Origin of the sequence: Microbulbifer agarilyticus S89, assembly GCF_000220505.1 — a bacterium.
GTDB lineage: Bacteria > Pseudomonadota > Gammaproteobacteria > Pseudomonadales > Cellvibrionaceae > Microbulbifer > Microbulbifer agarilyticus_B.
The window spans coordinates 1-57,671 of record NZ_AFPJ01000020.1 but is presented as its reverse complement, the minus strand read 5'-3'; the positions used below and the strand labels follow the sequence as shown (position 1 = coordinate 57,671).

At 56.1% G+C, this 57,671-nt stretch carries 42 protein-coding genes (1 of these 42 running past the window's edge); 27 read left to right on the top strand and 15 right to left on the bottom strand.

The annotated features are described in order from the left end of the window. Both AS89_RS0105930 and AS89_RS0105925 read left to right on the top strand, forming a co-directional pair. A protein-coding gene (locus tag AS89_RS0105930) for a M1 family metallopeptidase (protein WP_010131530.1) crosses the window boundary here: on the top strand, positions 1-808 show its end. It extends 1,556 nt beyond the left edge of the window; only the last 808 of its 2,364 coding nucleotides appear in the window; its start codon lies off the left edge, out of view; its stop codon occupies positions 806-808. A gap of 231 nt (positions 809-1,039) precedes the next feature. Then, positions 1,040-1,534, top strand: coding sequence for a DUF6702 family protein (locus AS89_RS0105925; RefSeq protein WP_010131528.1), 495 nt, complete (start codon positions 1,040-1,042; stop codon positions 1,532-1,534). 9 nt (positions 1,535-1,543) lie between these two features. Here the strand turns inward: AS89_RS0105925 and dld are convergent, their stop codons facing one another. The 4 genes from dld to mltF form a co-directional block, all read right to left on the bottom strand. Further along, on the bottom strand, positions 1,544-3,313 hold the full coding sequence (gene dld, locus AS89_RS0105920) for a D-lactate dehydrogenase (RefSeq protein WP_010131527.1): 1,770 nt from the start codon (positions 3,311-3,313) through the stop codon (positions 1,544-1,546). A 9-nt stretch (positions 3,314-3,322) separates the two neighbouring features. Beyond that, entirely contained in the window at positions 3,323-3,604 is a 282-nt protein-coding gene (locus AS89_RS0105915; protein WP_010131526.1) for a PepSY domain-containing protein, read from the bottom strand. A gap of 64 nt (positions 3,605-3,668) precedes the next feature. Then, entirely contained in the window at positions 3,669-4,145 is a 477-nt protein-coding gene (locus tag AS89_RS0105910; protein ID WP_010131525.1) for a hypothetical protein, read from the bottom strand. Between the two features lie 178 nt (positions 4,146-4,323). Continuing rightward, a complete protein-coding gene (mltF, locus tag AS89_RS0105905) occupies positions 4,324-5,802 on the bottom strand; it encodes a membrane-bound lytic murein transglycosylase MltF (protein ID WP_010131524.1) in 1,479 nt (492 codons plus the stop codon). Positions 5,803-6,405: 603 nt separating this feature from the next. On the opposite strand from mltF, the gene purL reads away from it, so the two are divergent. The 3 genes from purL (at position 6,406) to AS89_RS0105890 (ending at position 11,840) form a co-directional block, all read left to right on the top strand. After that, a complete protein-coding gene (purL, locus tag AS89_RS0105900) occupies positions 6,406-10,284 on the top strand; it encodes a phosphoribosylformylglycinamidine synthase (RefSeq protein ID WP_010131523.1) in 3,879 nt (1,292 codons plus the stop codon). 285 nt (positions 10,285-10,569) lie between these two features. Then, positions 10,570-11,085: a hypothetical protein gene (locus AS89_RS0105895; RefSeq protein WP_010131522.1), complete on the top strand. Its 516-nt coding sequence runs from the start codon at positions 10,570-10,572 to the stop codon at positions 11,083-11,085. A gap of 431 nt (positions 11,086-11,516) precedes the next feature. Beyond that, positions 11,517-11,840, top strand: coding sequence for a TfoX/Sxy family protein (locus tag AS89_RS0105890; protein WP_010131521.1), 324 nt, complete (start codon positions 11,517-11,519; stop codon positions 11,838-11,840). Positions 11,841-11,878: 38 nt separating this feature from the next. On the opposite strand, the gene AS89_RS17005 is transcribed toward AS89_RS0105890, so the two are convergent. Then, positions 11,879-13,018, bottom strand: a complete 1,140-nt coding sequence (locus AS89_RS17005; protein ID WP_010131520.1) for a cation diffusion facilitator family transporter — start codon at positions 13,016-13,018, stop codon at positions 11,879-11,881. A gap of 246 nt (positions 13,019-13,264) precedes the next feature. On the opposite strand from AS89_RS17005, the gene AS89_RS0105880 reads away from it, so the two are divergent. From AS89_RS0105880 to AS89_RS0105870, 3 genes are all read left to right on the top strand, one after another. Then, positions 13,265-14,800 carry an arylsulfatase gene (locus AS89_RS0105880; RefSeq protein WP_010131518.1) on the top strand — a complete coding sequence of 512 codons (1,536 nt, stop codon included), beginning with the start codon at positions 13,265-13,267 and terminating at the stop codon, positions 14,798-14,800. A gap of 52 nt (positions 14,801-14,852) precedes the next feature. After that, complete coding sequence (locus AS89_RS0105875) at positions 14,853-16,877, top strand: DUF3604 domain-containing protein (RefSeq protein WP_010131517.1); 2,025 nt, start codon at positions 14,853-14,855, stop codon at positions 16,875-16,877. Between the two features lie 78 nt (positions 16,878-16,955). Next, positions 16,956-18,716 (top strand): arylsulfatase, encoded by a 1,761-nt coding sequence (locus AS89_RS0105870; RefSeq protein ID WP_202798382.1) that lies wholly within the window; start codon positions 16,956-16,958, stop codon positions 18,714-18,716. 74 nt (positions 18,717-18,790) lie between these two features. On the opposite strand, the gene AS89_RS0105865 is transcribed toward AS89_RS0105870, so the two are convergent. Further along, complete coding sequence (locus tag AS89_RS0105865; RefSeq protein WP_010131515.1) at positions 18,791-20,359, bottom strand: arylsulfatase; 1,569 nt, start codon at positions 20,357-20,359, stop codon at positions 18,791-18,793. Positions 20,360-20,408: 49 nt separating this feature from the next. Beyond that, positions 20,409-21,452 carry an HAD family hydrolase gene (locus AS89_RS0105860; protein WP_010131514.1) on the bottom strand — a complete coding sequence of 348 codons (1,044 nt, stop codon included), beginning with the start codon at positions 21,450-21,452 and terminating at the stop codon, positions 20,409-20,411. Between the two features lie 263 nt (positions 21,453-21,715). Here AS89_RS0105860 and AS89_RS0105855 point away from each other — a divergent pair, with 263 nt between their 5' ends. From AS89_RS0105855 to AS89_RS0105845, 3 genes are all read left to right on the top strand, one after another. After that, positions 21,716-24,088: a tetratricopeptide repeat protein gene (locus AS89_RS0105855; protein ID WP_010131513.1), complete on the top strand. Its 2,373-nt coding sequence runs from the start codon at positions 21,716-21,718 to the stop codon at positions 24,086-24,088. Between the two features lie 90 nt (positions 24,089-24,178). Continuing rightward, positions 24,179-25,708, top strand: a complete 1,530-nt coding sequence (locus tag AS89_RS0105850; RefSeq protein ID WP_029249831.1) for a flavin-containing monooxygenase — start codon at positions 24,179-24,181, stop codon at positions 25,706-25,708. Between the two features lie 57 nt (positions 25,709-25,765). Then, positions 25,766-27,352 carry a phospholipase D family protein gene (locus AS89_RS0105845; RefSeq protein WP_202798381.1) on the top strand — a complete coding sequence of 529 codons (1,587 nt, stop codon included), beginning with the start codon at positions 25,766-25,768 and terminating at the stop codon, positions 27,350-27,352. A gap of 92 nt (positions 27,353-27,444) precedes the next feature. Here AS89_RS0105845 and AS89_RS0105840 read toward each other — a convergent pair whose 3' ends face one another. The 3 genes from AS89_RS0105840 to AS89_RS0105830 form a co-directional block, all read right to left on the bottom strand. Next, positions 27,445-28,737 carry an OmpP1/FadL family transporter gene (locus AS89_RS0105840; protein ID WP_010131508.1) on the bottom strand — a complete coding sequence of 431 codons (1,293 nt, stop codon included), beginning with the start codon at positions 28,735-28,737 and terminating at the stop codon, positions 27,445-27,447. A 104-nt stretch (positions 28,738-28,841) separates the two neighbouring features. After that, the gene (locus AS89_RS0105835; RefSeq protein ID WP_010131506.1) at positions 28,842-29,633 is read right to left on the bottom strand and encodes a hypothetical protein; all 792 of its coding nucleotides are present in this window, start codon (positions 29,631-29,633) and stop codon (positions 28,842-28,844) included. A 236-nt stretch (positions 29,634-29,869) separates the two neighbouring features. Beyond that, on the bottom strand, positions 29,870-30,760 hold the full coding sequence (locus tag AS89_RS0105830; RefSeq protein ID WP_010131504.1) for a DegV family protein: 891 nt from the start codon (positions 30,758-30,760) through the stop codon (positions 29,870-29,872). A 282-nt stretch (positions 30,761-31,042) separates the two neighbouring features. Between AS89_RS0105830 and tilS the strand changes: the two genes are divergently transcribed. From tilS to rpoS, 12 genes are all read left to right on the top strand, one after another. Further along, positions 31,043-32,347 (top strand): tRNA lysidine(34) synthetase TilS, encoded by a 1,305-nt coding sequence (gene tilS / locus AS89_RS0105825; protein ID WP_081475680.1) that lies wholly within the window; start codon positions 31,043-31,045, stop codon positions 32,345-32,347. A 124-nt stretch (positions 32,348-32,471) separates the two neighbouring features. After that, positions 32,472-34,100 carry a CTP synthase gene (locus AS89_RS0105820; RefSeq protein ID WP_010131502.1) on the top strand — a complete coding sequence of 543 codons (1,629 nt, stop codon included), beginning with the start codon at positions 32,472-32,474 and terminating at the stop codon, positions 34,098-34,100. 26 nt (positions 34,101-34,126) lie between these two features. After that, a complete protein-coding gene (gene kdsA, locus AS89_RS0105815; RefSeq protein ID WP_010131501.1) occupies positions 34,127-34,972 on the top strand; it encodes a 3-deoxy-8-phosphooctulonate synthase in 846 nt (281 codons plus the stop codon). Positions 34,973-35,105: 133 nt separating this feature from the next. Beyond that, on the top strand, positions 35,106-36,392 hold the full coding sequence (gene eno, locus AS89_RS0105810; RefSeq protein WP_010131500.1) for a phosphopyruvate hydratase: 1,287 nt from the start codon (positions 35,106-35,108) through the stop codon (positions 36,390-36,392). Positions 36,393-36,616: 224 nt separating this feature from the next. Beyond that, the gene (locus AS89_RS0105805) at positions 36,617-36,931 is read left to right on the top strand and encodes a septum formation initiator family protein (RefSeq protein ID WP_010131498.1); all 315 of its coding nucleotides are present in this window, start codon (positions 36,617-36,619) and stop codon (positions 36,929-36,931) included. Then, positions 36,928-37,662 (top strand): 2-C-methyl-D-erythritol 4-phosphate cytidylyltransferase, encoded by a 735-nt coding sequence (ispD, locus tag AS89_RS0105800; RefSeq protein ID WP_010131497.1) that lies wholly within the window; start codon positions 36,928-36,930, stop codon positions 37,660-37,662. The genes AS89_RS0105805 and ispD overlap by 4 nt, the downstream gene beginning before the upstream one ends. Next, positions 37,659-38,138, top strand: a complete 480-nt coding sequence (gene ispF / locus AS89_RS0105795; protein ID WP_010131496.1) for a 2-C-methyl-D-erythritol 2,4-cyclodiphosphate synthase — start codon at positions 37,659-37,661, stop codon at positions 38,136-38,138. The genes ispD and ispF overlap by 4 nt, the downstream gene beginning before the upstream one ends. Continuing rightward, entirely contained in the window at positions 38,135-39,160 is a 1,026-nt protein-coding gene (truD, locus tag AS89_RS0105790) for a tRNA pseudouridine(13) synthase TruD (protein ID WP_010131495.1), read from the top strand. Before ispF ends, truD begins: the two co-directional genes overlap by 4 nt. 134 nt (positions 39,161-39,294) lie before the next feature. Further along, positions 39,295-39,966: a protein-L-isoaspartate(D-aspartate) O-methyltransferase gene (locus AS89_RS0105785; protein ID WP_010131494.1), complete on the top strand. Its 672-nt coding sequence runs from the start codon at positions 39,295-39,297 to the stop codon at positions 39,964-39,966. Further along, positions 39,966-40,937 carry a DUF368 domain-containing protein gene (locus AS89_RS0105780; RefSeq protein ID WP_010131493.1) on the top strand — a complete coding sequence of 324 codons (972 nt, stop codon included), beginning with the start codon at positions 39,966-39,968 and terminating at the stop codon, positions 40,935-40,937. The genes AS89_RS0105785 and AS89_RS0105780 overlap by 1 nt, the downstream gene beginning before the upstream one ends. A gap of 291 nt (positions 40,938-41,228) precedes the next feature. Beyond that, complete coding sequence (locus AS89_RS0105775; protein ID WP_029249827.1) at positions 41,229-41,981, top strand: peptidoglycan DD-metalloendopeptidase family protein; 753 nt, start codon at positions 41,229-41,231, stop codon at positions 41,979-41,981. A gap of 242 nt (positions 41,982-42,223) precedes the next feature. Beyond that, the gene (gene rpoS / locus AS89_RS0105770) at positions 42,224-43,288 is read left to right on the top strand and encodes an RNA polymerase sigma factor RpoS (RefSeq protein ID WP_010131490.1); all 1,065 of its coding nucleotides are present in this window, start codon (positions 42,224-42,226) and stop codon (positions 43,286-43,288) included. Between the two features lie 76 nt (positions 43,289-43,364). Here rpoS and AS89_RS0105765 read toward each other — a convergent pair whose 3' ends face one another. The 3 genes from AS89_RS0105765 to AS89_RS0105755 form a co-directional block, all read right to left on the bottom strand. Next, positions 43,365-43,748: a YdbL family protein gene (locus AS89_RS0105765; protein WP_010131489.1), complete on the bottom strand. Its 384-nt coding sequence runs from the start codon at positions 43,746-43,748 to the stop codon at positions 43,365-43,367. A gap of 48 nt (positions 43,749-43,796) precedes the next feature. Then, positions 43,797-44,006, bottom strand: coding sequence for a YnbE family lipoprotein (locus AS89_RS0105760; protein WP_237709638.1), 210 nt, complete (start codon positions 44,004-44,006; stop codon positions 43,797-43,799). Positions 44,007-44,245: 239 nt separating this feature from the next. Next, positions 44,246-47,407 (bottom strand): intermembrane phospholipid transport protein YdbH family protein, encoded by a 3,162-nt coding sequence (locus AS89_RS0105755; protein ID WP_029249823.1) that lies wholly within the window; start codon positions 47,405-47,407, stop codon positions 44,246-44,248. 122 nt (positions 47,408-47,529) lie between these two features. Between AS89_RS0105755 and ggt the strand changes: the two genes are divergently transcribed. Both ggt and pepN read left to right on the top strand, forming a co-directional pair. Continuing rightward, a complete protein-coding gene (gene ggt, locus AS89_RS0105750; RefSeq protein WP_237709637.1) occupies positions 47,530-49,296 on the top strand; it encodes a gamma-glutamyltransferase in 1,767 nt (588 codons plus the stop codon). A gap of 73 nt (positions 49,297-49,369) precedes the next feature. After that, positions 49,370-52,009, top strand: coding sequence for an aminopeptidase N (gene pepN, locus AS89_RS0105745; RefSeq protein WP_010131484.1), 2,640 nt, complete (start codon positions 49,370-49,372; stop codon positions 52,007-52,009). A 29-nt stretch (positions 52,010-52,038) separates the two neighbouring features. Here pepN and AS89_RS0105740 read toward each other — a convergent pair whose 3' ends face one another. Together AS89_RS0105740 and AS89_RS0105735 are read right to left on the bottom strand one after the other, a co-directional pair. Then, the gene (locus tag AS89_RS0105740) at positions 52,039-52,635 is read right to left on the bottom strand and encodes a histidine phosphatase family protein (protein WP_010131483.1); all 597 of its coding nucleotides are present in this window, start codon (positions 52,633-52,635) and stop codon (positions 52,039-52,041) included. A gap of 102 nt (positions 52,636-52,737) precedes the next feature. Beyond that, positions 52,738-54,300 (bottom strand): carboxylesterase/lipase family protein, encoded by a 1,563-nt coding sequence (locus AS89_RS0105735; RefSeq protein WP_033230029.1) that lies wholly within the window; start codon positions 54,298-54,300, stop codon positions 52,738-52,740. Between the two features lie 641 nt (positions 54,301-54,941). Here AS89_RS0105735 and AS89_RS0105725 point away from each other — a divergent pair. Both AS89_RS0105725 and AS89_RS18855 read left to right on the top strand, forming a co-directional pair. Then, positions 54,942-56,288: an MDR family MFS transporter gene (locus AS89_RS0105725; RefSeq protein ID WP_010131480.1), complete on the top strand. Its 1,347-nt coding sequence runs from the start codon at positions 54,942-54,944 to the stop codon at positions 56,286-56,288. A gap of 435 nt (positions 56,289-56,723) precedes the next feature. Beyond that, positions 56,724-57,671: BapA/Bap/LapF family prefix-like domain-containing protein (locus AS89_RS18855; protein WP_010131478.1), on the top strand; the 948-nt coding region annotated here is incomplete at its 3' end.

The following is a 57,671-nucleotide window of genomic DNA, read 5'->3' as shown; positions in this document are numbered from 1 at the left end:
GCCGGCGACTGCGCTGAATATCCTGCGTGAGACCGTGATGGGCCGCGAGCTGTTCGATTTTGCGTTCCGCGAGTACTCCCAGCGCTGGAAGTTCAAGCGCCCGATGCCGGCAGATTTCTTCCGCACTATGGAAGACGCTTCCGGTATGGATCTGGATTGGTTCTGGCGCGGTTGGTTCTACACCACCGACAATGTGGATATCAGTATCGATGCAGTGAAACATTACACCGTGGGTACTAAAAACCCGGACGTGGAAGGCCCGTGGAAGCGTGAGCGTTTCGAGGAAGAACCTGAGTCGGTCACCCAGCAGAAGAACCGCGCGAACAAGATGACGCGCATTGTCGACGGTAAGCCGGAGCTGGCGGACTTCTACAATGAGCACGATGAGTTTGATGTGTCTAATGCGGACCGCAACAGTTACACCGGTATGCTCGCGGGTCTGGAAGACTGGGAGCGTGATCTGCTGAAAGTCGAGAGCAATGTGTACGTGCTGGACTTCAGCAATATCGGCGGGTTGGTAATGCCGATTATTCTGCAGCTGGACTATACCGATGGTTCTTCCGAGGAGCTGCGCATCCCGGCGGAAATCTGGACCCGCAATGCGGCCAAGACGTCCAAGATGCTGGTGCGTGGCAAAGACAAGCTGTTGAAGTCGGTTGTGGTTGACCCGCACTGGGAGACTGCGGACGTGGATGTGGAAAACAACCACTACCCACGCCGTATCATCAAGTCGCGCCTCGAGCTGTTCAAAGACGAGAAAGCGCGCAACCTGATGAAAGACTGGCAGGAAGAGCTGAAAGAGGACTAAGCGCGAAACTGCGGCATGGTCCCATCTGGCCCGGTGGCGGTGACGCTACCGGGTACAGACTTGTGAGACACGCCGTGCACCCATCCCTGGGGGCTCTGCAAAAACATCCTGTTTTTGAAGGCCTCACAAGTCTGTACCCGGCACCGCCACCTTCGCCCGTAATTTTGTGGTCTTTTGTTACCGCGTCTTACACTTCTTATATTCCATAGCTGTATCACTTGGATGCCTAAAATGCGTATTTCTACTCCCAAATTGATTGCGTTTCTGTCTCTGGTTGCTTTGTTGTTTGCATCACAGGCCCACGCCCATCGCTACCACTTCGGTCTTACTGAAATGGCTGTGAATGAACGCACCCAGTCTCTGGAAATCACTCATCGTTTCTTTATCGCGGATATGGAGCGTGCGCTGCAATTGAGTGCTAGCAAGGAAATGAAGGATGCCAAGGCGCAGATGGAGGCGTATGTGAATGAGCGTTTTCAGTTGCGCACCGCCGATGGTGTAATGATCAAGCCCAAGTGGGTGGGAATGGAAGCGGATGTGCACGATGTGTGGGTGTATCAGGAGTTGCCGCTGGCGGAGGTGCAGGGCAAGAAGCTGCAGGTGCGTCAGTCGATGCTGATGGAAATGGAACGGGATCAGGTGAATACGGTGAACGTTACCCGCGATGGCAATACGGAAACCTTTACCCTGAAGCCGGGCTCCAGCGCGGTAACGGTTCAGTTCTGATGTTCTGACCTAGCCGCAGCTACAGCAGCGGCGGGTTTTTTCGGTCTTGCCGATACCGGGGTTGAAGGTGTTGGTGGGGTCGAGTTGTTCGAAGAATGCGCGTTGCTCGTCGGGCGCCTGATACAGGTGACCGACGTTGTGTTCTGCGGGGTAGCGCGCTCCCCGCTGGTCGAGCAGTGTGAGCATGGCCTTTTTGACCACCTCGGGGTCGGCGTCTTTTTTCAGGACGTAATCCTGGTGGAAGACATTACACAAGAAGTGGCCATAGTAGAGGCGCTGTTCCAACTGGTCGGCGATTTCTGCCGGCAGCTTTTCCTCCCAATCCATATCGTTGCGCCGCAGCGCAATATCCAGTGGTAGTAATTCGCCGACGCGCTTGTGGTGCACCGCCTGGTAACGCATGGCAGCGCCGGCGGATACAAAGCGGTGCAGCATGGCTTTGCGGGCTTCTTCCGCTGTGCACACAAAAAAATCCCCCGAATTTCCTTGCTTCGCAAAAAATGCTTGCAGCCATTGGTGGGTGCTTTCAATGCTGTCGTCGGCCACCTTGACGATCAGGTGGTGCGGATATTTTTCCCGGTAGTCCAGCATGCGCCTGGGCAGATGTTGCGGGAGTAATTTGCTGATTTTTTGTAGTAAGCGTTCACTTAGAAAGCGCGGCAGGAAGCGGCGTTTTTCCAGCCACGCATCGATGCGACCTTTGATGGCGAAAAAGCGTGGCATGTTGCCGGTGCCGAGTGTATTGATCAGGTAGAAACTATCCCGGCCATACTCCGCTGCAAGATCAAACATGTCGCGGTGGAGGTATTCACCGAGCACCGGAATAGTCGCCAGCTCGCTCAGCAGGCCCCTGCGCAGGCGTGCGAATACGGCGGGGTCTTCGCTGCCAATGTAAAACGTCTGGGTACGCTTGGGGGTGGGGTAGGTGTCGAGGCGTACGGCGAACACGGCGACCTTGCCGGCACAGCCGCTGGTTTCAAACAGGCGGCGCGGGTCGGCGTTGAATCTCGCCGGGGTGTCGGCGTCCACATCGCGTACGCGCTCCACATATTCCCGGTCTGAGGCCATGCGCGGACGCCGATGGCTGCCCGGGTAAGCGAGTGGCCCAACGTTTGCAAAATTGCCGTGTTCGAGGTTAGTGAGTATTTCCTCGGGGGTATTACCCAGCTCAATACCGAGATGATTGATGAGTTGCAGTTCGCCACGGGCGTCGACCTGTGCGTAAAGTGCTAGCTCGGTGTAGGCGGGCCCGCGCTGGCAGAGTGCGCCGCCGGAATTATTGGCGATGCCGCCGACAATCGACGCCCCCAAACAGGAAGAACCAATCTCGGAGTGTGGCGAGCGTTGCAGCGGCGCCAGCTGTTTTTCCAGCTTGTGCAACGTGGCACCGGGCAGGGCGACAACTTGTTCACCGTGGCGATTGCCCTCGCCTAATAGGTGAATGGTGTCCATGCGCAGGGTATTGATCACCACAACCGGTCGATCGTAATCACTGCCGCTGGGAGTGGAGCCTTCGGTGAGGCCGGTATTGGCCGCCTGCAGGATGATGATGGCACCGGCGTGCACGCAGGCCTCGAGTGATTGCCAGAGTTGCAGGAGTGAGCCCGGGAAGACCACGGCGAGCGCGTTGCCTTCCCCTGTGCGATAGCCGGTACGGTAGTGCTCGTTGCGTTCCGCATCGCTGAGCACCCGGCTGCTGCCCAGCAGCTGCTCCAATTGCACGAGCAGGTCCTGGGCATTTGCTTGGATATCACGGGAAGAGGATGAGCTTGCTGGCATTGCAGTGAATCAGTTAGTGTCTTCCCGCACCTCTAGAATCTCGCCACTATTGGGGTCGACTTCCAGGTCCCACTTTTTGCCTTCTTTGTAGGCTTCTACTTCCCAGCGGTCCTTTTCCAGGGACACTTCGACGACCGGGGTGTAGCCCTGTTGCTCCAGCTTGGTGAGCACCATGGATAAAGCCATGGCACCGGGCGGCGGCTTCTTCTCTTTGGTGTGGTCCTGTGCGGCTGCGACCGCGGCAATGCCGCCCAGAGTGACGGCGAGCAGTGAGTTTTTTACATTCTTCATGTTGTACTCCTGAAGCCGGCGGGCAGCCCCGCCGGTTTCTCGACGTATTGGCTAGGTGCGGCGATCAGTCGTTGTTGCTGAGGCGCTGTTGCATCATAAAACACCACTCATCACTGCCGCCGTCGGGCCCATGGGCACCGTCGCCACCAGTGAGCTTATCCATGGCGGTGAACCACTCTTTGGAGCCGACTTCCGGCAAGCCGGAGGGGTAGTGTTCGGCGATGGCGAGCCCCTGGGTGTTCATCACCTCGGTGTTGACCCATTCAAACCATTTCGCGTTGCAGATCAGCTGGCCCTCGCTGTTGGGGCTCTCGGGGGAATCGGTGCTGGCATTTCCGGTGCTGGTATCTCCCGTGCCGTCGGCTGTCGGCGGCGTTGTGGTGGCATCCGGTTCGGTAACAGTGACTTCCTCCACCACTTCGGCTTCGGTCTTGGGTGCGGTATCCGGGTCATTGGTATCGGATTTCCGGCTACAGCCGTGCAGGGCGACAGATGCCGCCAGGGTTGTGGCGAGCGCAGTGAGCAAGAGTTTACGGGTCATGGGGTCTCCTAAACTGTGCGTGCGTGTTCACTTGAACAGCGGTGGCGCCGATTTGTTCGGGTATGTGCACTAAGCATAGGTGGATTTTGGTGCCTTGCACGGCGGCAGGGCTTGCAGGCGCAGCAAAAACGCCACAGGCGGCCAGTGGCCGCCTGCTTTGCTCAAAAGAAGGGTGCGATCAGAGCGCTGACTGGGAGGCAGCGGATTCCGCAGCGGGGACTTCCGCGAGTGCTTCACTGTTGTCGTTGGCTGTGGCGTCGGCCAGGCGCTGCTCTTCAATCCGGTTGGTCCAGGTCAGCAGGGCCTGGTAGTGGCGGATATTCTGCACGTAGGTCACCGGTTCCCAGCCGCGCGCGTAGCCGTGCTTCAGGGTCTTGTAGTACTGCCGTTTAGCCAGCAGTGGCAAGTGGTCGCGCACGTCTGCCCAGCGGTCCGGGTTGCCGCCCATGCGCTCGGTGAGCACGCGGGCATCTTCCAGATGGCCAAGGCCAATGTTGTAGGCGGCCAGCGCCATCCAGGAGCGGTCTGGCTCGCGGATACGCTCGGGGATGCGGTCGCGCACCTGCACCAGGTAGCGTGCCCCGCCGTCGATACTCTCCAGTGGGTCCAGTCGATTTACGCCCATCTCGCGCGCGGTGGCGCGGGTCAGCATCATCAGGCCGCGCACACCGGTGGGTGACTTGGCACGCGGATTCCAATGGGATTCCTGGTAGCTGAGGGCAGCCAGCAGCTCCCAATCCACACCGTACTTGTCCGCCGCTTTCTGCAGTTCTTCGCGCCAGCGGGGCAGGCGGTCGCGGGTGAGCTGGGCGAAGGTCTTGGCACCGCCCACGTTCATTTTGCTGACATGCCCAAAGTGCAGTTCACGCAGTTCTGCCACCAGGCCGCTGGTGTTGGCACGCACCATAAAGCTGCGCGCCGCGCGGTAGAGGGTGTCGTCATCGCCCTTGGGGAAGGCCCAGGAAACCGGCTGGAACTGGGTCAGGTTAAAGGCAATATGGGTATTGGGGTACAGGCCGCGGTGCACCGCGTAGGCATTGGAGTCGACAACGGCGTAGTGGTATTTGCCCTGATCGACCATTTCCACCAGCTCCATGGCGTCGACGTCAGAGATTTCCTCCCACGACAGGTCTTGGTAGCGCTTGGCGAGCTTGCGTAGCTGCTCGGCATGGGCACTGCCGGCGATCACCGCAATTGTTTTACCGGCCAGATCGCCCACACTGCGCGGACGCGATTCACCCAAGCGGTAGATGACCTGCTGGCGAATCTCAAAGTAGGAGGGCGTGAAACGGACCTGCTCGCGGCGCTCGGACGTTACCGTGAGGCCGGATGCCGCCATGTGTGCGCCAGACTCGGGGTTTTCGAGCTCACCGAACAGGTGGCTCAGGTCGTGCACATCACGGATTTCGAGCTCAACACCCAGCTCGCGGGCAAACTCTTCCAGCATGCCGTACTCGAAACCGGTGTACTGGCCGTTGGCATCTTCGTAATAGGTGGTGGGGCCATTCTGGGACAGCACGACAAGACTGCCGGAGGCCTTGACCCTCTCCAGCAGGCTCGGCGCCTTGCTGGCGACCAATAAAGAGGCACAGCAGGCCAGCGCCACCCCCTTTACCAGGCGGCGGCTGTATCGCAACAGTCGGCTTTTCATGATCATAGGCTGTCCCCTCGAATCCTTTCGTTAGCATTATTTACGCGTGAAGCTCGGCCTGGGTACCTGCTGGGTACGCAACACCTTCTATCCGGATCTTTCTCCCGGACATCCACGTATGTGTGGCCGGTATCCATGCTTCACTGCGAGCGCTATCCATTGCGTCTCGCGTCGATTCACCGTGTACCAAGAGAATCCAGTACATCGGCAATGCCGGCTTTGCCTATTATTTGAACAGCACTAGGCAAAAGCGCGGCAATTTTACCCCATCTCTACCGGGTCTGACCAATTTTGACCAAATTGCGTGACCTGGTTTGTGAAAGTCGGGGTTGTTCCAATCCACCTTTCAGTGTAGCTGGCGCAGCCGAACATGGGCTTGGCCAAGAGCGATTTAAGGGCGATTGAGGTCGTTCTCAGTGCCATCTGGGTGTTCTTTATTAAAGAAGTCAGTGCATTGGTACAGTTAATCCCCGTGACAGTGTTGGAGCGGCGTCGCTTCAGGTACAATGCGCGCGCTCCGATTCCCGGTGTACCTGCGTGCCCCCCCTAAACCGACCGGTTGCTTCCGGCCGCAGGCGCTCAAATTCAGACAAGAGGCTATCTCCCGCGATGCTAGTTCTGCGTGGTGCTCCCGCACTGTCGAAATTCCGCCATCAAAAACTGCTAACCCAACTCCGCGCCCTGCAGCCTGCCATTGCAGATGTGTACGCCGAGTTTGTGCACTTCTCTGACAGCGACAATCTGGGGGACAAGGACCTCGCGCTGCTGGAGCGGCTGCTGCAGTACGGTCCCACCGAAGAGAAGCATCTGCCGGAAGGTGAGCTGCTGCTGGTGGTGCCGCGTCCGGGCACGATTTCTCCCTGGTCGTCCAAGGCTACCGACATTGCCCATAACGCGGGCCTGACGGATATCCACCGCCTGGAGCGGGGTGTTGCTTACTACATTACCGGTGTTGCATTAACCGAAGCTGAACGGGGCGACCTGGCAGCGCTGCTGCACGACCGTATGGTGGAGAGTGTCTTTACCGAAATGGCCCAGGCGGAGCAGCTGTTCCGCGTGGAGAGCCCGCGCCCGATGGGCACCGTCGACGTGCTGAGCGGTGGCCGCAATGCGCTGTCGGAAGCCAATGTGAACCTGGGTCTGGCGCTGGCGGAAGACGAGATCGATTACCTGCTGACCAGCTTCGAGGAGCTGGAGCGCAACCCCACCGATGTGGAGCTGATGATGTTCGCCCAGGCGAACTCCGAGCACTGCCGCCACAAGATCTTCAATGCCAGCTGGACCATCGACGGCGAAGATATGCCGCACTCCCTGTTTGGCATGATCAAGAACACCTACCGCCAGGGTGGCGACAATGTGTTGTCTGCCTACGCGGATAACGCGGCGGTTGTGGTTGGCCACAACGCTGGCCGTTTCTACCCGGATCCGGAAACCAAGGAATACGGCTTCAGCCAGGAAGCCATCCACCTGCTGATGAAGGTGGAAACCCACAACCACCCGACCGCCATTGCACCGTTTTCGGGTGCCGGCACCGGCGCCGGTGGCGAGATCCGCGACGAGGGCGCGGTAGGCCGCGGCTCCAAGCCCAAGGTTGGCCTTACCGGCTTCACCGTATCCAACCTGCAGATCCCGGGCTTCCTGCAGCCGTGGGAAGTGAACTACGGCAAGCCTGGCCGCATCGTGACCGCGCTGGATATCATGATTGAAGGCCCCATCGGTGGCGCTGCCTTTAACAACGAATTCGGCCGTCCGAATATCTGCGGCTATTTCCGTACCTTTGAAGAAGACTTCAACGGTGAGCGCCGTGGCTACCACAAGCCAATTATGCTGGCGGGCGGCTACGGCAATATCCGTGAAGACCACGTGGACAAGCCGGAATTCCAACCGGGTGCCAAGCTGATCGCCCTAGGTGGCCCAGCCATGCTGATCGGCCTCGGCGGTGGTGCTGCGTCCAGTATGGCCAGCGGCTCCAGTTCGGAAGACCTGGACTTCGCCTCTGTGCAGCGTCAGAACCCGGAAATCGAGCGCCGCTGTCAGGAAGTCATCGACCAGTGCTGGCAGCTGGGCGCCGAGAACCCCATCGCGTTTATTCACGATGTGGGCGCCGGTGGCCTCTCCAATGCTTTCCCTGAGCTGGTGAAAGACGGTGGTACCGGCGGCAGCTTCGAACTGCGCAATGTACCCTCTGACGAACCGGGCATGAGCCCGCTGGAAATTTGGTGTAACGAATCCCAGGAGCGCTACGTACTGGCGGTGATGCCGGAAGACCTGGCCCGCTTCGAGAAAATCTGCGAGCGCGAGCGCGCACCATTCGCAGTGGTGGGTGAGGCCACTAGCGAGAAGCACCTGACCCTGAATGACAAGCAGTTCGACGCCAAGCCGGTCGACCTGCCCATGTCCGTACTGTTCGGCAAGCCGCCGAAGATGCACCGCGAGGCTGCCAAGGTCGAGGCCGAAACCAAGGCTTTCGATACCAGCAAGATCGACCTGAACGATGCCGCCGAGCGCGTTCTGCGTCTGCCTACCGTGGCGAGCAAAAACTTCCTGATCACCATTGGCGACCGTACCGTAACCGGACAGGTCAGCCGCGATCAGATGGTCGGTCCCTGGCAGGTGCCGGTTGCGGACTGTGCGGTAACTACCGTTTCTTACGACAGCACCGCCGGCGAAGCCATGTCCATGGGCGAGCGTACCCCGGTTGCGCTGCTGGACGCGCCGGCCTCCGGCCGTTTGGCGGTGGGTGAGGCAATCACCAATATTGCCTGTGCACCGATCAAGCAGCTGTCGGACGTCAAGTTGTCCGCCAACTGGATGTGTGCCGCTGGCCACCCGGGTGAAGAAGAGAAGCTCTACCGCACCGTCGAGGCGATCGGTATGGAGCTGTGTCCGGACCTGGGTATCACCATCCCGGTTGGTAAGGATTCCATGTCCATGCGCACCGCGTGGAACGACAACGGCGAGGACAAGGCAGTGACGGCGCCGCTGTCGCTGGTGATTTCCGCCTTCTCCCCGGTTACCGACGTGCGCAAAGTGGTGACCCCGCAGCTGCGTCGCACCAAGAAAGGTGAGAGTGAGCTGATTCTTGTAGACCTGGGTGCGGGTAAAAACCGCCTCGGCGGCTCGTGCCTGGCACAGGTATACAACCAGCTGGGTGACCGACCGGCAGACCTGGACGACGCCAAGCGCCTCAAGGGTTTCTTCGACCTGATGCAGCAGCTGTTGGCCGAAGAAAAAGTCATCGCTTACCACGACCGCGCCGACGGTGGCCTGTTCGCCACGCTGGCGGAAATGAGCTTCGCCGGCCGCGTGGGCCTGGATGTCGAAATTTTTGACCTCGACGACGACGCTATCGCTGCCCTGTTCAGCGAAGAGCTGGGTGCGGTACTGCAGGTGCCGGCGGCCGATGCCGAGATGATCGAAGGGCGTTTCGCATCCGTTGGCGTACCGGCGCACCGTATTGGTGGCCTCAACGACAATGAAACCCTGTGCATCACCAACAATGGCAAAGAGATCTTCAACCGCAGCCGCGCGGAACTGGAGCAGATCTGGTCAGAAACCAGCTACCGCATTCAGGCGCTGCGCGACAACGCCGATTGTGCCAAGCAAGAGTTCGACGCCATTGCCAAAACCTCGACGCAGGACCCGGGCCTGTCCGTGAGTCTGAGCTACGACGTCAACGAAGATATCGCCGCGCCGTACATCAGCAAGGGTGTCCGTCCGAAGATTGCGATCCTGCGGGAGCAGGGCGTCAACAGCCAGGTGGAGATGGCACATTCCTTCCACCGCGCGGGCTTCAATGCCGTCGACGTGCACATGAGCGATATTCTCGCCGGCCGTGTTGAACTGGATCAGTTCAAAGGCCTGGTGGGCTGTGGTGGCTTCTCCTACGGTGACGTACTCGGCGCCGGCGAAGGTTGGGCCAAGACCATTCTGTTCAACGACCGTGCGCGCGACCAGTTCGAAGGCTTCTTTAATCGCAAAGACACCTTCGGCCTCGGCGTGTGTAACGGCTGCCAGATGTTCTCCGTCATCAAGGAACTGATTCCGGGGGCCGATCACTGGCCGCGCTTTGTGCGCAACCTGTCCGAGCAGTACGAAGCGCGCTTTGCGCTGGTGGGTGTGGAAGATTCTCCGTCGGTACTGTTCAAAGGTATGGCGGGATCCTACATGCCGGTGGCAGTTGCCCACGGTGAAGGCCGTGTGGAATTTGCCGACCAGAAGGCACTGGAAGCGTGTGAACAGTCGGGCACCATTGCCGTGCGCTACCTGAACAACAACCGGCAGATTACCGAAACCTACCCGGCCAACCCGAATGGCTCGGTAAACGGTATTACCTCGCTGTGTTCCGAAGACGGACGCGTCACCATCATGATGCCGCATCCCGAGCGTGTCGCGCGTGCCGTCAGCAACAGCTGGCGTCCGGATGACTGGGATGAAGATTCCGGCTGGATGCGTCTGTTCCGCAACGCCCGTGTGTTTGTCGACTGATTCTCGGCACTGCTCACTCGCCTGCTTGCAGGCACAGAAAAACCTCGGTACTTACCGGGGTTTTTTATTTTTCGCGAACACGTTTTATCGTTGCCTGGCGTTTATGTAACTCTGCGTGACAATTTGCATGGAAGTGATGAATACAGCGATATGTATCTGCTTTCGTCTGGTCCATTCTTTCGGTCACTGCGTACTTAAACCAGTGCGTCTCAGGGATTTCGCACTTGATCTAGTATCAGAAGTGCTACTGTTTGGATTCCAAGTTTTGAATACGAGGATGTATAGATGAAAAGATTGGTTTCGATTGTGCTATCGGTGTTGGCTATGACTGTATTCAACGCGCATGCCGATTCCTCGATTTCCAAAGAAGAGGTGTTAGCAGCTCAAAAGGGTTGGGGTGAAGGGATCGTAAAAATCGGCAAAGCCGAAGATCCCAAGCAAGCAGCGATCGATCATATCGACAAGTTTTATGCTTATGGCATGGGTCCAGTACTGTTCAAGCCGACACTGGCGTCGGTCGATCAGTTCCGTGGTACCAAAAAGGAAGCTTTATCGTATTTCATTGGCCAGGATATGGAAGAGGACAAAGGGTTTGCTCTCGCACCTTACACCAATGTGCGCTGGGAAAACGAGGGTGTCATTACCGATGGCGATTCTGCGCTGGCAATGGGTAATTATTTCTTCACTAAAGAGGATGGAGAGGAAGTGAAGGTCGAGTATTCGTTTGGGTACGTAAAAGACGAAGACGGCAATGTAAAAATAAACCTGCACCACTCCTCACTGCCATTTACTCCGAAGTAACTCAACTACTTCATAGGTAGTTTTTTCCATAGCGATGGGATGCGCATGGCGCGCATCTCATTGTGCGCGACTGACTTGCACGCCACCTGTTCTGCCGTGAGCGAGGTGAAATTTCTCTCTTAGCCCAATCTGTTCTTGATTCTTTGCTACACTGAAAAGCATAAGCGTAATAACATTTTTCGTATGGGCACTTCATCGCAATCGACATTAATCTCCATACCCACGCTACAGGCTGGTTATCTGGGGTTCGTTAGCCCCCAGCATAGCGATTGCCTACACACGCGGCACAGTCTCGTGACTGCCTGCCATTCCGATGTAAATCTCCCTCAAGTCCCAAACGCTGGCCTGTGCGCAGGATGCCGGGTGAGTGGCACCGTCGGTGCTCCAGTGGAGCGCACTCTGGAATTAAGATAACAATCAAGGAGTTGATTATGCCTTACAGTGAAGAACTGGCCGACAAAGTACGTCAAGCCCTACCGGAAGAAGATGGGCTGACCGAAAAGCAGATGTTTGGTGGCCTGGCATTTATGCTCAATGGCAACATGGCCTGCGGCGTCGTTGGTGAGGAGCTGATGGTGCGGGTCGGGCCAGACAACTACCAGGCTGCACTGGGCGAGCGATATACCCGTCCTATGGATTTTACCGGGCGACCACTCAAGGGCATGGTGTACGTTGAGGAGGACGCCATTCTCGAAGACCTGGATGGTTGGGTCAATCGCGGTGTGGAGTTTGCCGGCTCTTTGCCGCCCAAATAGAACGCCTCCGTCAGTTAGTGACACCGTATTGCCATTGATCAAACGGAGCCGGCAACTCCGGTATCCCCCTTATCCAGAGTGTCTGGGTCGTCCAGCTTCGAAGGTGCGGCGATTCCGTCTATTTCCACCGTCAAATGGGAGACCTGGGTGCATCGCTGCTTCAGTTCTTTTTCCAGCGTATCAATGAGCGTTTCTGTTGCCTCGAGCGTCGCCTGCACCGTTGCCCGCTGCTCTGCATAGTCGATAATCGTGTCGGTACGTCGATAATTCGGCACGCGTTCCAGCAGTGCAGTCTGATGTGCTTCGATGCGCGCACGCATGTCTCGCATCAGTACCTCTTCACGTAGCTCTATTTCCGCAACGACCACGGTATGTCGGTCGTCTACGATGATCGAACGCAGGTCATGGTGGCGTTCGATCTCCGGGTGCTGGCGTACGATTTCGCTAAAGCATCTCTCCGCCTTGTGGTCGCGAATACTGGTGAGAAAGCGCATGTTCACCATGCCGAGGAAGATGGCGGTAACACCGAGCATCAGGGCAATCAATACCGAAAACCCGATGTCCCAGCGCGGGTCGCCAGTGACCTGCGTCATGCCGATCCCCGTGGCCGCGAGGATTACACCGGTAACAGCAATCGAGTCTTCGAGCAGCACGGCAATCAGCGTCGGGTCATCCGCGGATACCAGGTAGCGAAACGGATTGCGCAAACCGGCGTCGCGCATCCGGCTGAAGAATTCCTTGGCCGCCACGTAGAGGACATACCCCTCGAGTACGAGGGCGATGGTTAACACCAGCACCGAAATCACAATTGGGTGAACCGCCATGCCCAGCACCTGAATGGTATCTGGACGTTCTATATGCCCTAAATTGTGAAATGCGTGCCACGCGTGGGCCAGGCCCAGGCCGCAGCCAATGGAGAACAGGCCGATGGCACTCCAAAGGTTCCACAGATATTTCTTCTGGCCATGGCCAAACGCATAGTGCCTATCCGCCGGTCTTCCACCACGTTTCAGACCCAACAATAAAAAGATCTGATTCAGAGTGTCCATCAAACTGTGGACCGCTTCATTCATCATTGCCGCTGAATGGGTTGCCAGAGCGGCCACACCTTTTAGCACGGTAATAATTGCGTTTACGCAAATGGCGTATAAAACGGCTTTCTTCGAGCCCTGGGCCATGGTGTCCCCAAAAAATTGAGTGGGATATTGATTTGCAATAGATCAGACAACTGCGCTTGGCCAGCGACGGCCCTGTACTGAAAGCTGAGTATAGAAAACGGAAATAACTTCCATTCTATTGGGTGGAAAAGTTGTCATGCGCCAATTCCGAATGAAAATTTCCTGTATGCCTATACTTTCGATGCCAAATTTCTAGGCAGCTCTTAGTGTGCTACATAATTTTTGCCGAAGTATAAGGCCTTTTTTATGCGTTACCTTTCTCAAAAAGTCGTCCTGATCCTGCTCGTCTGTTTTGCTCCCCTGGTGCAGGGCGCAGACAAGCCAAATATTCTCATTATTTGGGGGGATGATGTGGGCATGTGGAATGTCAGCGCCTATCACCGTGGGATGATGGGAGGCTCCACACCCAATATTGATCGCATTGCTAAAGACGGCATGATCTTCATGGATCATTATGCCCAGGCGTCGTGCACCGCGGGGCGTGCCGCATTCATCACCGGCCAGTACCCAATGCGCATTGGCCTCAGCACCGTTGGCTTACCCGGTGCCGAACAGGGGTTAAAGGAAGAAACGCCCACTCTGGCTGGGCTGCTTAAGCCGCACGGTTATGTTACCGGCCAGTTCGGCAAGAATCACTTGGGCGACCGTGATGAGCATTTGCCAACAAATCACGGCTTCGATGAGTTCTTCGGTATTCTCTATCACCTGAACGCCGGTGAGTATCCAGAGCAGTACGATTACCCGAAAGATCCTGAAGTACAGGAAAAATATGGATTGAAAATGCGTGGTGTCATCCACTCCAAAGCACTTGCCGGCGGCAAGCAGGAGATAAAAGACCTGGGTGAGTGGGGGCAAGAGCGCCAGCGTAATCTGGATCAGGAAGTACTGGAACAGTCTAAGCGCTTTATTACCGATGCCGTCAAGGCGGGAAAGCCTTTCTTTGTCTGGCATAACACCACACGTATGCACTACCGCACTAACTTGAATGATAAGTACAAAGGGAAGAGCGGTTACGGAATTTATGCAGACGGCATGATGGAGTTGGATGACGATGTCGGTGAACTTCTGGATCTGCTGGACGAACTCGGCGTTGCTAACGACACCTTGGTGATGTTTTCCACCGATAATGGCGCAGCCTCAAATTCCTGGCCGGATGGTGGCAATCAGCCGTTCCATGGGGAGAAGGGTGTCGGTGGTTGGGAAGGCGGTTTCCGGGTGCCCATGCTGGTGAAGTGGCCGGGGAATATTCCCGCCGGCGTCTCTACCGGAGAATTTATGACGATGGAAGATTGGGTGCCAACCATTCTGTCCTTTGTCGGTGATAAAGATATCAAGGAAAAATTGCTGTCTGGCACCAAAGTTGGTGGTCGAAAATACAAGGTACACCTCGATGGTTACGATCAGACGGACTTGTTGATCAATCAAGGCAAGACCAAGCGCAAGGAATTTTACTACTTCACCGAGACCACCTTTCACGGTATGCGCCATGGCGACTGGAAGTTCCTGTTTATCGATCAGGAAGAATGGTTCCGTGCCAGCCAGATACCCCTCACCTCACCTTACATCATCAACCTGAAGGTGGATCCGTTTGAGCGCTTTATCGATGCGCGCGGTTATGACGAGTGGGCAGAAAACCGTACATGGACTCTGGGGCCCGCCGGGGTCCAGATAAAAGAATTTGTCAAAAGCTTTGAGAAGTTCCCTCCCGTTCAGAAAAGCATGTCTGTTCAGGTCGGTGAGGTCAGCACGCTAATCGAATCACTGGCACATCAGCAGCGCTAGTGATCGAAACTTCAGATCCAAGGATGGTACTCGATACCCAAGGAAGATACCGATGAAAAGACAAACCCTACTGGTCTCCACCTTGGCGGCGGCCATGATGCTGGCAGGCTGCGGCGGTGATAAGGAGAGAGAGGACAAAAATGCCGGTACTGCGTCGGACGGTAACGGTGAAGTCCTGATTCAGGAAGAGTTTGGAAGAGATACCGATAAAGTCACTGGGAATCCCCGTGATACAGGTACCGCCATGGACGCTGAGAGCGGCGCCGCAAATGAGCCTGGTACGACCGACTCAACCGCTCAATCCAAAACAGTGGGGGCATATCCCACGCAGGCGTATTTTGGTGACACTCATGTCCATACCGGGTGGTCGGTCGATGCGGGTATGGATGGTGCGATTCTGTCACCGGAAGATGCTTACCGCTTCGCCCTGGGCGAGGAGGTCAAATCAAATAGCGGCTTGAGCGCAAAGCTCAGCCGCGCCTACGACTGGTTTATGGTCACAGATCATTCCGATGGCATGGGAGTGATCAGCGAACTGGTGGACGGTAACCCGGAAATGATGGCGGATGAGACACTCAAGCGCTGGAACGAAGCGCTCAATTCCGGGGACGAAAAGCGGGCCGCGGATGCCAAGAGTGAACTGATCGTCATGCAGTCGGAAGAGCGTCTGCCAGAAATTGTCATGGACCCCAAGTGGATGCAATCCGCATGGGAGAAAACGGTGGATGCGGCGGAAAAATTCAATAAGCCCGGTGAATTCACTACGTTTATTGCCTTCGAGTGGACCGTCAACGCGGGTGGCGGTGACAACCTCCACCGCAACGTGATATTCCGGGACGACGCCAGTAAAACACGCGGCTTGTTACCCCTGACCACCTTTGAGACCCAGGACCCGGAAAAGCTCTGGCAGTGGATGCAGGCCTATGAGGAAAAAACCGGTGGGCGCGTCTTCGCGATTCCCCACAACGGGAACATGTCCAATGGGCGCATGTTTGAACAGAAGCGCTTTGATGGTTCGCCCATGACCAAGGAGTGGGCGGAATTACGCGCGCGCTACGAACCACTATATGAAGTTACCCAGATCAAGGGGCAGAGCGAGTCTCACCCCAGCCTGTCGCCGGAGGATGAATTCGCGAGCTGGGATTTGTGGGATCGCGGCAACCTGATTCTCAAGCCAAAGCCCGCGGGCTCCTTCAAATATGAATATTGGCGCCCCGCGTTGAAAGAGGGGATGCGTCTGGAAGACGAGCTGGGTGTGAATCCATTTCAGCTGGGCGTTAATGGTGCAACGGATACCCATACAGGGCTCTCTACGCCCGATGAAGATAACTTCTTCGGGAAATTCAAGACCCTGGAGCCGAGCAACAAGGAACGCTGGAAATTTCCGCTACTGAGCGGACCCTCCGATAACTACATGGGGTGGGAGATGGCCTCCGCCGGTACCATGGGTGTGTGGGCGACGGAGAACACCAGAGAGGCAATCTGGGACGCAATGTTGCGGAAAGAGACTTTCGCAACCAGTGGCCCGCGTATGCAGGTGCGCTTTTTTGGCGGCTTTGAATTTACCGGCGCCGATGCTGAATCAGACTTTGTGAAGCTTGGTTATGAGAAGGGCGTTCCCATGGGCGGGGTCGTAAACGGCGACCCATCTGGCAAGAAGCTCGGATTTCTGGTCGCGGCGATGAAAGATCCCGATGGCGCGAATTTGGATCGCATTCAGATCGTCAAGGGGTGGGTGGACGGCCGCGGAAAAACCCACGAGAAGATTTTCAACGTAAAGTGGTCTGGCGACCGCAAACTGGATGGAGAAGGCAATATCCAGAAGGTTGGCGATACCGTGAATCTCGAGACCGCCGAGTATACCAATGATATCGGTGAGGCGGAGCTGGTAGGTTACTTTGAAGACCCTGAATTTAACCCGGCGCACCGCGCGGTGTATTACGTGCGGGTGCTCGAGATACCAACGCCACGCTGGACACTTTACGACAAAGTGAGAAACAAGGTGGAGATGGATAAAGATGTACCAATGGTCTTGCAGGAGCGCGCCTTCTCAAGTCCGATCTGGTACAAGCCGTAAGGAATCCTCACCCGAAGTCCTCGGTGGATTGCACGGATGACTGACTTTCGCGACAAAAATGGTTACATGGAGGTTCATGTGAATAAGTATTTAGCGGCCTTGAGTATTGCCGTGTTGTTGACTGGCTGCTCCGGCGAAGAGGAAGCATCGCAAGCGCAAAAGCAAGCGCTGAAAGCTGACCCAGCAACATCACAATCAAGCGAGGCAGTAGCGCGCACGCAAAAAAGCGCAGGCGCCGAGGTAACCGGAGGCAAGCTCGTGAGCCGCCAGGGCAGCCTGGCAGCGGCAAAGCCGAAACAGCAGGCTGCCCAAACCAGTGACCAGACTGGGGGCAAGCCCAACATTCTTGTCATCTGGGGAGACGACATCGGTTGGACGAATTTGTCCGCCTATGAAAAGGGCGTCATGGGGTATACGACCCCTAACATTGATCGCATTGCCAAAGAGGGCGCGCTGTTCACAGACCACTATGCGCAACCCTCTTGCACCGCGGGTCGTGCCGCCTTTATTACCGGTCAGTACCCCATACGCTCAGGAATGACGACGGTGGGCCAACCCGGTGATGCTTTGGGTCTGCAGCCGGAGTCCCCCAGCCTGGCGGAGGTGCTGAAAGCGCAGGGTTATAGCACCGGCCACTTTGGTAAAAACCATCTCGGGGACCGCAATTCCCATCTTCCAACCAACCATGGCTTTGATGAATTCTTCGGAAACCTGTATCACCTGAATACGCAGGAGGAATCTGAACAACGGGATTACCAGAACTTCGGCAAGCAGTTTTCCGGCGACCTGGAAAAGTACGAGCAGAGCTTTGGTACCCGCGGGGTTATCCACTCCTTTGCCACCGACAAGATGGACAAGACCGAGGACCCAAGATTCGGTGTGGTGGGCAAGCAAACCATCAAGGATACCGGGCCCCTGACGCAGAAGCGCATGCATAATTTTGACAGTGCTGAGGTCATTCCACTGGCACTGAAATTTATGGAGAAAGCCAAGAGTGACGGCAAGCCTTTCTTTGTCTGGCTAAACACCAGCCGCATGCACCTCTACACCCGCATTGATGATGAATGGTTGCAGAAGGTAGAGAAGTACACGAGTGAGGCAGACTACCACGGTGCCGGCATGTTGCAGCACGATCACGACGTTGGCCTGGTGCTGGACTGGTTGGATGAGCAGGGCCTGACCGAAAACACCATTGTGCTGTACAGCACGGACAATGGTCCGGAGCATAGCAGCTGGCCGCACGGCGCAACCACGCCCTTCCGCGGCGAAAAGATGACAACCTATGAAGGTGGCGTGCGGGTACCAATGTTTGCCCGTTGGCCTGGCCGTATTCCCGCGGGGGTTGCGTTGAATGGCATCCAGGGCCACCAGGACCTGTTTACCACACTCGCTGCCGCTGCCGGGGTGCCCGATGTGGCGGAAAAAATGCTGAAGGAGAAGAAGCAGTACATCGATGGCTTGAACAACTTGCCCTACTGGATGGGTGAGGCCGATGAATCTGCGCGCTCCTACATCTTTTACTATTACGAGAGCAAACTGACGGCGGTGCGCATGGGCCCTTGGAAGTTCCACTTTTCCACCAAGGAAGACTACTACGCGAACGTTGTGCCAAGAACCGTACCTCTGGTTTTCAATATTCGCATGGACCCCTATGAAAGTTACGATTCACCGGACTCATACGGTCACCTGATGCAAAAAGTCTCGTGGTTGATCCAGCCTATGGGTGTGTTGATGAATCAGCATTTGCAGACGCTCAAGGACTACCCGCCCGTGCAAGGGGGCAAGACCTTTGATATGTCGAATGTGGTTGAGGAGTTTATTAACAAGCCGCCGCAATAGAGTCTGATAAACAGCAAAGTGCAAAAACACAAAACCCACCGCAAGCGGTGGGTTTTGTGTTTTGAGGACTGAATTCAGTTGCTGCCGCCAGCCCCGGATTTCAGCTGTTCTTCGATTTTCTTCAGGTTGAAGGCACCCGGTGTCTGGCTGGGTGGGTATTCCTCCATCGTTTTGAGGAATTGTGCTGCGAGCTGTTGTAGCGGCACCAGCACGAAAGCCCGATCGAGTAGCCAATCGTAATAGGTATTGGCATTGTGCTGGGCGCGCTCGAAGGGATCCCGGCGCAGGTTAAAAATCAGCGGTACACGCAACTCGGTGAAGGGCTCCATCCACACCCCGAACTGTTTGCCGCGGTTCTCCAGGAACACGGCCTTCCACGCATCGTAGCGCATGGCCACGATCTGGCCATCGTCATTCACATAAATGAATTCACGACGTGGCGACTCATCCGTTTTGCCGGTGAAGTAGTCCAGCATATTGTTGCCATCGATGTAGTTCTTGTAGCTGCGGCCATTCAGGCGCACGCCCTTGAGCAGCTGCTGCTTGATTTCCGGATTGCCCGCTGCGGCAGCAAAAGTCGGCAGCCAGTCTTCATGGGAGACGATGCCATTCAGGGTTTTACCTGCCGGGAACTTGCCCGGCCAGCGCACAAACGCGGGAACCCGGTAAGCACCTTCCCAGTTCGAGTTTTTCTCACTGCGGAAAATGGTGGTGCCCGCATCCGGCCACGTATTAAAGTGCGGACCATTGTCGGTGGAGTAGAACACAATGGTGTTGTCGGCGATCTTCAGCTCATCCAGCAGGTCCAGTAGTTTGCCTACATGCATGTCGTGTTCGACCATGCCATCCTGGTACTCGTTGCTGCTGGGGCCGGCGATGTTTTTGTGCTCCTCCTTCACATGGGTGCGGAAATGCATGCGCGTGGCATTCCACCAGACGAAGAAGGGTTTGCCGTCCTGTACTTGCCGCGTGATAAAGTCCATGGCCGCGGCGAGGGTTTCCTCATCCACCGTTTCCATGCGTTTTTTGGTCAGTGGGCCGGTGTCTTCAATGGCGCCACCCGCGGTCGCCTTTAGCACACCGCGGGGACCGAATCGTTTGCGAAACTCCGGGTTTTTTGGGTAATCGCGGTTTTCCGGTTCCTCTTCCGCATTCAGATGGTAGAGGTTGCCGAAAAACACGTCGAACCCGTGATTGGTGGGCAGGTGCTCGTCGCGGTCACCGAAGTGATTCTTGCCGAACTGACCGGTGGCGTAGCCCTGGCTTTTCATCACCGTGGCAATGGTTACGTCCGACTCCTGCCAACCCTCTTTCGCACCGGGCAAGCCAACTTTCGTCATGCCGGTGCGTACCGGCACGTTGCCGCCGACAAAGGCCGCGCGTCCTGCGGTACAGGACTGCTGGCCATAGTAGTCGGTAAATGACAGGCCCTCTTTGGCGATTCGGTCAATATTGGGCGTCTTGTAGCCCATCATGCCCTTGCTGTTAGCGCTGATGTTCCAGATCCCAATATCATCACCCCAGATCACCAGGATGTTGGGCTTGTCCTGCGCCTGTGCCGCGCCGGTGCAGATCGACAGCAGGGCTGCCGCCGCGAGTGAGACAGGGACCTTTAACAGGTGCCCTAAACGTAGTTTTTTCATGGTTGCCTCCGGCGCAGTGTGGAAGGTGGTTGCTGCTCGTTGATTACTGCTAGTTGGTCGCGTCCGGGAATATCTGACCCCAGTCTCGCTGCATGTCGATGACAATCCAGCCCCTTTCTTTAGCCTGGTCCAGTCCCTTTTCCAGGCGGCCTATGTGTGATTCGCGGTCGTAGGCCCACTCCCGCTTGCCATCGGTGTGGTGCAGCAGCAGGCCAAAACGTGGGCCTTGTCCTGCCGTGCTCCATTCGAGCATTTCAAAGTCGCCGTCGGAATTTCCTGCGGCGAATATTGGGCGCTGGCCGATATGCTGATGAATGCCGACGGGCTTGCCGGCCTTGTCATTAATCAGGTTGATCTCGGCGCGCTTGAGGATTTCCGGTTTGCCGTCGCGCACCTCGTACTCGGCCTTGAGGCTGGAACCCACCACCTGCTCAGGCGGGATGCCGTAGGTCTGCTCAGCGAATACACGCAAAAAATCGATGCCGCCGCCGGAAACGATAAAGGTCTTGAACCCGTTTGCTCGCAGGTAATCGAGTAATTCCAGCATGGGCTGGTAGACCATTTCATTGTAGGGACGGTTGCTTTTCGGGTGGCGGGCGGTCTTCAGCCACTGGGACACATTGTCCGAAAACTCGTCGGCGGTCATATCGGCGTGGGTCGCGGCGATCAGTTTCATCAAGCCCTGTTTGCCGCTGGCCGCCAGCGTATCCAGGTCACCCTTGAGCGCGGAGGCGAATGGCTCCTCGGTTTTCCACTCTGGGTGCTGGGGTGCCAGTTTCTTGATTTGGTCGAGGGCGTAAATCAGCTGGAAGTAGACCGGCTGCTCGGCCCACAGGGTGCCGTCGTTGTCAAAAGTGGCAATACGCCGGTTTTTTGGCACAAAGCCGGGAGAGCCCTCTGTGGTAACTTTTTCGACAAAGTTGACAATAGCTTGTTTGCTCGCGCCGTCGCTCCAGGAAGGTAGCGGGTCGCCGCCTGCAGAAGCAGCGGCGAAATTACCGAAACAGGTAAGGCCGGCCACAAGCAGCCAGAGTAGGCCGCCAATGAGGCGGAGGCGTGTTATGTGCGGATGGCACAGTTGATGCGAAGGCATAGAACTTCCCAAAATACCGCAGTGAAGTGCATGCTTGAGCGGGTCACACTTTCAAGCCTAGTTCGTATTGTTCATTTTTGTGGCATATATTTGCTCATATTGGTCGCATTGGATGATATTTACCTCGCTGGGTGTAACGGCCAACGTAAACGGGCCTTGCCTTTACACCTGTACAACCGGGAGAGCAGGCCGCCTGACTGAAGCAGCTTGCAGGCGTGAGAAGCTATACTGCGTTGAAAATAAAACGATAATTTGGAGACGAAATGCGCGCGCCGATCCTTTTTCTGCTTGCGGTACTCGCCGCCACGGCCTGCGATAAAAACGCCGGGATAGTTGGTGCTGGTGATGGTGATGGTGCTGGTGATGGTAGCGGTGCAGAAGATCTGCCAAAGGCAGGCCAGCAGGTAGCAACTGTGGCGGGACAGACCCCCACAGCGGTAACTGTGGCACAGGGCGAGCAAGGTGCGTCGCCGCAGGCGGACGCCAATCCCGACTACGTGGGCACCGCGCAATGTGCGGCCTGTCATCAACAGGAATTCGACGACTGGCAAAAATCCCATCACGACCTGGCGATGAAAACGCCGGACGCGGAAACCGTGGTGGGTGATTTTGACGACGTTGTCTTTGATTACTTTGGCACCGAGTCGCGCTTCTTCCAGCGCGATGACCAGTACTTTGTGCGCACCGATGGGCCTGACGGCAAGCTGCACGATTATCCGGTGGCCTACACCTTTGGCGTTTATCCGCTACAGCAATATTTGATTGAGTTTCCCGGTGGGCGCTTGCAGGCTCTCAGTCTCTCCTGGGATGCCCGCCCAAAAGAAGAGGGCGGTCAGCGTTGGTTCCACCTCTACCCGGATGAAGAGATCAAAGCCGGCGACCCTCTGCACTGGACCGGTATCAACCAGAACTGGAACTTTCAGTGCGCAGACTGCCATTCCACCAATCTGCATAAAAACTACGATGCAGAATCCCAGACCTTTGCCACCCGCTGGTCGGAAATCAATGTGGGCTGTGAATCCTGCCATGGCCCCGGGCGTGCCCACGTGGAGTGGGCCGGTTTGCCGGAGAGCGAACGCGCGGCGGATAAGAACCAGGGATTCGCACTGCGCTTTGACGGGCGGCGTCAGGCACGCTGGGCGATGGATGCCAAGAGCGGTATCGCACATATCGCCAACGACGTGCATACCCAGGCCGAGATCCCCGTGTGTGCACAGTGTCATTCCCGGCGCGGCACCCAGTTCCCCGGCGTGCGGCCAGAGAATGATTTTCTGGATTTCTTCCATCCCGCCTTATTGAGTGAGGGCCTTTACCACGCGGATGGCCAGATCAACGACGAGGTGTATGTCTGGGGCTCTTTCCTGCAGAGCAAGATGCATGGGGCCGGTGTAACCTGTAGTAATTGCCATAACCCCCACAGCCTGGAATTGCGCGCTAGCGGCAACGATGTGTGCGCCCAGTGCCACTTGCCCACCAAGTTCGATACCGTAGACCACCACTTTCACCCGGTGGGCAGTGACGGCGCACAGTGCGTGAACTGTCATATGACCGACGAGGTGTATATGCAGGTAGACGCGCGGCGCGACCATAGCTTCCGCGTACCGCGCCCGGATCTGTCGGAAAAAATCGGGTCGCCGAATGCCTGCATCGGCTGCCACACCGATGAAACCAACACCTGGGCGGCGGCTGTTCTGCAGAAGAAATTTGGTAAACCGGACCCGCACTATGGCGAGGCGCTGTTTGCCGGACGAATCGGCGCACCGGATGCGGAGAGTCAGTTGCTGAAGCTCGCGATGGATGAGAGCCAGCCTGAAATAGTGCGGGCAACCGCGGTCTCTATGCTGCCAGGTTACCTGTCACAGACCAGCGCCCAGGTATTGCAGGTGATTGCGCAGGGCGACGCAGCCTTGCCGCATTTGGGATTGGCGCAGTCGTTGGATCGGGTGCCGCAGCAGGTGCGTCCGGCGCTGGCGATTCCACTGCTGTACGAAGATGAACGTGTGACGGCCTCGCTTGCCGCCAGCGCCATGGCGGGTGCGCCGCTGGCGAGCTATCCGGAGGAGGTCGGCAAACGCTTTGACCGGGCGATGGCCGACTACCAGGCCGCGGCGGAGTTCAACAGCGACCGACCGGAGAGCCTGGTGAACCTGGCTTCGTTGCGCGGGCGCGAGGGTGATTTGCCCGGCGCTGAGAAATTGCTGCAACAGGCGGTGAAACTCGCTCCGTACTACACGCCGGCGATTATTAATTTGGCAGATCTTTACCGGGGTACTGGGCGCGAGCTCGATGCTGAGCGCCTGCTGCGCGGGGCGCTCAACCGCCCGATCGAAGAAGCCATCCACAAGGCACCACTGCAGCACGCACTGGGTTTATCGCTGGTGCGCCAGCAAAAGTTGCAGGATGCAATGCCCATGCTGCGCGCTGCCGCCGATGCAGAGCATGCTTCACCGCGCTATGGCTATGTGTATGCTATTGCACTGAATTCGGCCGGTGACTCAACGGCCGCAATCCAGTACCTGGAGCAGGCGCTGCGGCGTTTTCCCGGAGACCCGGAGATGATGAGTGCCCTGCTCTCGCTGTACCGGGATACCGGCCAGCAGGAAAAGGCAGAGCAGTTGCGGCGGCAGTTGCAGTAATTTTAACAATCTTCTCGCCCTTCCCCGGGGGAAAGGGCGGTACACTGAGTGCTCGACAACAATAAACGACAATAAAAGCACTTTGTGACCATGCGTACTCAGCATTTCGATACCCTGATCATTGGTGCCGGCCTCTCGGGCATCGGCACTGCCTGTCATTTAATGCGGGACTGTCCCGACACAGACTTCGCAATTCTCGAGCGCCGCCAACAGATTGGTGGTACCTGGGACCTATTCCGCTACCCCGGGGTTCGCTCCGATTCCGATATGTTCAGCTTTGGTTTCAGTTTCCGTCCGTGGAATGGCCTGAAGACCATGGCCGATGGCGAGTCGATCCGTCGCTACATCGAGGACACGGCAGCGGAATACCGGGTGAGCGACAAGATTCACTTCGGTGTGAACCTGAGTGAAGCCAACTGGGATAGCGCACAACAGCGCTGGCAGTTGCTGGGTGAGCGCAGCCGCGCTGCAGAAGAGGGCGGCAACGCCGTGATCGAGCCGGTGCGGTTTACCTGCAAGGTGCTGATTTCCTGCACTGGCTACTACGACTACCAGGCCGGATACCAGCCTGAGTTTCCCGGCATGCACGATTTCCAGGGGCAGTGGATCCACCCGCAACACTGGCCACAGGATCTCGACTATGGGAACAAACGTGTCGTGGTGATCGGCAGCGGTGCCACCGCGGTAACCCTGGTGCCAGCAATGGCAGAGCAGGCGGCCCATGTCACCATGTTGCAGCGCTCACCCACCTATGTGTTGTCGGTGCCGGCGGAAGATAAATTGACCCACTGGCTGAAGCGGTGGATACCCGAGCAGTGGGCCTATGGCATGGCGCGGCGTCGCAACATTACCCTGCACCGCTGGATGTTCAAGGCCGCCAAGCGCTGGCCGCAACTGGTGCGCAAACTGATGCTGCGCGGGGTGCGCAAGGCACTCGGCGAAGGAGAAAGCACAGCCCATTTTACGCCACGCTATGCGCCATGGGATCAACGGCTCTGCGCCATCCCGGATGGCGACCTGTTTGCTGCGATTAATGCCGGCAAGGCGTCGGTGGTGACCGAAGAGATTGATTGCATCACCGAGAACGGCATCCGTTTACAAAACGGCGATCATCTACCGGCCGATATCATTGTTTCCGCCACCGGGCTGAAGCTGCAGCTGCTAGGTGGCCTGGCGCTGAAATTGGATGGGGAAACCGTGGATACCCGTAATCGCCTCACTTATAAGGGGGTGTTAATGGAAGGCGTGCCCAATATGGCATGGGTATTCGGCTATACCAATGCGGCCTGGACCCTGAAAGCGGATCTTGCTGCCGGTTATATTTGTCGATTACTCAACCACTTGCGGGACACGGGGCAGGGCCAGTTTATCGCTGTGGACAATGAGGGCTGTATGGGGGATACCTCGGTGATGTCCGCGTTGCAGTCTGGCTATGTGGAGCGCGCCGATCATCTGTTGCCGCGCCAGGGTACCCGCTACCCGTGGAAGCTGCTGAATGACTACCCGCAGGATCGCAAGATCATGCTGGAAGCGCCCATCGATGACGGCATTCTGGAATTCTCCGCGACACCCGTGGCGGAAAATCACCGTGCGCAGGAGGAAGCCGCGCCAACTGGCTGACACGCAGGCGAATCGACTAGGCTCTAAGTCATCCAGTAATAGCGAGATGACACCAGAATGCCTAGCGTTCGTACCCTGCGACCATTCTTCCTGTGGGCAGTAGTGTTGTTTTGCCTGGCCATTCTATGGGAAGTGATCATGGGCGACAGCCAAAGCTCAACGGAGTCATCGGCTCCGGTCGTAAACAGTCTTGCCCCAGCCACCGAATCGCGTTTGGCACAGGCGGTGCGGCGCGATGGCCAGGGCCAGCCCGATAACTACTCCGGCTTCCACCTGTTGCAGGAGGGCCTCTCGGCATTTGTCGCGCGAGCGGCACTGATTCAGGAGGCCAGTGTCTCCCTCGATCTCCAATATTACATTTACGAAGACGATACGGTTGGTCGCATCCTGACCAGCCTGTTGTTGCAGGCTGCGGATCGCGGCGTGCGCGTACGCCTGCTGGTGGACGATCTGGGTACCCGTGTGGACAACCCGTGGATCTCGGTTCTCGACCAGCATCCCAATATTGCGATTCGTATTTTCAACCCCGTGGCGGGCCGTTCGGGTATTGCGCGAGGCATCGAGCAGGCACTGAATTTTGGTCGCATAAACCATCGCATGCACAACAAACTGATGGTTGCCGACGGATTGCTGATGATTACCGGCGGACGCAATATCGGTGACGGCTACTTTTCCCATGCGAATGTGGAATTTTTTGATGTCGACGTGCTGGCGATTGGCGCGGTCCTGCCGCAAGCCTCCCGCATCTTTGACGAATACTGGAATTACAAAGTTTCAGTACCCGTGGCGCGGCTACCCCTGTCTGCGACGGACGAGCAGACACTGGATCAGCTCCGGCAGGAGGTCGCGACCTTTCTCGCCAATGAAGCTGAGTCGGAATTTACCGAGGCGCTGAAAAATTCTGATTTCGCCAAGGCGCTGATCAATGATCAGGTCGCCTTTCAATGGGGTCCCGCAGAGCTGTATGCCGACCCACCATCGAAGGCGCTCAAGCGGGATGAGATTCCGGTCGAGGAATTTCCCGGTTACCAGCTGGAGAAAGTTATCCGCAGCGCACAGCAGCGGCTGAATATCAGCAGTGCCTATTTTATCCCCGGTGATGTGGGCAGTGCGTTGTTTGCTGAGCTGGAGCGGCGCGGCGTGCAGGTGAAGATTCTCACCAATTCACTTTCCAGCAATGATGTGGCGATTGTGCACGGTGCCTATGCGCGCTACCGGATACCGCTTCTGCGAAGCGGCGTGGATCTGTGGGAGTTGCGCACGGTCGCAGGCCAGGAACGGCGTAAGAACTGGTTTCATGGCAAATCGAGTGCAACGTTACACGCCAAGACATTTGTGATTGACGAAGACCGCGGCTTTGTCGGCTCGATTAATCTGGATAGCCGCTCAATTATCCAGAACACCGAGATTGGCCTGTTGATGGAAAATACAAAAATCAATCAACAGCTGTATCAGCTGTTCGCAGAATGGGTTGCGCCAGACTCCGCCTGGCACCTGGTGCTTAATGACAAGGGTGAGCTGCGCTGGCAGGCGCAGGATGCGAAGGGCGCACCCATCGAAACCGATGTAGACCCGGAAACCAGCTGGTGGCAAAGAAGCCTCAGCTGGCTGTTATCCTGGCTGCCTATTGAAACCCAGATATAAAATTTTATCTGGGTGCATCGGCACAGTGTCTGTAGGTCAGTATGGGTCGCGGTCTCGGTTAATGCGAAAGCACCGTTAACACGAAAGCACAGTTAAAACGAAAGCTGCAGAGACGTGCCTAAAAACTGTATGTTCGCGTCGTCGTAGGTGCCCTGCAGGCGCGGGCTGAATGGGGGGCGGCCTTGCTGGTCGATATCCACATCTCCCAAAGACACGTAGTTATACCCGATATCCATGGTGAGCCCTGGGCAGAGTTCCTTGCCGGCACCGAGGCCCAGGGTCCAGGTTTTGTTGGTGACCGTGTCGGCAGTGACCGAGGACGTGTTTTGCATGCCGCTTTCGAGGGCAATACCGGTGGAGAGGTACCAACCACTCAGCATGCCCTTGTCGAATTCATGGCGAATCCCCAGTGCCAGGGCACCGGTATCCTGATAACCGCGGTCTACCTTGATGGTTGTTTGCAGCGGGTCGCCGAGTTCCAGTGAAACACCGGCGTAGTCGGACCACTCCTGCCATGCGAGGTTTGCGTAGAAGGTGGTGGCGTCGGTCATTTCTTGTTGCAGGCTGGCGGTGAGCGTTGCGGGAACATCCACGTCAATCTGTGTACGGATACCATCGAAGCGCTCAACTGCCGGCGCAAACAGCGGGCCAAAGTCCCTCAGCCGCAGGTTGTCGCGGAAGTCGAATTCGACTTTCGAGGTGTAGCTAATACCAAACGTGGTACCGGATACCGGTCGATACATGATCCCCGCATTGGTGCCGTAACCCAGTTCCAGATCTTTAAAACGCAGAAAGGCGTCCCCCCCGGCGAGACCCGCGCGGGGTGCGGACTGGTAACTGAGGTAGCCCACCATGGCATTCAGGCCTACCCCCACAGAAAGGCAGTCGTTTACCTGCCAGCTGAGAGAGGGGATCAGGCTCATGCCAAGCAGGTCAACATTCTGCACGAAGCGTCGCCCTTTCCACGCATCGTTGTAGTCGAGGCCCAGGCCGAAATTACCGGCCATGGCAAAGCCCCAGCCAATATTTTCGGCAAGTTTGCCGGCGGCGAAAGCGCCGGTGCCCGGAAACCATCCCAGTGCGTTGCCGCCATCATTGCCGGGCACATTACTCTGCCCGTCGTCGGTAAATTCAATATCACCGTAGAGGGCCTGCGCCGCACCGCGCACATCCATACCTTCACGCCATACAGTGCCCGCCGGATTGGTAAATGCGGTAGCGGCATCCTCCGGCATGGCCGCCCAGCCGGCGCTGGCAGTACCGAGAGTTGGGGTACCAATTTGCCAGAGCATGATGCCGCCGGCGTGCGCTGCAGGGGCGCCAGACACGGCAAGTGCCGCGATGGCGAGGGGCAGGTACTTGCGAAGGGGTGTATTGCTCGGCATGTTCAATTTCCTCTGGCGTATTCCTCTGGCGTATTCCTCTGGCGTAACTATCGATCGCACCAGATGTATGTCGACAAATTTTGATGTTCTCCCCAACTGCTCCGCTATTTCGGGAACAGCATCACCCAGTTCAGGCGGAACCCCCACTCCTGTGCGCCCGTCTCAGGATTATCTACGTAGTAACGCGGCCCGGCCTGTATCTGATACGTCTGGTCGCCCACCTCAAATACCTTTGCCACCAGGAAATGCACCGGCGCATTCCAATGCTCTGTTTCCCAGGAGTAAGTGCTTTCACTTTGCAGGGTAAACGTCCACGCATTGGGGGTGTTGTAAGCAAGGAATGGCTGGATAAATGTGTTATTCACATCATTGCGGTTATCACTGCCAGCAAAAGACCACACGTGGTTGACCAGGCTGCCGATGGTCCAGGGGCCTGTCTGCTTGAGCACGACCGCCGTGGGGCCGATGCCCCATTTTTCCGCACCTAATAGCGGCTCCGTTGCCGTTGGTAGCAAGAACACCGGGCCAACGCCCCAGGTGACACCGCCTGCAGTGGGTTCCCTGGGGGAGAAGAACAGGCTCTGTACCGTGTCGCCCAAGCCTGTTTGCTCGCCGCTGCCGGGGAAAATAGCTTCCTGGTTGATGACCGGGATAATGGTGCGATTGATCAGGTTCAGGTCTTCGGTGAGTTCAAATGGAATGACGGGCTGGATATTCAGCCGGTATGTGCGCCCACCCTCAATCGGTCCCACCCGGTTGTCGAAATTGTGCTGGAAAGGCAGGCTGATCAGATCGGAAATTGGGTTGCTGAGCTGCTTGGCGAGACTGCTGTCGTCGGCAGCATGCGCAATGCAGAAAATCGCGAAGGCAAAACAAGCGATGAAACAGCGGTACATCTACATCACCAAATTGGTAGGTTCGGAAATAACTTCCGTCAGTCTAGATGTATCCGGCAATATTTGAGCGGGTTTGGCATTGCGGTCAACCAGCGGAGAGAAAAACGCGCTGGAAGTCGCAATGGGAGCTGGATTGCGTGTCCTGTAAAGAGTCGCACTGGGTCGGGTCGAGAAGCCTGCAAGATGCGGCCGGCCATGAAATCACCGACACGCATCGCGCAGAGGGAGGCTGGAGGTTACTTGGTTGCTACCGCGAGAGCGACAGTGTTCGGCCCCAAGTTGATACCGCCGGACAAACTCATTACCGAGCGGTAAATTTTTACATTGTGCTTCTCGGCGACTTTTTCAAATTCTTTAAAGCCCGGGACTATATCCAGATTTTTCAGCGGCCCCGCGATACTCACGACCACGGCGGGCATCAACAGGTCGCCGGCGGCCATTTTTTCTTCCGCTAGCTGAAACAGGCGACGCGTGCATCCGTCGTAACCTTTCACCGTGTCGGCTACCGCAGTGCCTTGGTAGGTCATGGATACAATAGGATGCAGGTCCAGCAGACGCGCAAAGAAGGCTTTCAGCCAACTCACACTTTTGTCATTTTTCTGGCGAGCGCGCTCGCGCAGGTAGTAAACGTCTTCGATCGCGGCGTAGCCCACCATCTTGCGGCCGAACTCTTCGGTGCGCGATTTGATTTGCGTGCCAGTGAGTCCCTTTTGAATCAGCGATAGGGTGTACAGTGCCAACAGGCCCTGGCCAGAGAACAGGGTGTGTGAATCCACTGCACTGATTTGCGCATCGTCATTGTTCAGGCGCTTGGCTACGTTCACCGCATTGGCGTAGGTGGGGCTGTTGGCGCCATTGATCGTCTGCACCACAATGTCCTTGTGCCCCTCGCGCAGAAGCTTTGACAAAATGGTATTGATTTCATCTTCGCTGGCGGGGCCGGAGGTCACCTGATGGGAACGGCCGACCAGGTTCAGGGAGTAGAAGTGATTCATCTGCGCCGGATTGCGCTGATCGCCAAACTGGTCTTTGCCCACGCTGACGCTGTGGGGAAGAACCGGGATCTTGTACTTGCGCAAAAAATCATCAGGCAGGTCACAGCCGGAGTCGACAACTAACTGAACCATGTTGGTGCCTCTTATAATCTGGTCCAATGAGGGGTGTTTGGCGCGAAATCTAACACTGTGGCGCGGTATTTTACAGGTCGCCCGAGGGCGAATTACCGAAGCTAATGTGACCGAAGAGTTCTGGTGTTGGAGTGGCTGTCACCTGGACGAGCAAAGCGCGATCTCATGCGGAGCCATCTGAGGCGACTGCGTGACGGAAGTACGCTTGCAGTTGTCTTCCGCGGGGCCAGCGGCAAGATATAATCCCGTGCTACATCTATCGCCTGTGGAAACCCTTTTCCCATGACGGAAGTCACACGTCATCTTTTAGAGACCCTTCGGACTGCATTGCGCGGTCAACCCGCAGCTGGGCGTTTGTGGCTGGGGTATTCTGGTGGGCTGGATTCCTCGGTTCTGATGCGTCTATTGGTTGAGGCCGAGATCCCGTTTACTGCACTTCACATACATCATGGGCTAAGTGCTCAAGCCGATGCCTGGCTGGCACACTGCGAGTCGGAGGCGACAAAGCTCGCCGTACCCTTTGTGGCGATGAAAGTGGCAGTGGACCGCAAACGCGGTGGTATCGAGCAGGGGGCTCGGGAGGCGCGTTATACCGCTTTTGCACACAAAATGGACACCGGTGATCAGATCTTGTTGGCGCAGCATGGCGATGATCAGACGGAGACATTCTTGTTGCGCCTGTTGCGCGGCGCCGGCGTGCTGGGCTTGGGCGGTATGGCGCAGCACCGCGGGATCGGTGCAGTGGATGAAGGGAAATCGCTCTTGCGTCCTTTATTGGGGGTGAGTCGCGCGGAGCTCGAGCAATATGCGGCAGTCAACGAGTTACGCTGGATCGACGACGACAGCAATAGCGATATCGCTTATGACCGAAACTACCTGAGAAGTCAGGTTGTTCCCAGCTTGCGGTCGCGCTGGCCGCTTAATGCGCGCGTTGCCCAGGCTGCCGAGAATATGCGTGAGGCAGCAGGATTGCTCGAGGAACTCGCCGGAGAGGACTTGTGCCGGTGTGGCCTGCGCAGGGAACCCTTTGGCAGCAGTATCGACCTGCCGATTTATCGCGCGCTGTCGGCGCCGCGTAAGAAAAACCTGTTGCGGGGTTGGCTGGCCGGTATGGGCGCGCAGATGCCAGAGGCTGCCCATCTTGAGCAGGCGCTCTCCCAACTCGACGCCCGGGACGATGCCGCCGTTGAGGTACACCTGGGGGAGCGCGCTCTGCGCCGCTATCGTGATCGCCTGTATCTCACACCACAATTACCCCGTCTGAAATCAACCGCGGGAGAGAGTGAATGGTTTTGGGATGGCACGGCCACGTTGGCGTTGCCCGGGGGGTGGACGCTCAGTCCCAGCCCCGCGTGGCCTGCAGGCGAATACGCCGTGCGCTTCCGCAACCATGGCGAACGGGCGCGGCCGCGAGAGCGGCATCACTCCCAGACCCTGAAAAAGCTGCTCCAGGAGTACGGTCTTCCCCCCTGGCTGCGCGATCGGGTGCCGCTTGTCTCCCGGGCAGGCACCTTGCTGGCAGTGGGCGACCTTTTTGTTACGGCGGAAGGCCCCCCGAAACCGCCAATCTGGACGTTTTTGGATTGAGCAGAAAACCGCTTTCTGGTAGTCTGGCGTCCCATCTCAAAGGCACCGAGTTGCGCGAGTCTGCGCGCTTGAGCCAGTCCCGCACGCCCGAACTCGTCGGGCATTCAACTGACCAAGGTTTTGCATGACGCGCTACATTTTTGTCACAGGCGGCGTGGTTTCCTCATTGGGGAAAGGTATCGCCTCCGCCTCTCTGGCCGCTATTCTCGAAGCCCGCGGCTTGAAGGTCACCATTCTTAAGCTTGACCCTTATATCAATGTGGACCCGGGCACTATGAGCCCATTCCAGCACGGCGAGGTCTATGTGACCGAAGATGGCGCCGAGACGGATCTGGATCTGGGCCACTATGAGCGCTTTGTGCGTACTCGCATGTCCAAGCGCAACAACTTCACCACTGGCCGGGTATATGAAACCGTGCTGCGCAAAGAGCGCCGCGGTGACTACCTGGGTGGTACTGTGCAGGTCATTCCGCACATCACCGACGAAATCAAGCGTCGGGTGATCGAAGGTGGTCGCGATGTAGACGTGGCGATCGTCGAGATCGGCGGTACCGTGGGCGATATCGAATCCCAGCCGTTCCTCGAGTCCGTGCGCCAGCTGCGTGTGGAAATGGGCATCAACCGCGCTCTGCTGATTCACCTGAGCTATGTGCCGTACCTGGGCACCGCCGGCGAAACAAAAACCAAGCCGACCCAGCACTCCGTAAAAGAGCTGCGTTCGATCGGCCTGCAGCCAGACATCCTGCTGTGCCGTTCCGAGCGCGCCATCGACGACGACTCCCGCCGCAAAATCGCCCTGTTCACCAACGTGGAAGAGCGCGCGGTAGTACCGCTGCCCGATGCCAAGACCATTTATGGCGTACCACGCATGCTGCACGAGTACGGCCTGGATGAGATCGTCGTAGAGAAACTCCAACTCGAGTGTGAAGCCCCGGACCTGTCCGAATGGGACGACGTGGTGGACGGCAAGTTGAACCCGCATCACGAAATCAAGATTGCCATGGTTGGCAAGTACATGGAGCTGCTGGATGCATACAAGTCTCTGATCGAGGCTTTGATCCACGCCGGCATCAAAACCCGCACCAAGGTCAATATCGACTACATCAACGCTGAAGATGTCGAAGGCGAGAACGGTTTGGACCTGATTAAGGGCGCCGACGCCATTCTTGTCCCCGGCGGCTTTGGTGAGCGCGGCCTCGAAGGCAAGCTCGAAGCGGTGCGCTACGCCCGAGAAAACAATATTCCGTTCCTCGGCATCTGCCTGGGTCTGCAGTCTGTGGTAATTGAATACGCGCGCAACGTACTCAACCTGGACGGCGCCAACAGCACCGAATTCGACGGCAAGACTCCGCACCCGGTTATCGGCCTGATCACCGAGTGGATCGATAGCGAAGGCAACATCGAGACCCGTGACGAGAAGTCCGATCTGGGTGGCACCATGCGTCTCGGCGGCCAGGAGTGTCGTCTGGCGAAAGACTCCAAGGCGCGTGAAATCTATGGTGAGGATGTCATCGTTGAGCGCCACCGTCACCGTTACGAGGTGAACAACAACTACGTCGACCGCCTGCAGCAGGCTGGCCTGAAAATCGGTGGCTGGTCTGCCGATGACACCCTGGTGGAAATGGTTGAACTGCCCGAGCACAACTGGTTTGTGGCCTGTCAGTTCCACCCGGAATTTACCTCTACCCCGCGTGACGGCCACCCACTGTTTGAGAGCTTCGTAGCAGCGGCTGTCGAACACAAGCAGGCTTAATCGAGAAGCATAAGCAGGCGCAAATAATGAAAACTATTGAAGTCGGCAAACTGAAGGTTGCCAATGACAAACCATTCACTTTGTTTGGCGGCATGAATGTTTTGGAATCCCGTGATACGGCCATGAGAGTGGCCGAGCACTATGTCAATGTTACTGACAAGCTGGGTATTCCTTACGTATTTAAAGCGTCCTTCGACAAGGCAAATCGCTCTTCTATTCACAGCTATCGCGGCCCGGGGATGGAAGAAGGACTGAAGATTTTTGAGGAAGTCAAAAAGACCTTCGGTGTGCCGCTGATTACCGATGTGCACGAGCCTCATCAGGCGGCTCCGGTTGCCGAGGTAGTGGACGTTATTCAGCTGCCTGCATTCCTCGCACGCCAAACCGACCTGGTTGCCTCCATGGCGGCAACCGGCGCGGTGATAAACGTGAAAAAGCCGCAGTTTATGAGCCCGCCGCAAGTTAAGAATGTGGTGGAGAAATTTGCCGAGGGCGGTAACGAAAACATCATTTTGTGTGAGCGCGGTGCCTGTTTCGGCTACGACAATCTCGTCGTCGACATGCTCGGCTTCCGTACCATGATCGATTCCACCGGCGGTGCCCCGCTGATTTTCGACGTGACCCACTCACTGCAGATGCGTGACCCCGGTGGTGCGGCCTCTGGCGGCCGTCGCTCCCAGGTCACCGAGCTTGGCCGTGCGGGCCTGGCCATTGGTATCGCCGGCCTGTTCCTGGAGGCGCATCCGAACCCGGACAAGGCGCTGTGCGATGGCCCGAGCGCGCTGCCTCTGGAAAAACTCGAGCCTTTCCTGGCGCAAATGAAAGCCGTGGACCAACTGGTGAAAAACTTCGAGCCGCTCGATACCAAATAACCCGCTACCAGATAGTAGACAAACAAATAACTAAAATGAGCGGTCCAGAGAAGGCGGCCGCCGCACTGAAACTTCACAGAAACACACATTCCGAGTAAATAATTTCCGGAAAAACAAGGAGCCCGTTGTAAACATGAGCAAGATTGTTGCTGTAAAAGCTTTTGAAGTATTGGATAGTCGCGGTAACCCCACCGTTAACGCCGATGTAATTCTCGAGTGCGGCGCGGTAGGTTCTGCCTGTGCACCGTCTGGCGCTTCCACCGGCTCCCGCGAAGCCCTCGAGCTGCGCGATGGCGACAAAAGCCGTTACCTGGGCAAAGGCGTTCTGAAAGCGGTTGAAAACATCAACGGCGAAATCGCCAACCTGCTGGTAGGCATGGACGCAACCGATCAACGTGCCCTCGACCAGGCTATGATCGACGCCGATGGCACCGAAAACAAATCCAAGCTGGGTGCAAACGCCATCCTGGCCGTATCCCTGGCCGCAGCCAAAGCTGCAGCGATCTCCAAGGGCATCCCCCTGTATCAGCACATCGCCGAAGTAAACGGCACTGCGGGTGAGTACACCCTGCCGGTACCGATGATGAACATCATCAACGGTGGTGAGCACGCCGACAACAACGTCGACATCCAGGAATTCATGATTCAGCCGGTAAAAGCCAAGACTTTCGCCGAAGCGCTGCGTCAGGGTGCTGAAATCTTCCACGCACTGAAAAAAGTACTGTCTGCACAAGGCCTGAACACCGCTGTCGGTGACGAAGGTGGCTTCGCCCCGAACCTGCCTTCCAACGAAGGCGCACTGAAAGTCATCGCCGAAGCGGTTGAAGCAGCTGGCTACAAACTGGGCGACGACATCACCCTGGCCCTGGACTGCGCCTCTTCCGAATTCTACAAGGACGGCAAGTACGACCTGTCTGGCGAAGGTAAAGCATTCGACAGCGCCGGTTTTGCCGATTATCTGGCAGAGCTTTCTGAAAACTACCCGATCATCTCCATCGAAGACGGTATGGACGAAAGCGACTGGGACGGCTGGAAAATCCTCACCGATAAAATCGGCGAGAAAGTACAGCTGGTGGGCGACGACCTGTTCGTAACCAATACCAAGATCCTGAAAGAAGGTATCGAGAAGGGCGTTGGTAACTCCATCCTGATCAAGTTCAACCAGATCGGCTCCCTGTCCGAGACCCTGGACGCGATCAAAATGGCCAAAGACGCAGGCTTCACCGCGGTTATCTCTCACCGTTCCGGTGAAACCGAAGACACCACCATCGCCGACCTGGCCGTTGCTACCGCCGCTGGCCAGATCAAAACCGGCTCCTTGTGCCGCTCCGACCGCGTAGCCAAGTACAACCGCCTGCTGCGCATCGAAGCCGAGCTGGAAGGCAAGGCGCCTTACCGTGGCATTGCCGAGTTCAAGTAATTCGGTAAGCCCGGTAAACTGGCTAGAACTCGTATCGGAGCTAATGTGCTGATGCGAAGGCTTCGATACCGGGGCTAGTTCGCGAGACCTTCGAAAACACGGATGTTTTCGCAGAGCCCCCATGGATGGGTGCACGGCGTGTCTCGCGAACTAGCCCCGGTAGCGGAGCCGCCACGGAACACGAACCGTGGGTACCCAGAAACGCCAGATAGAGAACAAAACAAATGAAATGGCTGCTGGCAATCCTCACAGTAATGCTGCTGGTCACCCAATATCGATTTTGGGTGGGCGAGGGCAGTTTTGCGGATGTGACCAGGCTCGAACGGCAGCTTGAAGAGCAGCAGCGAAAAAATGCTGCACTCGAGCGGGAAAACCGCCACCTCCTGCGGGAAGTCCGCAGCCTCAAAGAAGGCACCGACGGCGTCGAAGCCAAAGCCCGCTACGACCTCGGCCTTATCAAAGAGGGCGAAACCCTGTTTATTTTTCTCGACCAGGATGAGCACAAAAATCCTGCGCAGTCACAGCGAGAAAAACAATGACCCCCATCGAAAGCCAAGCGACCACTGATTATTGGGTCGTCGTTCCCGCCGCTGGCGCCGGCAAACGTATGGGCGCAACCACACCCAAGCAGTACCTGCCCATTGATGGCAAGCCACTCATCGCCCATACCCTCGAGAACATATTATCCTGGCCCGGACTGCAAGGCGTTGTAGTTGCGATTTCCGCAGACGATGACGTATTCGCAACACTTGCATGTGGGCAAAACGACAAGATCCACACCGTTATTGGTGGTGCCGAGCGTGCCGATTCCGTCCTGGCCGCCCTCGAGTACCTGAGCCAATACCAGTCACCGACCACCTCAGTGTTGGTCCACGATGCCGCACGGCCGCTGGTCAGTACCGAAGATATCGACAAACTTCTCGCCGCCGCCCCCATGGCACTACTTGCCCAGCCTGCCAGCGATACCGTTAAGCTCGCCGGTGATGAGAACTCTGTTCGACAAACTCTGCCCAGGGAACAAATCTGGCTCGCACAAACACCTCAGAAAGCCCCGCTTGGCACATTACTGCAAGCTCTGCAGCGAGGTCTGGCTGAGAACCCCAAGGCAATCACCGACGAAGCCAGCGCACTCGAGTTGGCGGGCCATGCTCCCGAACTGGTGGCAGCCTGCCGCAGCAACTTCAAAATTACCCACCCGTCGGATCTGGTGCTCGCCGAAGCCTTACTTCGTCATCGCTCCGACGGCGCCGCATCAGGAAACAAACTATGAGCTTCAGAATTGGCCAGGGCATCGATGTACATGCCTTCGGCCCAGGAGATCACGTCGTCCTGGGCGGCGTTCGGATTGCGCATGAACAGGGACTGGTGGCGCACTCTGATGGCGATGTGTTGCTGCATGCCCTTGCCGACGCGCTTCTGGGCGCATTGGCCCTCGGTGATATAGGTAAACATTTTCCCGATACTGACGAAGCATACGCTGGTGCCGACAGCCGCGTGCTGTTGCGTCATGTCGTGGGTTTGATCCATCAGCACGGTTACCGACTGGTCAATGCCGATGCGACACTAGTGGCTCAGGCGCCCAAAATGGCCCCGCACATCGACGCCATGCGGGCGCATATCGCCGCCGATTGCGCGGTGGAAACCGGCGCGATCAGTGTCAAAGCCACCACCAGTGAAAAGCTCGGATTTACCGGCCGTAAAGAAGGTATCGCCGCCCAAGCGGTGGTGCTGTTGGAGAAATTGTGAGCGACGCAGAGAATGCCCCTGCCGGGGAGAGCGAGCAGGCGTGGGATTTGAATTGGCCCCGCGCACTCGGCGGTGCCGCTGTGAAGGCAGATTTTCGCAGCCAGCCTGAAGACTTTGTTGTGGATGAACTGGCGACGCCGCAAGAGGAAGCCGGCGAGCATGTGTACCTGCAAATTCGTAAGCGTGGCGCCAATACGGGCTTCGTCGCCCAGCAACTGGCTCAGCTCGCCGGCGTGCAATGTAACGATGTGGGCTACTTCGGCCTGAAAGATCGCCATGCGGTAACTACCCAGTGGTTCAGTGTCTGGCTGGCGCAGAAGCCCGAACCCAATTGGGCGCAGCTCGATAATGAAGAAGTGCAGGTCCTGCAGCACTTCCGTGGCGCTCGCAAGCTGCGCCGCGGTGGGCACTTGGCCAACCGTTTCCAGATTCGGCTGCGCAACGTAACGGGTGACTGTGCGGCTGCAGAAAGCGTACTCGCGCAGCTACATAAAGGTGTACCCAATTACTTCGGCGAGCAGCGCTTTGGCCACAACGGCGGTAACCTCGATCTGGTCGAGCGGATCGTGGCAGAGCCAATCGCCGGCAAGCGCAAACGCCTGCCGCGCAATCAGAAAGCGTTTGCTTTATCTGCCGCGCGCAGTTGGCTTTTTAACCAGGTACTGGCTGCCCGAGTGGAACAGGGCACGTGGATGGAAACCCTCGAAGGCGAACCGGAGGCGACAGGCAGCGGCCCACTGTGGGGGCGCGGCAGAAATATGGCGTCCGGTGAGCAGCTCGCGCTGGAGGAAACCGCCATGGCGCCTTGGCAGGCCTGGCAGGACTGGCTGGAACATGGTGGTTTGAGCCAGGAACGCCGACCACTCATGTTGATACCACAAGGGTTTGAGTATCGGTGGGAAGAGCAGGAAAAGGGCAAGGATCTGGTGCTTGCCTTTGCACTGCCACCAGGCACATTTGCCACAGCCCTGCTGCGGGAGGTGGCCGAGCTGGCCAATCAATCTTCTGTGGCCCTAAAATAAGTAAAAATTAACGACAACAAACGGTGACTGTGGAAGCCAGAGTCTTCCCGGTCCATTGCCGGAAGGTGTGCTCCTCCTTGCTGGAGGGCCGCTCGGGGCCCGGCGACTCGCTTGTAGGGAGACTATCAATCCTTATGGATCGATTTAGACACGAAGGCCTGGGTATGACATCCCAGCGCACGCGCAATCGTTTGATTCAACGGTTGCGCGATGAGGGGATCAGCAACGAAGAAGTGCTGGACGTAATGGCGTCCACCCCCCGCCACCTGTTTTTGGATGAAGCCCTGGCGATACGTGCCTACGAAGACACCGCATTGCCCATTGGCTATGGGCAGACCATCTCCCAACCCTACATTGTTGCCCGGATGACCGAGTTATTGCTCAGTAGGGCTTCGTCACGGGCATGTGTATTAGAAGTGGGTGCCGGCTCGGGCTACCAAACCGCCATTCTCTCCCGCCTCGTAGACAAGCTGTATTCCGTGGAACGGGTTGAGCCACTGTTGGTCAAAGCCCGTCAGCGGATGCGTGAATTGGGGATATTCAATGTGGAAATGCGCTTGAGCAGTGGCGGTTTTGGTTGGCCTGAGCAGAAAACCTTCGATGCCATTCTGTGTGCAGCGGCACCCGCGACGGTTCCCGACGAATTGCGTGAACAGCTGGCCCCGGGGGGCGTGATGGTCATTCCTGTGGGGAGTGAGCGCCAATACCTGACGATTGTCACGCGCAGCGAAGACGGGGAGCGCTTTGATGTGGAAAAGGCCGAGCCGGTTCGGTTTGTGCCTCTACTTAGCGGAGTGGTGCGCTAATGACCGGAAGCAAGGCGCCGGCAAACACCATATTGCGAAGTCGTTACTGGGGCGTTGGTTTGCGCGGCCTGGCCATGGGGGCCGCGGATGTTGTCCCCGGTGTTTCCGGGGGCACTATTGCCTTTATTACCGGTATCTATCAGGAGCTGCTCGACTCACTGAGCAAGATTGGCCCCCATACTGTGGTGTCTCTGTTTCGAAATGGTATTGCTGCTACCTGGCGGGAAATCAATGGAGGCTTCCTGTTGGCGCTCTTCAGCGGCGTGTTGGTCAGCATTTTTAGCCTGGCCAAGCTAATCAGTTTTCTGCTCGAAAATTATCCAATTCTCGTTTGGTCTTTTTTCTTTGGCTTGATTCTCGCTTCCGTTGTACCCATTGGGCGCCGGGTAGTGCACTGGCAGTGGTCCAGCTGGCTGGCGCTTTTATCCGGGGTTGCCCTGGCGATCCTCGTCAGTGAAATGCGGCCGACGGAGATAGTTGCAACGCCGTATACCTTGTTCTTCTCCGGCGCCGTGGCAATCTGCGCGATGATCCTGCCGGGAATTTCCGGCTCCTTCATCCTGCTCATGATTGGTATTTATCCACAGGTGATCAGCGCGGTGCACGAACTGCAGGTTGGCGCGCTGGTGTGGTTCGCGGCGGGGGCGGGCTGCGGGCTGTTATTGTTCAGCCGTGTACTGTCCTGGCTGATGCACCGTTTTCCCTCTGTGACGCTTTCGTTCCTGGTCGGCGTGTTACTCGGAAGTTTGAAAATCGTGTGGCCCTGGAAACTCGCAAATGGCGGTGTCGGGGAGTTGAGCAGTGCCAAGCTAGCGCCAATGCTGTCCAACGTGTGGCCCGGAGAGTTCACAAGCGCTACTGGAGAGCCTTCTTATATTGTGGGCGCGGCCTCAGCAGGGCTTGTGGCGATCGTTCTGGTTTTGGGTATTGAGTGGCTGCATAGCCGCAATGTAGGAAAAGTCGTACAGTAAATTGGGCAATGACCTACGGGGAAAACGGTCAACGGCGACTCGATTTAGGTCCGCCGTAACCTCGGCAGGAGTGGTCCCCCGACAGTGACCAAACGATGTCTACGTAAATTTTCTGTAAACAGATTTTTTGGCTGTCAAAGGCCGCTGATTCAGGGATTTTCTTTAGACGCTTTTTCCATAAATGGTCCCCTTTGATGTAAAAAGAGAATAATGAAACGGCGCATATATCAACATTTTAAGCCCAGATCTGCTGTCTTTAGCGGTTGTTTTTTGCGCCTTTGTCCTTTTTTACTGGGTCGGCTTCTGAGTGTTTTTTGTGCGGTCCTGCTGGTTGCCTCCTGCGCCAGCAATCTGGCGCCTACCGCGTCTTTACAACAGCCCCCAAGTCAGAAGATTCGTCATCACACGGTGAGTAAAGGCGAAACTCTGTATTCCATTGCATGGCGTTACGGTAAAGATTTCAAAGAGTTAGCCGCAGTAAACCGGATTGCTCCTCCTTACCGGATATTTCCCGGGCAGCGTCTCGCGTTGACCGGCCGAGTTCCGGTTGCCGTCAGCCAGCCCACCACTAAGAAGGTCGCCAAAACAAAAAAAGTGACCCGTAAAGTGCCTACCAAGGTATCCAAGCCATCGCCCAAGGTCGTGAAAAAATCGTCAATTTCGGACGGTAATAAAAGTGTCACAAAATGGCGGTGGCCGGTTCGTGGCAGGGTACTCTCTCGCTTCCAGCCCAACGACCCCTTGCGCAAGGGTGTTGATATCGCCGGGAAAAAGGGGGAATCTGTTCAGGCAGCGGCGGATGGCACCGTGATTTACGCCGGAAGCGCACTGAGAGGGTACGGCAAACTTTTGATCATCAAGCACAACGAGGAATTCCTCAGTGCTTATGCCCACAACGACAAGTTGCTTGTTGGTGAGGGCACGAGAGTCAGAGCAGGGCAACGGATAGCGGAACTGGGTTCGAGTGGTACCGACCGCGATATGCTCCACTTTGAGATTCGTAAAAATGGTCAACCGGTAGATCCTTTGGCCTATTTGCCTTAGGAACCTGCCGAACCAGGTGCGGTAGCCACTCACCCATACGCTGTTGTGCAATAAAAATGGATTTTTATTAATAACCACTTGAGGTAGTCACCGGGATCGGAAGTAGCTGCCCTGCAGTGACCCTACTCACCACTGACGGTGAGTTGCCGAGAACGGAGGCTGTCGTATCTGACAGTGACCGATTCTGTAATCGCAAGCTGTCGCAAGCGGCTGATACAGGCAAAGTACAAGGAGTTGGGGAAATGGAAGCACAACGTCATGATCAAGTGGATTTTGGTGCTAAAACAGATATGGCGCCGGAGTCTTTCGATCAGGAAAAAACCTTAACCGAAACCAAAACAAGTCGTACCCGGAGCAAGGCGGCAAAAAAAAACTCCGAAACAATCTCCCATAAGACATCGAAGTCAACTTCGAAAAGCACATCCACAAAAACGACCATACGAAAGCTTGATGACGCGGCCGGGCAAAAAAATCTCGACGCTACTCAGTTGTATCTCAACGAAATCGGATTCTCCCCTCTTTTAACCGCCGAAGAAGAAGTCTACTACGCACGCAAAGCGCTACGTGGTGACGCGGCGGCTCGCAAGCGCATGATTGAAAGTAACCTGCGACTGGTTGTGAAAATCGCCCGTCGCTACGTTAGTCGCGGTCTGGCGCTCCTGGACTTGATCGAAGAGGGCAACCTCGGCCTTATTCGTGCAGTAGAAAAGTTCGACCCTGAGCGGGGTTTCCGGTTCTCGACTTACGCCACCTGGTGGATTCGCCAAACGATTGAGCGTGCCATCATGAATCAAACGCGGACCATCCGTCTGCCCATTCATGTTGTGAAAGAGCTCAATGTTTACCTGCGAGCCTCACGGGAACTGGCTCAAAAGCTGGACCATGAGCCAACGGCGGAAGAAATCGCCAATTTGCTGGAAAAGCCCGTTGAAGACGTGGAGCGTATGCTCGGTCTCAATGAACGTGTTACCTCAGTCGATACACCAATCGGTCCTTCGTCTGAGAAAACCCTGGTAGATACAATCCCTGACCAACAGGAATCCGACCCAGCGGAACTACTGCAGGATACCGACCTGTTTGACAGTATTAATCGCTGGTTGGGTGAGTTGCCGGATAAGCAGTGCGAAGTCGTGTCCCGTCGTTTCGGGCTGCGGGGTTACGAGGCCAGTACATTGGAAGAGGTTGGTCGCGAAATAGGCTTGACGCGCGAGCGTGTTCGCCAGATTCAAGTGGATGCGCTGAAGCGTCTGCGTGAAGTCATGGAGAGTCAAGGTCTGGACGGCATGTCGCTGTTCGCCAATCTTTGAGCAGCGCGGACTTTACGTCAGCGCCGGGCCGAAAACCCGCAACTTATGTTGCGGGTTTTTTTATGTCGCCAGATAATTACTTTTGCTTCCAGCGACCTAGATTGTCCTGGTAGTACTCGCCTTTATTGAGCCGGGCCTCTAACTTTTCTGCAGCTCTGGCGGCAACCTGACTGATATCAATCTTGTTGCGCTTGGCGATCGCGGCGTATTCATTTTTACGCTTGCGATTTACCTCATTCACCAGTTTTTCCAGTTCTGGTGAGCTGTCCTGAACGATAGCGACATAACCACTGTTCGCCTCACCAACTAGTCCCTGTGTCTGCGCCTGCTTCAGCGTGATGGCGCTGGCGGGAAGCGCAAACAAAAAGGCGATGATCATTAGCACGCCTGCGAGCAATGGTTTGCTGTGGCGCTTTTCTGTCTTGCGGTGTTCTGCGGGAGAAGTAAACGTATTCAACATGTTTGTATGTCCTTCAGTTATCCGGCGGCGACGTTAAATTTGTCAGCCCTAGAAAATGCCTTCCTTGTCGTCAAACAAATCGTCCAACTCTTTGTCAACTTTTACACGGATTTCGTGTTCGATTTTGACATTGAGATTAACCGTTATGGGCTCGCTTGGGGCCTGGACCGCTACCGTGGGGGTACATCCGATCAAGATTCCACTGAGGGCCAATGCTCCCCATAAAGCCAGCGGCTTCAAATTGTCTGCTTGGTTCACGACTAACTCCTGCGACTCTCTGATAATGGCCCTTCCAGCAGTGCTCAAATCGCGGAGCGAAAAAAGCCGAAAAGGCGCCAATTGCCATTATCCCGCCAAACGGAAGGGGGATGCACGCAATGGTTGCTGATTACTATAGATAGTCCAGGATTAACCGTTCCTGAACACATCGATCCCACTGGGTACCTGGCGCCGATAATAGTGCCCTGCCTGGGTGTATCTTGCCCTGGCGGCCAGCTTCATTGCGTTTGCTGTTCCAATACATCGGTCAAGTCACGGCTGGCCTGCAATGAGCGAAGCATGCTCGGAACATTATTTTCAAGATTCAGGTTGATGATCAGATCGCGTTTCGTATCGATCGCCTGACTATTGCCAGTCAACTTCAGGTTGAGCTGCAAGTCACCACTCAATGGGTACTGCATAGTGCCATGAATGTCCCGATAGGTGTAATCCTCAAGGGCCCCAGCCACCAGTTTCAGTTGTGGGTTACTCGACAGCATTTGTGGGGAGAATGCGCCGTAGTAGCGCATGCGACCTCCCGGTGGCCGCGACTGCACACTTCCGTCTTCGACCGTGACGCCTTGGGCATCGATGGTAATGGGTATGGTCGCATCCAATAGTCCACTTGCGGAAAAGTTAGTGGATTCCAGCTCGGTGGTCAGTGCACGGAGGGAAATGCCAGTAAACTGGAAAGTGGATAGTCGCTTTTCTCCTTCAAAGTTCCACTTCACTGTCTCTGATGTCAGGGCTCCCTCGAGCAGCTCTGCGGAGAAATCGTCCAGAACGACATCCCCGGAGGTATCGAATGTCAGATCAAAATGCAGGTTCTTGAGTGCGACGCCCGCGTCAATGGTACTGGCCGAAACGCGTGCAGGGGCAGTGGTTGCCCATGAATCGCCCTCTCGCCCGAGTGCAATGGTGGAGTCGATGCCGACCGCGTAGCTGTCGTTGTACTGAATAACGGCATCCGTTAATGAGATCTTGGCAGCATCTCTTTGGATGTTAGGCCAGTGTAGCTTTGCAGAGCCCTCAAGCTTGCCACCTACGAGGTTTGCCGGTAGCCCATCGATGCCCAGTGCCAAAGAATTGCTGCTACTGAACTCTGTGGTAGGAAGCGTAAGCTCCAGTTGTCCGGTTTGATTCTTCAGGTTGTGTTGCCAATTGCTGCTGAATTGTAGGGGGCCATTGACGACTGTACTGACGCCGGTTAACTGTTGGTCATGAAGCGCAACTTTTCCATGGGATGCCAATTGTATGGTTAATGCATTGACGGTTTTGATGGTCAGCTGGTCTGCACGATAGTTGCCGGCACCGGTTACGATCAGGTCGTCATCGGCTGTCTTTTCTGCGTTCTGGGGCTCTGATGTTGTGAGGCTGATGTCCTCGAGGAAAACGATTCCTTCAAGGCTGTGTCCCGCAAGCGCCATGGGTGCAAAGCTGACAGCAAGTTGCGGCGAATCACAATGCATTCTGATCCTGTGGATTTCACAGCGTACCTCCTGGGAGAAAAGCTCGGAATTTTCTGCGCTTATTTCTCCGGATGTACTTTTATCGATGCTCACATTGACGTTGCTGAACCGCACAATGGTCGACGCGGGATCCTGACTGGCATTCATTTCGATGCTGGTCGCGAGAGCAAGGTTGTCTACCCGTGTCTTGTCCCCTGGTGCGGAGAGGTTGGAGCCCTGGATGTCGAGCTGGAATGTGCAGGTCTTCCTGAAAACATCAGTGCAGGCAATTTCCTTCAGTCCAGCGGTGAGTTTGGATTGGGTGCCGCCTCCTGTTTTTCCAGCTGTTTCCATCATTACCGTGAATTGGGGGGTACTTACTTGCAACGGACCCGGGATCTGCTGCGCGCTCAGTGTCACAGGTTGGTCACCGCGCAAACTGATCTGGGTCGTATGCCATTTTTCCAGGGCTGCGGGTGTTTTCGTTTTCGGCAGGCTCAGCGTGAACTCGGTATTGTCAGAGGGCTTCCACTCTGCAGTGAAGTTGCGCAGGTATTGCTGCTCCGCAATAAGCTTGGTATTCAGATTCGGTAGGGTAAATGACACTGAAAATTCTTGTTCACCGGAGAGTCCTGTAACCTCGTATCCCGCTAAATGCCTTTTAAATCTTGGGTGCTCAAGTATTTCTTGCCAATGTGACTGGTCAAGCTCGCCATTAATCTCAACCTGAGGGAGTCCCTCCGAGGATTCCGCAAGTTGGATTTCTGCGTTGAGTAATGATGTATTTTCTCCCTGCATCTGACCCTGCGCTTCAATCACGAGGTCGCCGCTAATTTCCTGCGCTGCAAGCGGAGACAGGCTTTTCAGGGTAATTCGAATCGGCGTGTTGGTATGCGTGGAGATCAGTAGGGGCGTGCCTAGCAGTGTTTCGGGGAGTGGCACCGCCAGATCATCGATTTGGATTTCGCTGCGCAGGTTGCTCAAGCTCTGCAGTCCGCCTAGGGCATCGTCGATTTGGCCACTCAGGTTGACCGTCGTCGAGCCACTGCTTTGCGCGAGCAGTACCAGCCATTCTTGCCAGCGCCCTGCGGAAGAAGCGGGCAGCGGTTGCGCGAGGTCTGAAAGTAACTCGGACAGTGGTTTGGCGATGAGCGTGGTGTCGGTCGAAATATTCCAGGCTAGAGGAGCACTGTGGGTCATGTTCTGCAGATTGCCGGTGACCTTGGCAACCACAACTTTTTCGCGGGAGAGTTCAAACTGAAATGGTGGGCTGTCACTATGCGGCTGTATATGCACAGAAATCAGGCATCCATCGCAGGCCGAATAGCGTATATCCCCATTAATGGCCCCCTGACGGTTGATAGAAAAGTGCGCCGTAGAGGATCCCGGCAGAGTGTCCGGTAGGCGAAGTGAGTGAATCTCGATACTCCGCACTGGAAGCGCTTGAAGCTGGCGCAGCAGGCCGCTGATTGTTGGTACCTGGTTTTGCGCATCTCCTATTTTTTCCACGCCTGTGATTTGGGAGTCATCAGCACCGGACTCTCGCGCAGTCGTCGCCTTCGGTTCGGGATCCTGCGCTGCATCGGTGGAACCAGGTTGCACGCCGGAGTCGCCCAACTTCTCGATCGTCATCTGGTCGATAGATATCTCGGCATCGGGGGCGGGCGTGTCGTTGGGCGTAACAATCTGGGCGATGATATGGTTGAGTTGTCTTACCTGGAGTTCGTTAAGGGTAATCTGCTGGCCCTGCGCCGTTTCGATGACCAGTTGCTGGATATCCGCGTGCCAGCCGCCATCTTCCCGGGATATCTGAAACCGCTCAATGGCGGTTACGTGCGCATTATCCAGCTGTAGATTAATTAACCACGGCAGCCAGGTATGCCGGGTGACCCAACTGATCGCCGCGGCAACAACAACCGCCAGAATGAAAGCGACAAAATAGCGTACCAGCACCTTCGCTTTGCGATGGGAGAGGCGGGATGTCACGCGCGCGAATACCTTAGTTGACCGATATGGCTATTACAGAGAGACTTGTTCTGAGAATAACGAGAAGGGCAGTTATTGTGAAATTCCAGATGACATTTTTCCCCAAGCGTTGCATGCGCAGAGTTGTGCGAGCGCCAAAAATACCAGGTATGGTGCGGGCGGCAGCCGTCACAGCCGGTGCATTTTTAGGCACCTTGTTGTTTTCTGCCAGCGTTACCGCTTATGACCGTGTGAATGGTGAAGGGTTCGCCAGTCGCTCACCGGTGCTGGCAACACAGGGTATGGCCGCTACCAGCCATCCCCTGGCGACGCAAGTGGCGCTGGATATTCTAAAAAAAGGCGGCAGTGCCGTCGACGCAGCAATTGCTGCCAATGCGGCGCAAGGACTGATGGAGCCAACGGGCAACGGTATTGGCGGCGATCTGTTCGCCATTGTCTGGAGCGCCCAAGATAAAAAGCTGTTTGGGCTCAATGCCAGTGGCCGGTCGCCAAAGTCTCTGGCATTTCAGTACTTTGCCGATAATAATCTGGAAAAAATACCATCCCATGGTCCTTTGCCCGTGTCAGTGCCGGGCGCGGTAGATGGCTGGTTTGAGTTGCACGAAAAATTCGGCAAGTTGCCCATGCAGGAGCTGCTGGCTCCTACCATCCGCTATGCGAATGAAGGGTTTCCCGTTACTCAGCTGGTCGCGTACTACTGGAATCGATCGGTTCCCAAGCTCGAGAAGTTTCCCGGGTTCCGGGAGACATATATGCCCGGTGGCAAGGCTCCACAGGAAGGCGACCTTTTTCGAAATCCACGCCTTGGCAATACCCTGCAGAAAATTGCCGATGGTGGTCGCGATGCCTTTTATAAAGGCGATATCGCGCGCGAGATCGACCGTTATATGAAAGCCAATGGCGGTTTCCTGTCCTACGAGGATCTGGCCACTCACACGTCCGATTGGGTAGAGCCGGTTTCCACCAACTACCGTGGGTACGATGTGTGGGAGCTGCCACCGAACGGCCAGGGTATCGCGGCACTGCAAATTCTCAATATCCTGGAAGCGTATGACCTGAAAAAGCTAGGGCGTACGAGTCCAGAATATATTCACCTGTTCGCCGAAGCCAAAAAGCTCGCATTCGAGGATCGTGCCAAATACTACGCCGACCCCGACTTCAATCAGCTGCCGGTGCAGGAGCTGATCTCCAAATCCTACGCGGAGAAGCGTCGTGCCCTGATTGACCCCAATAAGGCGGCAAAGCGCTACGAGGCAGGGACCGTCGCCCTTCGGCATGGTGACACCATTTACCTCACTACTGCGGACAAAGACGGCAACATGGTCTCGCTGATCCAGAGTAATTATCGGGGAATGGGGTCTGGTATGACCCCTGGCGAGCTGGGTTTTATCCTGCAGGACCGCGGAGAAATGTTCAGCTTAAAGGAAGGACATTTCAACCAATATGCGCCGGGCAAGCGTCCATTCCACACCATCATCCCCGCATTTGTGACCAAGGACGGTAAACCCTGGTTGAGCTTCGGCGTCATGGGTGGAGCAACCCAGCCGCAGATGCATGCGCAGATCGTCATCAATATGCTGGACTTCGGTATGAATGTGCAGGAGGCCGGTGATGCGCCCCGAATTTTGCACAGTGGTTCCAGCCAGCCTACCGATGAACTGATGGAAGATGGCGGCTATCTCAGCCTAGAAGACGGTTTCCCCATGGAAACCCGTCGCAAGCTTGTGCAGATGGGGCACCAAGTTCGCTTTGAAAGCGGTCCTTATGGCGGCTATCAAGCAATTCAGAAGGCCGAAAACGGCGTGTACCACGGTGCTTCTGAAAGCCGGAAAGATGGCCAGGCTGCGGGTTACTGATCACACGTTTATTGATTGCACGGTGAGGGCGGGTTAGTCGCCTATCCACGAGATTTACCAGAGACTGTTTAGAATGCAAGACACACAGCCACAAACGATTTTCCTGAAAGACTACCAGGTTCCGGATTATTTGATTGACCGAACGGAGCTGACGTTCGATCTCGATCCGCAAGCCACACTGGTGAAGTCCCGGTTGCAGGTCCGGCGCAATCCGGCGGCTAATAGTAACGGGAGCCTTCCGCCATTATGGCTCGACGGAGTGGATCTCGAGCTGCTCTCCGTTGCGGTAGATGGTGAGCTGCTGCCGGCCCAGCGCTACAGCGAACAAACGGATGGTTTGTTGCTGACTGTGGATAAGGCATCGTTTGTTCTGGAGGTGCAAACCCGCATCGCGCCGGAAAGTAATACGTCGCTGGAGGGGTTATACCTTTCCAATGGCATGTACTGCACCCAGTGTGAGGCGGAAGGCTTCCGCAAGATCACGTTCTATCCAGATCGCCCGGATGTGATGAGTGTGTTCACCACCACCATCGTTGCACCTGCCACCTACCCCGTTCTTCTGTCAAACGGCAACAAGATTGACAGCGGTACGACCGAAGATGGGCGCATGCGTGTGACCTGGGAAGACCCGTTCGCCAAACCTTCCTATCTATTTGCCCTGGTTGCTGGTGACCTGCAGTTTGTCGAAGATCACTTTACTACGAGCAGTGGCCGCAAAGTGACTTTACAGCTGTTCACCGAGTCAAAGAATATTGGCAAGACCGCCCATGCCATGGAGTCTCTGAAGAAGTCCATGAAATGGGATGAAGAAGTCTATGGTCGGGAGTATGACCTGGATATCTTTATGATTGTCGCGGTTGACCATTTCAATATGGGCGCGATGGAAAACAAGGGGTTGAACATCTTCAATTCCGCATGTGTTCTCGCGAGCCCGGAGACCGCAACCGATGCAGCATTCCAGCGTATCGAGGCGATCGTTGCCCATGAATACTTCCACAACTGGTCCGGTAACCGGGTGACGTGCCGAGACTGGTTCCAGCTCAGTCTGAAAGAGGGGTTTACTGTATTTCGTGACGCGGAGTTTTCTGCGGACATGAATTCCCGCGGAGTGAAGCGGATTGAAGATGTCACCTTGCTGCGTACGGCACAATTTGCCGAGGATGCAGGCCCGATGTCACACCCGGTGCGCCCGGAGTCCTATATGGAAATTTCCAACTTCTATACCCTGACGGTGTATGAAAAGGGTGCCGAAGTTGTGCGTATGATCCATCGTATCCTGGGTGCCGAGGCGTTTCGTCGCGGTAGTGATCTCTACTTTCAGCGGCACGACGGTTGCGCAGTGACCTGTGAAGATTTTGTGGCGGCGATGGAAGACGCCAATGGTGCCGACCTGACCCAGTTCCGTCGCTGGTATAGCCAGGGTGGCACGCCGGTGCTGGATGTTGAAGATAGCTACGACGCTGAGGCGCAGGAATACCACCTGACCATTCGCCAGCACACACCGGATACGCCGGGGCAAACAGATAAACAGCCGTTACATATCCCGGTGGCGGTAGGTCTTTTGGATGCGTATGGCGCGGCGCTGTCACTGGACCATGAGGGAAGCACCGAGAAGGTTTTACATCTGACGGAAGCCACGCAGACATTTACTTTCGCAGAGATGCCTGAGCGACCGCTGCCATCGTTACTGCGCGGATTCTCCGCCCCAGTAAAGCTGCGCTACCGCTACACCAGTGAGCAGCTTCTGTTTTTGATGCAGCACGACACCGATTCGTTTAATCGATGGGATGCGAGCCAGCGGCTGGCATTTGCGGCGCTCGACGAATTGCAGCGCGCCTATCGAGCTGGGGATGCTCTGCAGACTCCGGAGGCGTTATTGCAAGGACTGTCAGCTGTTTTGGAAAATACGCAGCTCGATCCGGCGCTGGTGGCGAAGATGCTGACGCTGCCAAGTGCGCAAGAGCTGGCTGAACACGGCGATGTCATCGATGCGCAGGCTATCATCGCCGCCCGCACATTTGTGCGCGATTCTATCGCCAAAGCCCTGGAGTCGCAGTTCCTGAAGCGCTATCAGTCGCTGGATCAGCGTAAGTCTTATCAGCCCGTTGCGGCAGATATTGCAGAGCGCAGCCTCAAGAATACGTGCCTGTCATACCTGTGTGCCACGGGTAGTGCGGATGCACTGGCGTTGGCGGAAAGCCAGTTTGTGCGCAAGGAAAACATGACGGATGTTGCCGCAGCACTGGCAGCATTGATTGAGTTTGGCCCTGCGGAGAGGGCTGAAGAGCACCTCGACGCGTTCTATCAGCAGTGGCAGCAAGATACCCAGGTAGTGGAAACCTGGTTTGGACTGCAGGCGGCTAGCGCACATTATGGAAGCCTGACGCGGGTGCGCGCGCTGATGTCCCATCCTGCGTTTGAGTTTACCAACCCGAATAAAGTACGCGCGGTCGTCGGAGGCTTTGCCATGCGTAACTTTACCCAATTCCATCAAGAGGACGGCACTGGGTATGAATTTTTAGCTGAGCAGGTGATCTCGCTGGACAAGCTAAATCCACAAATTGCTGCCCGTATTGTTACCCCACTTACTCGCTGGCGAAAGTACCGTTCGCAGGAAGCGGAGCAGATTCGCTCGGCATTGCAGCAGGTGTCGGACAGTGGTGAGCTGTCGAGAGATCTCTTCGAGGTAGTCAGCAAGGCACTGGATAACTGATTCCGGCAAAGATAGGCCTGCCTGCACCCCTACTGAATACGGTGGGGCGCATGTCGCTCGAGGCCGAGTTCAACGATGGTGAGTACATCATTGTCCAATGACAGCCGGGTTTGCGAGGTGTAATCGGGCCGGAACTGTGCGATCCGCGTATCCTGGCGGATCTCGGCGATCACGGCATTGATCACCATAAAGTGACAGAACACCAGTGTCGTCTCTATGGGACTGGTGGCCTGCGCTGGGCGAGAGTCGATCGACTTGAGTGCGCTAATGATCCCGTTGCGCCATACCTGTTGTGTATCCGTCAGATCGGCCCAGCTACTCTTGAGAAACGCCTGAATCCAGTCGCCGCGCTGCGCGAGGGAAATCCCCTCCGGGGATGGAATTTCGATCACATCATTGAGCTGCTCAAGCGGCTTTTGCCAGAGATTGGCTACAGGCTCTGCGGTCTGCCGCGCGCGGGACTTGGGGCTAGTCATCAACCTTACGCCTTGCCCACCCGGGTATCGCACGTTCAGGTGGCTGGCGAGTTGTTCCGCCTGCTGGTGGCCCAGGGCAGTCAACCCCGGGTCCTCATCGGTGGGCGACTTGGCGGCTTCGCCGTGTCGGATCAAGACAATCTCGTGCAACTCTCTACTCCGGTCTGCGTTCTATGGGAAATACCCCCTGTATTTTACGCCATTCACTGTTCCCCGGCCTGTCAAAGCGCTATTTCGAATGACCGCCAGAAACTAGAGGAACCCGCGCAGTTGCTGGTCATCCAGCCCCTGCCAGAGTGCCTGTAACGCATCTGCATCGAGATCGCGCTTGCCATGTTCGCCAAACCGCTGGGTGTGGCCTTCGTCGAACTCTGCCCAGTCGTCACCTGGGTTCCCCGACTCGGCAAAGTTCAACCAGGCATTGCGCATTGATTCACTGAGCCGGTGTGGTTCGCTTTCTCCCCCATAGAAGTGTGCAAGATCACCGGCTCCATGTGTGCCAAATACATACCCGAGCTCGGCGGCGTGGCAGGCGCCGAGCAGTGGTTGTGCACTCAGGGGCTGGGTAAAGTGATAGTGAAAGCGTTTTCCCTGATGGGCGTTGAGCAAGCGCAGGCCAGGCACGGTAAATACCATGTCGGTCAGCATCATATTCCATGCACGGCTCCACAGGGGCCAGGGATCCTCATCCTGCGCTTCTGCTCGGGTACGATAATGCTCCAATAGTGTGGAGATCATCGGGTCTGGAATCTGCTGCTGCAAGTGATTGCGAATTTGCTGGTCATCCAGTGTGTAGGTTTCTGGACGCGCAGCACTAAATAAATTCCACTCATCACTATTGCTGCCAACCATCATGGGCACGCTGGCCGCAGCGGGAGTTTTCAGCGCGTCCACAGGGGCTTGTAATAGAAATTCGCCATCTTGCACCGGCTTGAATGGCAGGTGCCCCCACCGCGCGTTCAATGCCTGGTTGCTAAGTAGCGTTGCCTGCGCTTGTAGAAGCTTATCGGTAGTGAGATCGTTGAGATGGGCTTTACCCACGGATGCCGCAACAGTGTCTAGGTACAATTCTGTCAGGCTATTTGCATTCTCGGTATGGTGGAAGACACCAGGGTTGCCACTTTGCACGATGGCTTTGTGGAAGAGTGTACCGCAGAGCTGTTGATTACTTTGTGGATACGCGGAGAACAGCGAAGTAATGCTCATGGCGCCAGCGGACTCACCAAATAGTGTCACGTTTTCCGGGTCGCCCCCAAATGCGGCAATATTTATGTTTACCCATTCCAGCGCCGCCAGTTGATCCATCAATCCTTCATTTCCGGTCGCCGGTATATCGCTCAGATCACACAGCCGCAGGAAGCCGAATGCGCCCAAGCGGTAATTGAAGGTAACAACAATAGCGCGACCACTCGAGGCGAGGTATTTACCGTCGTAGAGCGTTTGGCAGCTGGAACCTAGGTAAAAGGATCCGCCGTGCACCCATACCATAACGGGCAGCTTGTCGTATAGCGGCTTTGCCGGTGCGTAGACGTTGAGGTAAAGGCAGTCTTCGCTGGTGGGTTCTTGGCCGTCAGGCCCTCGAATCTGAAACAAGTCGGATGGATTCTGTGGTGCCGGCATACCAAAGCGCGTCGCATCCCTGAGATGACTCCATGGCTCGACCATCTGTGGTGGCTGCCAGCGTAGTTCTCCTACCGGAGGTTGCGCATAGGGAATGCCCTGGAATTGTTTTACCTGCTGGAGCTGGTCGAGTTTTCCCTGTATCGCTCCGCAGGGTGCATCGACAAGGAGAGTGGAGTCCGCGAAATTGACCATTGCCGCTATGTCCCGAGCAAAGAGTTGTGCTGAAAAAATATGGTGATCTGTGCGCCTGTACCGGCAACCTTTGGTGAAAAGGATTTGAGCGCACTGGAGATGCCGGGATAAGTATAGAAGCTGTTAAAACTATGCGGTGTATGACCAAACTGTTGCCAGGAAAAATCTGACGAAGACGGTTTGCAAAGCGTATGCATTTGGATATGATTGAGCGCTTGCTGTCTAGATATCTATTTATCAGCATCTACATGCGTAACAAGTTTACAAATTTAGCTCTTACCAGAATCGTATTTATGCCAATCAAACGGAACGCAAAAAGCATGATGCCCCGGCAAATTCGCGAAATTTTCGCGGGCTTTGCTGTGTGCGCTGTTCTAGTGCGTTTCGCTTATGCGTGGCCGGCATCAGTGGCAATCTCTGGTGTGCTATGTGCGAAGTCTGTCTATGGCGCGTCCTCCCTGATTGTCCGTACCTGGACCATCAAGGTGTGTAAAGCGCATGGCGGCCGCAAGGTACGCAACTTGTTAACCTGACAGTAATATCGCATTGCGCTGGAGGGTTCTTTCAAGGCCCTCCACGGAAAAACCCGGAAGGCCTTGGCCTCCGGGTTTTTTTTTGCCGTCAAATTGGGAGAAACCGACATGGATAGGCAATGGTGGCAATCACTCTATGGCTTACCCCCATTGATATGGGTTGTACTTGTGGGCAGTTTTTTTGGGCGCGGCACCTATTTTATGGTGTGGCCGTTTCTCGCAGTGATACTGCATCAAAAGTTTGCCCTGAGCCCAGGTGAAATCGGCGCTTTGCTCAGTGTGTCTGCCATGTGTGCGGCAATACTAGGTTTCTACACCGGAGCCTTATCCGACCGGTTTGGACGCAAGATATTGCTGTTTAGCGGCACCCTCATCAACGCGATTGCATTTTTGTTTCTCGCCTTTGCGGAAAGCGTAGCGGCATTCGCAGTAGCGATTACCTTGAGCGCGATCGGTCGTTCCGTGTGGGAGCCGCCTGCAATGGCCATGTTCGGCGATTTGATTCCGGACACGAGAGTACGCGAGCTGGCCATGCAGTTCCGTTATTTCCTGATTAATGTCGGTAGTGCGCTTGGGCCGATGATTGGTGTATGGGCCGGTATCAGTGGCCAGCAAACGACGTTTGGTGTAACGGCGCTCAGTTACCTCGGATTGTTTTTTGCGTTCATCTGGGCCTTCCAGCGCTTTGGTGGCAGCCGAGCGAGTACTGCAAGTACGTTAACGACGGCAAAGTTCACAGATACACTCCGGGTGCTGGCAGAAGATAAGGTGTTTCTTATCACTATTCTGGCCAATGTATTTGCGCTCTTTATTTATGCCCATATGGATTCGAGTTTGATCCAGTACTTGACCATCAATGACGCACCAAACGTGGTTACATTGATCTCCAGTATGATCCTGATCAATGCCTCGACCATCGTCTGTTTACAGTTTCCTTTATTGGGCCTGATGCGGAAGGTGAATGTAAATCAGCGCATTTTCATCGGAATGATTCTATTGGCCGCAGGACAGGTTTGGTTTGCGCTGAATCCCATTCAATGGTTTTACGGTTGGATAGGGGCGATATTTTTGCTGAGTATTGCCGAGGCGATTCTTTTTCCAAACATGAGCGTACAAGTAGATCGAATGGCGCCGTCTAACATGCGTGGCAGTTATTTCGGTGCAACGAGCCTGTATGCGTTTGGCTGGTCGAGCGCACCATTGGCGGGCGGACTGGTCATTCAAGCGTTCGGTGGATCGATACTCTATATCGTGACGTTTGCGCTGTGTTTACTAGTCATGTGGATGTATTGGCATACTGGTAAATTAATGCGGTTACCGATATGGCCAGCAAGACCTGCCCGTGCGGGTAATCTGGCTAAACAACCGACAACCGCTGCCATATCGGCTGGACCGGTACCGAATGGGGACAATGCGCCGAATAAAACTGGCGTGCCCGATCCCAATCTCGCGTAATACGATTAAGAACCAGACCAATGAACTGAAAGCGGCTGCCGGGTACGGAAGCCGCTTTTTTTCTTTTTGTCGCCTGCCATATTCCAGAGCCGATCCAATTACAAATACGCCATTCGCCACTGGTTGGCACGAAGCTCCTCTCGCTGACATAGCCGTCTACGGGTTTGCATTTTCGTTTTGACTAAAATGTGAACTCTATCAACTTTGCCGGCGCCAAATTTTTCAACTCAAGGCACGAAAACCCTCCCTCCATTGGTGCATCTCGTTTTGAGAATCCGGAGGGAACTTGAATTTCGTGCATAACTCATCCATACCAATGAATGAGCTGGTCAAAAAATGACCTGTTGAGGTGTTGGGTGACCGGTGTTCGGTCACCGTATTCGTCGGGTTTGTTTATTTCTATCGGCAGATAGGGGCAAGGAAAAGGTACGCAGGATGCAGACGCAGGTAGTCGATAAGGCAACTGGTACTCTGAGTTCATTTGAATCCGAAAATGTGGTTCTAGATGCTCCGGGTTTCGTGAAACTCCAACTCGCACAAGATGAAATACTGTCGACCTTCAAGGTCGGTGACGATCTGATTATTCAGCTCGTGTCGGGCGAGATCGTCACCCTCGAGAATTTTTATCTTGCTGATGGGACGCAGGCGGAAAGCGATCTTCTTCTCGAAGATCCCGAATCTGGGACTGTGCTACTTGCCCAGAAAGGCGCAGACGGCTCTATTTTCGCGCTCACGCAAGTGACCAGCAGCGCGGATATAGCGGCGGTCGCGCCCTCAACAGCGGTACCTGTGTGTCCTGCCGTTTGGGCTGGCCTGGCGGCACTGGGTGTGATTGCGCTGGCGAATGGGTACAGCGACGATAGCCCCAGCGAAAGCCTCGACCCGTTCGTCCCCCCACCGCCGCCACCTCCTCCCGGCAGTGGGCCGATTCCACCTGACCCTGAAGCTGGTCCGATCCCGCCTCGCCCGATTCCGCCGGACCCTGAAACTGGTCCGATCCCACCTCGACCTCCTGAAGGTGATGCTGACGCAGATTCGGATGCTGACGCGGACGCAGATACCGACGCCGACGCGGATGCAGACGCAGATACAGACGCCGACGCGGATGCGGACGCAGATACCGACGCCGACGCGGATGCTGATGCAGATACCGACGCCGACGCGGATGCTGATGCAGATACCGACGCCGACGCGGATGCTGATGCAGATACCGACGCCGATGCGGATGCTGATGCAGATACCGACGCCGACGCGGATGCCGATGCGGATGCCGATGCAGATGCCGATGCCGACGCCGATGCCGATGCCGATGCCGACGCGGATGCCGACGCGATGCCGATGCCGACGCGGATGCCGATGCGGATGCCGATGCTGACGCAGATG

Bases quoted from the DNA above. Each gene is read 5' to 3' on its own strand.
- AS89_RS0105925 (WP_010131528.1), top strand. From the start codon at position 1,040: ATGCGTATTTCTACTCCCAAATTGATTGCGTTTCTGTCTCTGGTTGCT.
- dld (WP_010131527.1), bottom strand. From the start codon at position 3,313: ATGCCAGCAAGCTCATCCTCTTCCCGTGATATCCAAGCAAATGCCCAG.
- AS89_RS0105915 (WP_010131526.1), bottom strand. From the start codon at position 3,604: ATGAAGAATGTAAAAAACTCACTGCTCGCCGTCACTCTGGGCGGCATT.
- AS89_RS0105910 (WP_010131525.1), bottom strand. From the start codon at position 4,145: ATGACCCGTAAACTCTTGCTCACTGCGCTCGCCACAACCCTGGCGGCA.
- mltF (WP_010131524.1), bottom strand. From the start codon at position 5,802: ATGATCATGAAAAGCCGACTGTTGCGATACAGCCGCCGCCTGGTAAAG.
- purL (WP_010131523.1), top strand. From the start codon at position 6,406: ATGCTAGTTCTGCGTGGTGCTCCCGCACTGTCGAAATTCCGCCATCAA.
- AS89_RS0105895 (WP_010131522.1), top strand. From the start codon at position 10,570: ATGAAAAGATTGGTTTCGATTGTGCTATCGGTGTTGGCTATGACTGTA.
- AS89_RS0105890 (WP_010131521.1), top strand. From the start codon at position 11,517: ATGCCTTACAGTGAAGAACTGGCCGACAAAGTACGTCAAGCCCTACCG.
- AS89_RS17005 (WP_010131520.1), bottom strand. From the start codon at position 13,018: ATGGCCCAGGGCTCGAAGAAAGCCGTTTTATACGCCATTTGCGTAAAC.
- AS89_RS0105880 (WP_010131518.1), top strand. From the start codon at position 13,265: ATGCGTTACCTTTCTCAAAAAGTCGTCCTGATCCTGCTCGTCTGTTTT.
- AS89_RS0105875 (WP_010131517.1), top strand. From the start codon at position 14,853: ATGAAAAGACAAACCCTACTGGTCTCCACCTTGGCGGCGGCCATGATG.
- AS89_RS0105865 (WP_010131515.1), bottom strand. From the start codon at position 20,359: ATGAAAAAACTACGTTTAGGGCACCTGTTAAAGGTCCCTGTCTCACTC.
- AS89_RS0105860 (WP_010131514.1), bottom strand. From the start codon at position 21,452: ATGCCTTCGCATCAACTGTGCCATCCGCACATAACACGCCTCCGCCTC.
- AS89_RS0105855 (WP_010131513.1), top strand. From the start codon at position 21,716: ATGCGCGCGCCGATCCTTTTTCTGCTTGCGGTACTCGCCGCCACGGCC.
- AS89_RS0105850 (WP_029249831.1), top strand. From the start codon at position 24,179: ATGCGTACTCAGCATTTCGATACCCTGATCATTGGTGCCGGCCTCTCG.
- AS89_RS0105845 (WP_202798381.1), top strand. From the start codon at position 25,766: ATGCCTAGCGTTCGTACCCTGCGACCATTCTTCCTGTGGGCAGTAGTG.
- AS89_RS0105840 (WP_010131508.1), bottom strand. From the start codon at position 28,737: ATGCCGAGCAATACACCCCTTCGCAAGTACCTGCCCCTCGCCATCGCG.
- AS89_RS0105835 (WP_010131506.1), bottom strand. From the start codon at position 29,633: ATGTACCGCTGTTTCATCGCTTGTTTTGCCTTCGCGATTTTCTGCATT.
- AS89_RS0105830 (WP_010131504.1), bottom strand. From the start codon at position 30,760: ATGGTTCAGTTAGTTGTCGACTCCGGCTGTGACCTGCCTGATGATTTT.
- tilS (WP_081475680.1), top strand. From the start codon at position 31,043: ATGACGGAAGTCACACGTCATCTTTTAGAGACCCTTCGGACTGCATTG.
- AS89_RS0105820 (WP_010131502.1), top strand. From the start codon at position 32,472: ATGACGCGCTACATTTTTGTCACAGGCGGCGTGGTTTCCTCATTGGGG.
- kdsA (WP_010131501.1), top strand. From the start codon at position 34,127: ATGAAAACTATTGAAGTCGGCAAACTGAAGGTTGCCAATGACAAACCA.
- eno (WP_010131500.1), top strand. From the start codon at position 35,106: ATGAGCAAGATTGTTGCTGTAAAAGCTTTTGAAGTATTGGATAGTCGC.
- AS89_RS0105805 (WP_010131498.1), top strand. From the start codon at position 36,617: ATGAAATGGCTGCTGGCAATCCTCACAGTAATGCTGCTGGTCACCCAA.
- ispD (WP_010131497.1), top strand. From the start codon at position 36,928: ATGACCCCCATCGAAAGCCAAGCGACCACTGATTATTGGGTCGTCGTT.
- ispF (WP_010131496.1), top strand. From the start codon at position 37,659: ATGAGCTTCAGAATTGGCCAGGGCATCGATGTACATGCCTTCGGCCCA.
- AS89_RS0105785 (WP_010131494.1), top strand. From the start codon at position 39,295: ATGGATCGATTTAGACACGAAGGCCTGGGTATGACATCCCAGCGCACG.
- AS89_RS0105780 (WP_010131493.1), top strand. From the start codon at position 39,966: ATGACCGGAAGCAAGGCGCCGGCAAACACCATATTGCGAAGTCGTTAC.
- rpoS (WP_010131490.1), top strand. From the start codon at position 42,224: ATGGAAGCACAACGTCATGATCAAGTGGATTTTGGTGCTAAAACAGAT.
- AS89_RS0105765 (WP_010131489.1), bottom strand. From the start codon at position 43,748: ATGTTGAATACGTTTACTTCTCCCGCAGAACACCGCAAGACAGAAAAG.
- ggt (WP_237709637.1), top strand. From the start codon at position 47,530: ATGACATTTTTCCCCAAGCGTTGCATGCGCAGAGTTGTGCGAGCGCCA.
- pepN (WP_010131484.1), top strand. From the start codon at position 49,370: ATGCAAGACACACAGCCACAAACGATTTTCCTGAAAGACTACCAGGTT.
- AS89_RS0105735 (WP_033230029.1), bottom strand. From the start codon at position 54,300: ATGGTCAATTTCGCGGACTCCACTCTCCTTGTCGATGCACCCTGCGGA.
- AS89_RS0105725 (WP_010131480.1), top strand. From the start codon at position 54,942: ATGGATAGGCAATGGTGGCAATCACTCTATGGCTTACCCCCATTGATA.